Genomic DNA, 50,864 nt, shown 5'->3' with positions numbered 1-50,864 from the left:
GCATCCATATCGGTTGAACGAGGAAGCAAATTAGGTCGCCAAATAGTTTTGTCTTTAGCATAAACCATTACAAAATCATGGTTATCTGAAAGCCACTTTGCGTCATTTTGTGGAGCATATTTCTTTTGCCAAATAACATTGTTTACAAAATTTTTTCGACCAAAAATTTCATCCATCATTACTTTCAGATAAGCTTGTTCATCGTCATCAATAGATATCCAGATACTTCCATCATCTGCGAGTAAATGATACAGGAGTTCTAACCTATCTCTCATAAGACTTAGCCATATAGAATGTTCTAAACCATCTTCATAATGTTCGAATGCATTACCTGTATTATAAGGTGGATCGATATAGATACATTTCACCTTCCCTGTATATTCTTGTTCAAGGGCTTTGAGGGCGAGTAAATTATCACCAAAAATGAGTTTATTATCAAAAATATCTCTCACAGAAATTTGATGCGAAGCATGATAAGATTTTTTAAGATCTTCCAATAAAATACGGGATTCTAATTTTGGGCGTTTTTCTTTTCCTATCCAAGTGAGTTCTAATTTTTGTTTATTATAACCCATTTGATGTCCTTAAGTTTAAATGCTACAAAAAATTAATAAATACACTCATAAATACGTTGACTAAAATTCTCCTAACAGGATTTAGTACCATCCGACAGCAATTTGTGCTTCTTCTGACATACAATCAGGTGTCCATGGCGGATCAAATGTCATGGTGACTTCAACATGTGAAACACCTTCAACTGCACTTACCGCATTTTCTACCCAACCTGGCATTTCACCAGCAACGGGACACCCTGGTGCTGTGAGTGTCATTTCAATCTTTACTAAACGATCATCTTCAATATCAATACGATAAATTAATCCTAGCTCATAAATATCAGCAGGGATTTCTGGATCATAAACCGTTTTCAGAGCAGAAATAATATCATCCGTCATACGATCAATTTCATCTGCTGGAATTGCTGATATGTAAGACTTGTCATTTTTTCTTACATTTTCAACAGATTCTGTAGAATGATGCTCTTCAATTGTTTTAGCCATTAAAAAATATCCTTGCTTTTTCTAATGCTTCCACTAATTGGTCAATGTCTTCATGATTACTATACATAGCCAATGATGCACGGCAAACAGATGTTAAACCAAAATGTTGTAATAAAGGTTGTGCACAATGCGTTCCTGCACGGATAGCAACACCTTGTCGGTCAACAAACATAGCGATATCATGTGCATGGATTTCTTCAATTTTAAAAGATATAATAGCTCCTTTATGAGGAGAATGCCCATAAATACGTAACGATTTAATCGCTTTAAGTCTTTCATGTGCATAGGATAAAAGTTCTGCTTCATGGGCGTAAATAGCATTCCTGTCTTTTTGCTTTATATAATCAATAGCAGCAGCTAATCCAACAGCTTCAGCTATGGGAGGAGTCCCCGCTTCAAAGCGATGAGGGGGAGCATTATAAAGAACCTTATCAATGGTTACCTCCTCAATCATTTCCCCACCCCCTTGAAAAGGATGCATTTCCTCTAGCCTCAATTCCTTGCCATAAAGCACACCTATACCTGTAGGACCATAAAGTTTATGACCCGTAAAGACATACCAATCACAATCAAGATTTTGCACATCAACGGTTAAATGCACTGCCCCTTGAGAACCATCAACAAGAACAGGAATGGCATTTTGATGTGATAGCTTAATAATTTCTTGAACAGAAGGTACGGTTCCCAATACATTAGACATATGCGTAATAGCAACAAGTTTTGTTTTATTATTTAAAGCTTTTTGAAAATCTTCAATATGGAGGACACCATTCTTATCAACGGGCACGAAGACGAGCTTAATACCTTTTTGTTCACGAATAAAATGCCACGGAATAATATTGGAATGATGCTCCATAATGGTGAGAATAATTTCATCACCTTCCTTTAATTGAGACATCCCCCAACCATAAGCAACAGTATTAATAGCTTCCGTTGCACTTTTCGTAAAAATAATTTCCTTTGCTGTTTTAGCGTTTAAAAACGCACGAACTGTTTCACGAGCATCCTCATAACATTGTGTCGCTGCATTCGATAAAAAATGCATTCCTCGATGCACATTTGCATAACGACATCGATAGAAATTATCCATCGCATCGAGCACAAATTGCGGTTTTTGAGCAGATGCCCCACTGTCAAGATAAGCTAACCGTTTACCATAAACATTACATTGCAAAATAGGAAAATCACGGCGAATTTCTTCTACGTTATAACTCAATATTGGTATGTCACTTTCCATTATTTTGCCTTAAACATTTTTTTCTAACCATTCGCCAATCATATTCTTCAAAACAGTTTGGATATTTTCTTGTTTGATCTCATCAATGAGCTCGGAGATAAAACCTTTAATCAGAAGTGCACGAGACATTTTAAAAGAAATACCGCGCGCCATAAGATAAAAAAGATAATCATGATTAATGTTGGCAACTGTCGCACCGTGACCACATGCAACATCATCAGCAAAAATTTCTAGTTCAGGCTTTGCATTAAATTCTGCATCATCTGAAAGAATGAGGCTATTACAGGCCATGCGTGCATCTGTTTTTTGAGCTTTTTGAGCAACACGTATTATGCCTTGAAAAACGCCAACGGCTTTATCTGTTACCACATTGCGTACAATTTCTGTTGAGGTTGATTTTTCTTCAACGTGGCGAACATTCATCGTAAGATCACTATGCGTCTCTCCTGATAATAAATTGATGACGCGTAATTGAAAGTCGGAATCTTCTCCTTGTAACTCAACATCAATTTCCTGACGATTAAGTTGACTGCCTATATTAATCACATAAAGGGATAATTTTGCTCCTTGATCAAGAACAGCACGAAACCGGCCAAACTGTATAGAATTAAAACCACGATTGCGAATAAGGATCCATGTTACATCACTATAAGCAGCAACATGTAACGAAAAGATTGAACTGACAAAACTCTCTTTATCATCGCCAATCTGACGTTCAACAAACACAGCTTGACTGTTTTTATCCATTTTTATTTCCGAAAAAATATGAGATTGTCCACTCATTTGAATATTTTGCAATTCAATAGGAACAGTTAATTTTGTATTTTCAGGAATATGGAAAAGCCAACCATCCGTAACAAAAGCGGTATTTAATTGTCCGATAAAGTCTTCATTAGAAGTGATTTGATCTATCTGTACTTCATTTTCCTTTAAGGCATCAGCAAGCCGCTTTATGGTCATATTTGCTACATTTGACTGTGTCGATGTTTTTCCATTTTTAATAGAAAAAACAGTACTTTCTTGAAGTAATGCAGTAATGTATTGCCCATCAGCATTTGTTTGCGAAAAGTCACTCACAGATTTCAATAGTGTACGCAGATTAGTATAATGCCAATTTTCGATTTTCCGTGAAGGAAGACATGTGGTTTGAAACAGTTCAATCGCTTTTTTGCGAACTGCCCGCACAGTCTTATCACCAGGTAAATTGTTTATAGATTGATTGAAATGATTGAGTATCTCCTTTTCAACCGCTAACAATTCTTGTTGTGCGCTCATATTACAATAACCTCAAGCTGCTTCATTAATAAGATCAGCATATCCATTTTGTTCCAAATAAAGCGCTAGTGATTTATCTCCGCTTTTAATAATACGTCCTTTATAGAGAACATGTACCGTATCAGGAATAATATAGTTCAGTAGGCGTTGGTAATGGGTAATGACCAGAAATGAACGTTTTGAATCTCTGAGTTTATTAACACCATCTGCAACAATTTTTAGTGCATCAATATCTAAACCAGAATCTGTTTCATCTAAAATGCAGAGTTTAGGTTCAAGAAGTGCCATTTGTAAAATTTCAGCACGCTTTTTTTCCCCCCCTGAAAAACCCACATTTAATGGACGTTTTAGCATGTCCATATCTATATCAAGTTTTGAAGAAGCTTCTTTAACACATTTTATAAATTCAGGAATTTTAAGTTCTTCATCACCACGTGCTTTACGTTGAGAATTCATTGCAACTTTTAAAAATTCCATCGTTGCCACTCCAGGTATTTCCATTGGATATTGAAAGGCAAGAAAAACACCATAGGTTGCACGTTCTGCTGGATCCATTTCTAAAAGTGATTGTCCATTATAAAGGATATCTCCTTCTATGACTTCGTAATCATCACGACCTGCAAGTAAATAAGACAAAGTCGATTTTCCAGCTCCATTTTGTCCCATGATAGCAGCAACTTCACCATCTTGAACGGTCAAGTTTAACCCTCGAATAACTTCTGTATCGGTTCCAACAATACGGGCACGCAAATTTTTTATTTCTAACATAATGAAATCCTGTTCTGACTCTTTTAAGCCAAAGAGATGCTCTTTACCTTACCGATTATCCTACACTACCTTCAAGGCTGATACCAATGAGCTTTTGTGCTTCAACGGCAAATTCCATTGGAAGTTTTTGAATAACTTCTTTTACAAAACCATTCACAATTAGTGCGATAGCTTCCTCTTCAGGAATGCCACGCTGCATAACATAGAAAAGTTGATCATCAGAAATTTTTGATGTTGTCGCTTCATGTTCAAATTGCGCTGTCGCATTTTTTGCTTCAATATAAGGTATTGTATGAGCACCACAATCATTGCCAATTAACAAACTATCGCATTGCGTAAAATTACGTGCATTTTGTGCTTTTCGATGTGCTGTAACTTGTCCCCGATAAGTGTTATTTGAAAAACCAGCCGAAATGCCTTTAGAAACAATACGACTGGAAGTATTTTTACCTAAGTGGATCATTTTTGTACCGGAATCGATTTGTTGATAACCGTTTGCAACAGCAATAGAATAAAATTCCCCACGCGAGTTATTCCCACGTAGCAAACAAGATGGATATTTCCAAGTAATAGCAGAACCAGTCTCGACTTGTGTCCATGAAATTTTAGAATTATCGCCCCGACAATCTCCACGCTTTGTGACAAAATTATAAATACCACCCTTGCCTTCTTTATCGCCGGGATACCAATTTTGTACTGTAGAATATTTAATTTCTGCATTTTCCAGTGCAATAAGCTCAACAACAGCGGCATGCAGTTGATTTTCATCACGTTGGGGGGCTGTACACCCCTCAAGATAAGAAACATAGGAATTTTCATCGGCAATAATTAATGTTCGCTCAAATTGACCTGTATTGCGTTCATTAATCCTAAAATAGGTTGAAAGCTCCATAGGACAACGGACGCCTTTGGGAATATAAACAAATGAACCATCTGTAAAAACTGCTGCATTCAAGGCAGCATAATAATTATCACCCACAGGCACAACGCTTCCTAAATGTTTTTTAATAAGAGCGGAATGTTCGATAATTGCTTCTGAAATAGAGCAAAAAATAACGCCAGAACGTGCAAGCTCTTTTTTAAATGTTGTCACAACAGAAACAGAATCGAAAACCGCATCGACAGCAACCTGCCCTGATGCATAGATACTTTCATCAAAAGTAGAAGGATCAGACTGTTTTCTTACTCCTGCTAAAATCTCTTGTTCTTTGAGGGGAATACCAAGCTTTTCATAGGTTGCCAACAATTCAGGATCGACTTCATCCAAAGATTTTGGTCCTGTATGATTTTTAGGAGCAGCATAATAATAAAGCTCTTGAAAATCAATTGGAGGATATTTAATGCGCGCCCAACTCGGTTCTTGCATTGTTGACCAACGGTGGAAAGCTTGCAAACGCCATGTGAGCATCCATTCAGGTTCATGCTTTTTAGCAGAAATAAATTTGATAATATCTTCGTTTAAACCTTTTGGAGCTTTGTCCATTTCAATATTGGTTTCAAAGCCATATTTATATTGATCAACATCTATTTCACGTACTTGACGTATTGTTTCTTGTACTGCCGGCATAAACTTTCTCCATTTTTGGCATCAAGAACCGGTGACTAAAAGTCTCGTGTTTTACAGGATTAAAATGAATAATTCATTTTTTAGGCTATACGCACTTTAGGCTATATGCAAAGTGGAAAAATCTTAATCAAGCTTTTTATTTAAAATAATTCTAATTTTCAAGTTCAATGATAAATCCTATCCTCTTTTATTACTGATAATTTGAGAAAAAGACAATAGAAAATCATCAATGTCTTGAGAAGTTGTACACCGCCCTATTGAAATACGAATTGCTCCATTGGGAATATGATACCCCATTGCCTCCAAGACCCTGCTTTGTTTTACTTTCCCTGAAGAGCAGGCAGAACCTGCTGATACAGAGAACCCAGCCAAATCAAAAGCAATTTGCATTGTTTCAGCGTTTATACCACGCACCGTGAAATAAGTTGTATTTGGCAAACGCTGAACTCTTTTGCCAAAAATTTCAACATCATGACATACTTTCTGTATTCCATTTTCTAATTTATCGCGTAAATATAGTAACTGCTTTATCTGTTCTTTTGTATAACAATCAGCAATTGCTGCCCCGAAAGCAGCAATCAATGGCAATGCTTCTGTTCCTCCACGTAACCCTTTTTCTTGTCCTCCTCCTACAATAAGAGGAGTTGGCATCAAAAGGTTTCCAGATGAAACAAAAGCACCAATCCCTTTAGGACCACCAATTTTATGAGCCGACAGTATAAAAAAATCTCCTTCCATCTGATCAATATCAACAAAATTTTTGTCTACATATTGTGTTAAATCAGCAATCAGAATCCCTCCAAAATCACGAACAATCGCAGCTATCTCTTTTATTGGCTGAAGAACACCCGTTTCACTATTTGCAGCTTGAATAGCAACAAGAGGAAGCCCCATTGTTTTATCGTGCATTTTTAAGAGAGAGACTAATTTATCTTGTTGAATAAGCCCATCTTGATCAACAGCAACTGTACTGATACATTCTTGAGAAAAACGTCCTCCTTCTGCAACAGATGGATGTTCTGTTGCCCCAATATAAAGATGAGAAAATCGAATTTTAGATCTTCCCATATTATAAAAGGGTGTTAATAAAGTCATTGCCGCTTCACTTGCACCAGATGTAAAGACAACGTGATCTGGATTGGTATTGAGACTTTCAGCAACTTGTCGACGTGCTTTTTGTAATAACGCTTTCGCAGCACGCCCTTCCGTATGAACGGATGAGGGATTACCAAATATCTCTAAAGATTCTAGTAATGCCACCCGTGCTGCTTTCTTGAGTGGTGTTGTCGCGTTATGATCAAAATATCGGCGTTTCATAACCATTTTATATCGCAATCATTCATCTGATGAATTGATTAAAAAAAATAGTGCAATTTTCTTGAAAAATGCACTTAAAAAAGAATATCTAGTAATTACTTAAGAGATTCTATGGTAAAAGTCGATCAAGGTCAATGAGAGCTTATCGTATGTTAAGGAGCATTTAATGCCAGAAGTTATTTTTAATGGTCCCGCAGGTCGGCTTGAAGGGCGTTATCAGCCTTCTCAGCAAAGAAATGCACCAATTGCGATTATTTTGCATCCTCATCCCCAATTTGGTGGCACAATGAACAATAAAATTGTTTATGATCTCTTCTATATGTTTCAACAACGTGGCTTTACAACATTACGTTTTAATTTTCGTGGTATTGGTCGCAGTCAAGGTGAGTTTGATTATGGGATAGGAGAGCTTTCAGATGCTGCCGCTGCTCTCGATTGGGTACAAGCACAGCATCCTGATTCTAAAAATTGCTGGGTGGCGGGCTATTCATTTGGTGCTTGGATTGGTATGCAGCTTTTAATGCGCCGACCGGAAATTGAGGGCTTTATATCCGTTGCTCCTCAACCAAATGTTTATGACTTTTCATTTCTTGCCCCTTGTCCCTCCTCTGGGCTTATTATTCACGGTGCTGTTGATAAAGTGGCTCCTCCAAAAGATGTTCAAACGCTTGTAGATAAACTCAAAACACAAAAAGGTATTACTATTACACAAGAAATATTGGAGGGCGCTAATCACTTTTTTAGCGGATATCATCAAGAGCTTATTGAACGATGTGCACAATATTTAGACAATCATATTACTGGCGAATTCCTCGCTCCTCCGCCCGAAATACTTTCACTTACCTAAGCGTTAGAATTTATAAAAAGTGAACAAGAACTCCTGTAGCTCAGGACACCTTTTTGCATTGATTCTGCCTTTCTGTCATTTATCTACACTCAAAGATTTAAAAGGGATAATTTTCTTTGAGAAAAAAGTATTTTCTGCTGAAATAGACAAGTAAAATGACACCTGTGTTTTTACTTCCGATATTTTTCGTTCCCTTGTGAGATAGCTATTAATTATGGTAGAGAGAGGGTATTAACAAACCATCCGATCAATAAATGCAATTTTAATGAGGGACAAATCTGTGACTGTCTTTAAATCTGATTTTTTACACATTATGCACGAGCGTGGTTTTATCCACCAAATTTCGGATGAAAGAGGCTTAGATGATCTTTTTTCAAAAGAAATTGTAAGTGCCTATATTGGATTTGATCCTACAGCGTCGAGCCTACATGCCGGAAGTCTTCTGCAAATTATGATGCTTTATTGGTTACAAAAAACGGGTCATCGTCCCATTGCCTTAATGGGTGGAGGAACAGGACTGATTGGCGATCCTTCTTTTAAAGATGAAGCACGGCGCCTTCTAACACAAGATGATATTACTACAAATATTGCTAGTATTAAAAAGGTCTTCGCTCATTACTTAACATTTGGTGATAAAGAAACTGATGCATGTATTGTTAATAATGCTGAATGGTTATGCAATTTAAACTACTTAGAATTTTTGCGTGATGTAGGAAGACATTTTTCTGTTAACCGTATGTTGTCATTTGATTCCGTCAGACTAAGACTTGAGCGTGAACATTCTTTGTCATTCTTAGAGTTTAATTATATGATCCTGCAAGCCTATGATTTTGTTGAACTTTATAAGCGTTATGGACTGCGTATGCAAATGGGCGGTTCTGATCAATGGGGTAATATTGTTAATGGAATTGAGTTAGGACATCGCTTAGGAACAGCACAGTTATATGCATTAACTTCACCATTGCTCACCACGTCTTCTGGAGCAAAAATGGGCAAGTCCCTGAATGGTGCTATATGGCTTAACACAGATATGCTTTCACCTTATCAATTTTGGCAATACTGGCGTAACACAGAAGATGCTGATGTTATTCGGTTTTTAAAGCTTTATACCACATTGCCAATGGATGAGATTGTCAAACTTTCTGCATTACAAGGGAGTGAAATTAACGAAGCAAAGAAAATCCTTGCAACAGAAATTACCGCAATGTTGCATGGGCGCAGTCTTGCAAATGCAGCTGCTGAAACTGCTCGAAAAACTTTTGAAGAAAAAACACTTGGAGAAAATCTTCCAACTATTGAAATTCACGCTACAGAATTAAAAATGGGAATAGGATTACTTAATCTTTTAGTACGAACAAAACTTGCCAAATCTAACAGTGAGGCTCGCCGGCATGTTCAAGGCGGAGGTGTACGTATTAATGATCAAATCATTGAAGATGAGACGCGTCTTATTCTTGAAGAGGATGTCAATGCCGATGGAATTCTTAAACTTTCCTTCGGTAAGAAAAAACATGTTTTGATAAAACTAATATAATTGCTTTATAATTTTTATACTCCTTTTTTCATGCTGTTTATATTGATTTCTTTTCCTCGCTTCAATCCTTGTGATACAATAGCTTTTTTAGGCAATAATAAAAAATCTTTCGAAACAATAAATTTTAAAAAGTTGCATCATTCCTTCTTGTATGTATTCTTCATAGCTTGTAGTTGTTAGACAAAAAAGAAAGTCAAAAAAAATGACAAAATCAATGAAAGGCACCCTTGCTCCTGATTTTCACTTGCCCCGTGATGGGGGAGATAAAATATGTCTTTCTGACCTACAAGGGAAATGCGTTGTTTTATATTTTTATCCAAAAGATGATACGAGTGGCTGCACGTGTGAAGCACTTGATTTTACGCAATTAAAAGCAAAATTTGATGAAATAGGAGTGGTTGTTATTGGAATCTCTCCAGATAATGTTAAAAAACACGATAAATTTAAAACAAAACATGCACTTGATGTCATCCTTGTTTCCGATGAAGAAAAAAACACACTTGAAGCTTACGGTGTCTGGGTTGAAAAAAGCATGTATGGACGCAAATATATGGGCGTTGAACGAAGCACTTTTCTCATTGATAAAACCGGAAAAATAGCAGAAGAATGGCGTAAAGTGAGCGTGTCTGGACATGCTGAGAAGGTGTTAGCTGCTGCCACATTTTTACATGATCAAGATTTATAAATGTTGTTATTCAAGTAGTTTTAAAATATAAAAACCACTCCATTACTGGATTTCATAAATCTAGCAATGGAGATAGAATTAACGGATCAAGCAATCATCTTAAAAATATTGTCTTCGGTTAATCAATGTCTTCAATTTCCTGGGCTTTTCCGTAAATGCGCCGTGCAAGTGCTGCTTCTATGAATGCATCTAAATTGCCATTGAGTACGGATTGTGGATCAGTGTTTTCAACACCTGTGCGTAAATCTTTGACAAGCTGGTAGGGTTGCAGAACATAAGACCTAATTTGATGTCCCCATCCGATTTCTGTTTTAGAAGCTTCCACAGCATTTGTTTCTTCTTCTCTCTTTTTGAGTTCTTCTTCATAGAGTCTTGCGCGTAACATAGACCACGCAGTTGCTCTATTTTTATGCTGAGAACGCTCCGTTTGACATTGAACAACAATACCCGTTTTTATATGTGTGATACGAACTGCAGAATCTGTCGTATTGACATGTTGTCCTCCTGCCCCTGATGCACGATAAGTATCGATACGAACATCCGCCTCTGAAACATCAACTTCAATATTATCATCAATAACAGGATAAACCCAAATGCTTGCGAAAGAAGTATGGCGTTTTGCATTGGAATCAAACGGTGAAATGCGGACCAAACGGTGAACCCCTGATTCTGTTTTCAACAGACCATATGCGTTATGTCCTTTTACGAGAAGAGTTGCTGATTTTATGCCGGCTTCTTCTCCATCGTGAATCTCTAATATTTCAACCTTCATGTGATGCTGTTCAGCCCAACGTGTATACATACGCAACAACATAGAAGCCCAATCTTGGCTTTCCGTGCCTCCTGCACCGGCATGAACTTCTAGATAAGTATCATTCTGGTCTGCTTCTCCTGAAAGAAGCACATCAATTTGCTTTTTTTCTATCTCATTCTTAAGATTGCGTATGGTGTTTTCTGCATCAGTGATAATTTCGATATCACTTTCTTCTTCACCCATCGCGATTAACTCAATGCACTCTTCAAGCGTTTTTGTAAATGATCGAATGCCATGAATTGAATCATCCAGACGCTGACGCTCACGCATCATATCCTGTGCTTGTTGCGCATCATCCCAAAGTGTTGGATCCTCTGCTTTTTGATTGAGATATTCGAGACGTTTGAGTGATTGATCCCAGTCAAAGATGCCCCCTTAGCAACTTAATTGCTTGTTGGATTTCATCAACTAATGTTTCTATTTCTGCTCGCATAACTTCACACCGTCGTTTTTATTTTTTATTCTTTCTCTTTATATTTTTTAGCATTTTATACAAATCAGCTCTCGTAATAAGAGGATCGTATAATCTCATCAATCTCTTTACTGTAGCTACACTGCAAAAAAGGAGATAAAAATGCGTTTATTCCATTCATCCGTTATATCAAAAGAGATTTTTTTGATTAATACAGCCCACCTGTACCGCTTTCAAGAGCTTTATTAACCTGAGGAGAAGTAGTCATTGCTGGAACACCTTCTTGAAAAGAATTTGTGCCACCAATCACTTGATAGATATCAGCAGGTCCAGTTCCTGGCTTAAATGCTTCTATAATGACATCTTGCTCTCCTCTTTCTGCAAGCATGCCTGTCTTACGATTAATTGGCATTAAAATCATACCCTCTGGCATTTTAAATGGCACATTTGGTTTTCCTTTCAGAGCGCCTTCCATAAATTCACCAAAAATAGGTGCAGCCAATGAACTGCCTGTGCCATTATATCCTAATGGTGCTGGTTGATCGTAACCAACAAAAACACCAACGACAAGATCAGGGGTAAATCCCATAAACCATACATCTTTAGAATCATTTGTGGTTCCTGTTTTAGCGGCAATATGGCGATTGAGATAACGTAAACGTGCCGCTGTACCGCGTTGAACAACCCCTTCCATCATTGATGTAATCTGATAAGCCGTCATAGGATCAAGAACTTGATCTCTTTCATCAATTAATTTGGGTTCATTTTGATTATCCCATGTCTGAACATTACAATTTTCACAGAGACGATCATCATGACGGTAAATTGTTTTTCCATAACGATCTTGAATTCTGTCTATGAGAGAAGGATGAATAGAGCGTCCTCCATTGGCGATCACTGAATAAGCTGTCACCATTCGTAAAACCGTTGTCTCCCCAGCTCCTAAGGCCATGGGGAGATAAGGTTGCAATTTATCGACAATGCCAAAACGCTCTGCATATTCAGAAACAAGAGGCATTCCCATATCATAGGCAAGGCGTATGGTCATAAGATTGCGGGAATGTTCAATGCCATAACGTAGTGTTGAAGGTCCAGCATATGTACCTCCATAATTTTTAGGCTGCCAAATCTCACCATTATATTGGCGAATTTCGATGGGGCCATCTAAAACAACGGATGCTGGTGTATATCCATTATCGAGCGCCGCTGCATACACAAAAGGTTTGAAAGCAGAACCAGGCTGACGATACGCTTGTGTGGCGCGATTAAATTCAGATGCGGAAAAAGAAAATCCTCCCACCATTGCAAGAACACGCCCTGTCTCAGGTTCCATCGCAACAATGGCACCTTCAACTTTTGGAATTTGTTGTAATCGGTAAATATTGTTTGCATTGGGTATTTTTTCAACAAAAATAACATCGCCAACCTGCAGGACTTGCGATAGATTATGGGCAATCCTTCGATAGCCATTTTCTTTTACGACATTTAAAGCCCACTTTGAATCCTTCTCAGATAAAATAGCTGTTTCTCGTTTTTTTGATAATAAACCTGAATTTTCACGCTTGGGCTGCAAACCAATCTCTACTTTATTGGCATTAGCAGAAAGAACAACAGCCAAACGCCACTCAGGAACATCACTTAACCCCGTGATATTTGCAAGCTCTCCCCCCCAATCATCTTTCTTATCAATACGATCATAAGCTCCACGCCATCCTTGTGAATGATCAAATTTAATGAGCCCATTGTGTAAAGCTTTTCGAGCAAGAATTTGTAAATGAGGATCTAATGTTGTACGAATCGAAAGTCCACCCTCATAAAGTGTTTTTGCACCATAACGACGCATTAAACGGCGGCGTACTTCTTCAGTAAAATAGTCAGCAGCAAAAACATAACTATCGCTACCGCGTAATCTCGCTCCTAAGAGCTTTGTTTTCGCTTTTTCTCCCTGTTCACGCGTCACATATCCATTTGTTACCATTCGATCTATAACCCAATTGCGCCGATTAATGGCACGCTGTGTATTTTTGAATGGATCATAATTTCCCGGACCTTTGGGAAGAGCAGCCAAATAAGCACATTCTTCTAACGTTAGATCATTGACGGATTTATTGAAATAAGTCAAAGCAGCCGCCGCAATACCATAAGTGCCACGACCAAGATAAATTTCGTTGAGATAAAGCTCAAGAATATGTTCTTTTGAATAGGTTTTTTCGATACGCATCGCTAGAATAGCTTCCTTTAACTTACGCTCTAATGTTGCTTCTGAATTTAAAAGAAAGTTTTTAGCGACTTGTTGTGTAATGGTTGATGCCCCTTCTGGGCGTTTCCCAGAACCAATATTACGGATATTATTGATTAAAGCTCTAGAAAGTCCTTCGGGATCTAAGCCGAAATGATGATAAAAATTTTTGTCTTCAGCGGAAATAAAAGCCTCTTTAAGAATCTTTGGTATTGATTGAATCGGTAAATAGAGGCGATGCTTTGTTGCAAACTCTGCCATTAGGCTACCATCAGCAGCATGGACGCGTGTCATCACAGGTGGTTCATAGAGCGACAGAACTTCATAATCAGGAAGTATATTCGCCTGATCTGTTGCGAGTGCATCCTGTATCATTACACAGCAAAACCCAAGAAGCATAACAAAACTCAGAAGGTATCTAAAAAAAATCATCATCAGAACGGCTATCCACTCCTTTAGAATTGATTAAAGAAAAATATATTATCTTACTAACGCTGTGCGGATATCACCGCGCGATGGAAGATAAAGAAAAACTGTTTTTATCTTTTATTGTTTATACTAAACTCTATCAGAACCCGATACTGATACTTTATTTTCTCACCAATTTAAAGAGGTTGCATAATTTTCTGCTTATATTCAGCGAATTGGTGAATAGAATGCGCAATTGAGATAGCCATTTGTTTTCTCCATTGCGGATTGTTTAATAATTCTTCATCCTCTTTATTGGATAAATAACCAATTTCTATCAAAACAGAGGGGATGTCTGAAGCCCTTAAAACTTGAAAATCAGCATATCGATGAGGATTATTTATCAGATTGATATTACTTTTTGATAAATTTGAAACAACACTATTGGCAAAATTCACCGAAAATGCGTGCGTTTCACGTCGAGTAAGATCGAGCAAAATATCTGTAACTTCAAGCGATTCATCTACCGGTAAACCATCCAGAAGATCAACTCTATTTTCATTTTCAGCCAAGGATTTTGCAATTGCATCAGATGCTTTGTCTGATATGGTATAGACTGTAGCACCACGAAGAGAATGTAAATTAATAGTATCTGCATGAATAGATATAAAAAGATCGGCATCAAATTCTTGCGCTTTTTTAACTCTTTCACTTAATCTTAAAAAAATATTAGAATCGCGTGTTAAAGCTACGGTGATATGAGAATATTTTTTTAATTCATCTCGCAAGACACGAGCAAAGGCAAGTGTTACATCTTTTTCTAAAATCCCACTAATACCTCGCGCACCACCATCAATTCCACCATGACCAGGATCAAGAACAACACGAAAATTACGTGTTGTTATTCGTTGTATTTTTGTATCAAGCTTGTTGCTTTCTTGTTTTTCAAATATTTCATTAAACTCTTCTTGTGTCGTTTTACGAATATCAATCAGGAGTTGCCATAAACCATTCTCTAATTTTTGGATTGTACTCTTTTCAACAACAAAAGCAATTTTACTCGTCAAAATAATGCGTGAAGTCCGTATATCAGAAAAACCATAACGAACATCTGATAACATACTTGATAGTGTATTCTGTTTTTTAAAAGGTGTATTTTGTCCTGAAAAATCAACAGTAGGCAAATTGATAATCAAACGGGCAGGCTTATCCAAAGTCTGTAAACGAACATTGGGTTCAGCATTAAAAACCGCAATAATACGTGTGCGTGCACTATCTCCAATAGTTCGCAAATCAACAAGTTTTAAAGCATTTGCCGCTTGGATATTTGTTTGAAATATTAAAAAAAAGAATACATAACATAGGACGTACAAAATAATATCCCAATAGGCTGCTTTTGGCTTTTTGGTAGAAACCCCTTTTATCATAAGTGAAATACTCTTAAATTCTCTATTAGCAACAATTGATCTCAACGGTATAAAAGCAATCTATCAGATTTATTTCATCTTTTTCAATAAATGCTGAATTCTCCAACTTTAAAAAATACCTCTAAAAATTAAATTAAGGCAATAAAGGCATTATAATGATATGTATTTACATTGTTACTTGCCAAAATCATGATATCAACATAAAAGAACATTTACGGCTTCCTAGCCAATAGTAACCACCTAAATAATCTGTAGTCCATATTAAGTTGTTTTTTAGAATATTTGTTACCACGTTATACATTCAGGCTTTTTATGGATGAAATTTTTTTGTGTCACAAAAGCTAGGATTACGTTATTTAGATTCGCTGGTTCGGACATCCGAACTATTTTAAAGATTATTTTACCGGAGACTTACAAAAATTATGAGTCATACAAAACAGAGGGAAATGATGATGAGAATTGCTGTAAATGCAGTCTTGCATCTCTATGGAGTATCCCGTTCTGTTTTACTGGTACCTCCCTTTTATGGCAGACAGCCCCTCACATTTGCGAATAGTCATACTGTTCGTTTGAATAAAGTTGCGCATGTCGCCTTCAGGATTTTAACTTATGTCAAACAAAATGCTTATAGATGCCTCCCATCCGGAGGAAACACGTGTTGTTGTTGTTCACGGCAACAAAATTGAGGAACTTGATTTTGAATCAGAACATAAAAAGCAGCTTAAGGGGAATATTTATCTGGCGCGTATTACACGTGTAGAGCCATCGCTCCAAGCAGCTTTTGTCGAATATGGTGGTAATCGCCATGGTTTTTTGACATTTTCTGAAATTCATCCTGATTATTATCAAATTCCTATTGCGGATCGTCTGGCTCTTCTTGAAGAAGAGGAACAAGCTGCTGTAGGAGACAATTATGTAGATGTTCCTACTGAAGAAACAAAAAAGAATAAAAGACGCTCCAGAAAAACAAAAAAAGATGAGCGTAATGATGTCATGGCAGTTGATGTTGAAAATGACATGAGATCTGAAGCAATAACCGTTGATGATGCAGAAGAATCTTTTAGTGCAAGTATTGCTCATGATGATATTGAAATGGTTGGTGCCGAGGATGTGCGTGAAGAACTCCCTACCTATCAACGAAAACAAGGACGTCAATATAAAATTCAAGAAGTGATGAAGCGACGTCAAATTTTGTTGGTGCAAGTTATCAAAGAAGAACGTGGCAATAAAGGTGCTGCACTCACAACATATTTATCTCTAGCAGGTCGTTATTCTGTTCTCATGCCCAACACAGCACGTGGGGGTGGTATTTCACGAAAAATCACCAATCTACAAGATCGCAAGCGTCTTAAAGAAATTGTAAAAGAGTTAGCTGTTCCTAAGGGCATGGGTGTTATCCTACGAACAGCTGGAGCGAATAGAACAAAAGCCGAGATTAAACGCGATTATGAATATCTTACCCGATTATGGGATACTATTCGCACTTTGACACTTAAATCCACGGCACCATGTCTTGTTCATGAAGAAAGTAATCTCATAAAGCGTTCTATACGAGACCTTTATAATAAAAATATTAATGAAATTCTTGTTTCAGGTGACCAAGGATATCGTGAAGCAAAAGATTTCATGCGTATGCTTATGCCAAGTCATGCAAAAGTTGTACAACCTTATCGCGATCCTATCCCAATTTTTACACGCAATAATATTGAAATTCAACTTGATAAAATGTTGCACCCACAAGTTTCTTTAAAATCTGGTGGTTATCTTGTTATTAATCAAACTGAAGCGCTTGTTGCTATTGATGTAAATTCTGGTCGTTCTACCAAAGAACTTTCTGTTGAGAAAACAGCATTACAAACCAACCTTGAAGCTGCAGAAGAAATAGCACGTCAATTACGTTTGCGTGATCTTGCTGGTTTGATTGTGATTGATTTTATAGACATGCTTGAAGAGCGCAATGTGAGACTGGTCGAAAAAAAATTGAAAGATTGCTTAAAAAGTGACCGTGCTCGTATTCAAGTTGGTCACATTTCACACTTTGGCCTTTTGGAAATGAGTCGTCAACGTATTCGCGTATCAGTTTTAGAAAGCACAACACACCCCTGCCCGCATTGTGCTGGAACAGGAAATGTTCGTTCTGAATCATCAATAGCTTTACATGTCATGCGCTCAATTGAAGAATATCTTCTTCACAATCCGCAACATAACATTACTGTACGCACGCCCGTAACAACAGCGCTTTATGTATTAAATCATAAACGCAATATTCTTGTTAATCTAGAAGCGCGCTTTAAACTTAATATTAGTATTGAAGCAGATGATAGCATTGGAACGCAACATCTCATTATTTCTAAGGGTGCAATAGCGGAAGCAGTTTCTCAGACTCCATTGCTCTTTGAAGATAACAATAAAGAAGAAATCACAGATGAACTCTTAAGAGATAATCCTGTTACAGAAGATAGAACACTTGTTGAAACAAAGCAGAAACGTCAGCGTAAAAATCGTCAAGGCGAAGTTCATGACAATTCTCTTTCCACCATTCATAAAAAAGATGATACACTAAATGATGATACTCGTCGTCGGGGACGTCGTCGGGGACGTCGTGGGGGGCGCCATCATCAGGATAATAGTTCTTATCAGCCTCGTACTCCTTATGCAGAACCGGTAGGAGATTTTGCTAAACAGGCCTTAGAAGAAATCAAAACAGCCTATCGCAAACGTCGTATTCCAGCTGCAAAATCTGCCCCATTAGAAGAAGCAAAAAATGATACACAACACTTGAATATACAACAAGATGATATTGTAAAAGTTGATACGATTACTAAACCTAAAAACCATAAAGTACGTTCGTCAAAAACAGTGCAAAATCAGCAAGATATTGGAAACGACCAAAATGTAATAGTAGCAGAATCTTTAGAAGGAAAATCTATAACTGCTCCAAAACGTAAAGTTAAAACAAAAAAAATGGATGAAACTGCGCATGACACCGCGGAAGAAACGCCTGAAAATAGCAAAAAACGAATACGTAAAACGCGTAAAAAATCACTCTCTAAAGAGTTAACAACACAAGAACCATCAGAACAAAAAACTGTAAGTGAGGAAACTACCAAATCAGCTTCCTCCAAAGTTGAGGAGAAAATCAATACCCCTGTTGTTATATCATCAACACCTGATGACTCTCCCAAGACTGAGCGCACTGGTTGGTGGAAACGTAGAAATCTTTCTAAAAATTAAATATAAGAAAACCGCCGTAAATATTTTACGGCGGTTTCAATAAGTAAACATAGCGAAAAATATTCAAAGAATACTTTACTTATGTCGTATATTAATTAGTTCTGTTTAGCTTTCTCTTGCTCAGCGCGCATACGATCTTCAATCTCTTTTTGCTTTGATTGAATGGCTTGTTGCAACTTTATTTGTTCTTGTTGAAAATCTTTTTCCTCCATACCAGGACCTGTGTACGCAGCTGTGAATCCATTAAGAGAAAATTCAATAGGATTAGCTGAACCACGAAAATTAATTGTAGTTACAACCATTTTTGAACCACTTTTCATAGCAGTAATAAGCTTATCATCTAACACATCATTGGCAATACAACTAGGCCCGTTACAAATAATATAAGGAACTTTTTTAGAGAAATTATCTCCTATTTGAATGAGAACACCTTCTGGCAAAAAACGACCTGTAGGCACTTGAATACCTATACGTTTTTCATTTTGTTTTCCTTTTATTTCAACAAGATTAAAGGCTGTTAAAGGCTGTCCCGTATTTGATACAACAGTGTTCATTGTATTACAAACATCAACATCATGCTGCTTACTGCAAACCTTATACCAACCTTGAGATAAAGTCTGCGCCCCTGCAGAAGTATGAATTGTAAAAAAAAGGGCAACAGCTCCCGCTAACCCTGAAATAACAGAATAAATATTTTTATGCGACATGATTAAGTCAATCCTTTCAACGCGCTTTTATAATATCCCCAACAACAGGAATATTAAATATAATTTCAATCAAGTGTATTAAATTAAACCAATGAAATGACACCCTCTCTTTACGTTTCTTACTTCAATATAAAGAGAAAAGTCAAATTTGGAGGAAACACTACAATTTGCCAGCTAAATTCTTATGCATTCTTATACAGTTTTCTCCTTTTATGGCATTAGGATTTATGAAATTAATCTACAAAATATCTTACTGTCACGAAATGAAATAAAATTGCATAAACGAATCATTATTACAATATAGTCATAAGTAAATTCTTATATTATTCTATAGATCTTATTACTTTAAATTTTTTTATATTTATATTTCTTCTTGTTAAATCATGAAGCTCTAGCTGCGGTGTTGTTGGAACATTTGGTGGATTAAATCCCTTCGTCATTCGCAGTTTTAGTACAACGGCAAGAAAACTTTTCTCAGATGAACAATTTTTCTAGTTTTGTTTATGGAACAATGATGGTACGCTCTCTTTATGAAGCTTTTACACTTTTATAACCTTTTGACAGAAAAAATTGAATTAAACAATACACGCACTGAAATTACTTTTTCTGAATCCAAAGGCACGCTTTTAGATGGCAAGCCACTAACAGTTGAAGACGTATTCTTCACAATGAAGTTATCTTAAAGATAAAGGAAGTTCTCCATTTGATCACTATATGAAACATATAGAAGCTATCGAAAAGATTAAAGATTTATGGTATTAAAATACGTTTTCCACATTCAAAAGATCGCAAATTTCCTCTTCTTTTGGCAAGCCTAATGCCTATCGTAGCTCGACATATTCTCAGCAGGAATAGTCCATATATTCCCCTCAACTTGCTCTTTATGAATATGACACAAAGGATTGGTACGAACGCCTGTCAGGATAAGCAAACGTAAAGCCAGTTGTGTTAGGGTTGATGCTTCACAAAGTGTTTTATAAAAAGCCGGAACCTCTCTCCAATCCATTGCTGGAAAGTTTTGTTTCTTATGGCGTTGTTTACCTAAGAGAGCGCGTGCTTTTTCTGTTGCTTGTAAATCAACATCCAACCCTAATGCAGCCGCATGTTTGAGACAAAGATTAAGACGTATCAATGCTTTCTCTGCTGTTCCAGCCTTTGTATGCCAAATAGGAGCGAGGGTATTGCGTATCTCTGTTTGGGTAATCTCTGAAACGGGCAGACAGCCTAATTTAGGGAGAATATGAAGGCGTAGAGGTAAAAACCAATGTCCATTTTTACCATCCCCTTTTAATTCAGCTTTACGACTTTCAAAAGCATCTAGTGCAATATCTTTTAAATAATGGAGATTGCTTATTGCTTCACGCTTTTGTTTATCGCGTTCTTTAATGGGGTCACGACCCTCACGTAAAACAGAACGCCATCCTGTTGCCAATTCACGGGCTTGTTTTAAAGAGACATCTCTTAAAGCCCCCAAGCCCATTTCGCGGCGCCGCCCGTGAATGGTATAACGATAAATCCATTGAGCACCTCCATCTTTACGCTTATGAAGAAGCAAGCCGGCACCATCATTATATTTGCCAGCCCCCAATGTTGCGACAGCCCTTGCATTAAGACGGTTCATAAGGACCATTTTTAGTCCTTTCTTATACAAATTTGATCCACACACTCATCCCGCTTGTAATGTGCAAATGAGTGATTTTAATTGATGCAACATAAACAGATTTGAAATGAGAGAATCTTACGTTATTCGAGGGTCTCATTCAATATGAATAACGCTAAATTATCATTATAAATCAATATCTTGTAATACTATTCATGTTGATGATTTTTTTGAAATGAATTGAATAAGATTCTAGGAAGCGATCCCTATATTATTGAGCATGTTGATCCAGGTAGCGGATTATCTATAAACATAATCCTCATATTAGAGACAAGATCTTTCCTTTAATTAAAAGGATTAAATAACTTTGATATCATTCAAATTGAATATTTTCGTAATAATACGGCATACTTTGAAGCCTTTTAAAAAGGTATGATTGGTATTTTTATTGAAACAAATCCCAATCGTTGGCAACACTGCTATGATTTTCCAGATGTCCACGAAGAACGTGTTATTAAAGAAAATTTTTCAAAAGAAACTCCTGCCGATTTCATGGGATTTGTTTTTCATACGCATCATACTATTTTAAATATAAGAGAATAAAACAGGCTTTATCTCTCCTTTTTGATTTTGAATAGGCAAATCATCGTCTTTCCAATAATATCTATTGTAGAACAGAAGGTTATTGGGATCTGGCTATTTCTTTCATCTTTTGAAAAACCAGCAAGTGAAAAAAAACAATATTTTTAGCACCTTATCCTGATGCAGTTTTTCTAAGGTTGTGGATGCAAGCTGGCGTATTTCCAAAACAGATAGATCAGGTATGGATCGATCGATAGTGAAAAAAGTTTAAAAACTTTTATAAAAAGTAGGATTTACGAAAAAATAATAGAGCTATTGTCACCAATGATTTGCCGTTTCAATTTAAAATTATGACTCAACCACGTGAAGAAGCAAAAGTTGCTCTTGCCTTTCAAAGTATGTTGTCACACCTAAGTATTCACGCTGAAGTTAGAACCGTTTATGATAGTCCACACCAAAATAGTTTGGGAATGTTTGGTTATGATATGATTATAGCAAAATAAAAAAACTCTCTCTTTTCAGCAAACGAACAAATAAATTGTTGGAGTTCTGCTTCTCAAAATTTGAAAAAGGAGTTTTAATTTTTCTGGAGTAGCTGATCCTGCTATAGATGCAATGATAAAAGCGATGCTTGATGCTCACTTAGATGTTGATTTCATTGCAGCAGTTCAGGCTTTGGATAGAGTTCTTATTTCTGAAGTTACTATATATACCTCTGTATCATTTACTTGAACAGTGGATAGCACGTTGATCATACATTAAACACCCTACCTATACATCACTTTGTGGATATCACTTGCCCGCTTGGTAGCGTGAATAAAAATAATTTAACAAAACTTATTTTATTTTTATTATATGAGTAATTTTGAATAAAATAATAAAGGTTGATAAAAGATATTCTTATTTAGATAAGAATAAATATTTTTACTATTATTTTAATTTAGAATATTTAATTTATTATAATTATATATAATAAATATATACAATATATCTATATATATAGATAAGAGTGTTCTTATTATATATAGATAAATTTACAGAGAGTCATAAATAAAGTTAAATTAAAAACTGTTCTTGCAAAAGCGTATTCTTTTCCTGCAAGAGACCATAGTATTATGTATTATTAGAAGTGCGATTTTTAAAAAGATTTAAATTAGTTAAGTTTTTCTTCAATAAATTTTATTCTACTGTTAATATTTTCTCTTTTCTCTTTAAAATACTGATATTTTTTACCAAGAGATAACTCGGCTAAGCTGGACACGGCATAAGAATTGTTGAAGCAACATATTAAAAGTGAGTAACAAAAAAGCTATAAAGAGTAATTTTTGTAATAAAGAAACCATTTCCTTCTTTCTAAAAATCATATGAATCTTTTATTGTCATTTAAAAAAATATTGTATCGATATGTATTAATTAAAAGTGATATTTTGGTAAAATATAAAAATTTTTTAGTGTTTTAATTGAGTTTTTAACTGACATATTTTACACATATTGTATATAATTGAGTTGATATCATCAGGCTAATATATTAAAAAGCGCGCTATTAAAAATAGAGAGTACCATTTATCAAAGTGAGATAAGATGATTTCCTCATTACAAAGATTGTTGAATATAATATTTCTGTTACTGGCTTTGATATGTGGAGTAAAAAATGTTTATGCTGCATTTCTTTTTAATGAAACTCTTGATGAAAAATATCAACGTTTTAAAGATAGAAAAATTATTGTTGACAGTGAAATTGAATTCATTGAGGAAAAACTGGATGCGTTGAATCTTTTGATAAAACGTACTCCTCGTATAAAACACTACAAGATTTTACATGAACAGAATAAGCTTTTGCAAAAACAGGATGACCTCAGTGAGGAACATTTCAGGCTTACTTTAAAACTAGGGAAGTTAGCTGAAGGAAAGCTTAAATTGATATATAGAACATACATCGCGCAAGAGTACGAGGAAAAAGAATATGAAGAGAAGCGCCTTAAAGCAAGGGAATATTTAGAAAGAATTCAATTTTTTAATGAATGGAAAGTAACTGAAAATGTTTTAGGTAATGATGAGATAATGAAAAACTATCTTATTTTTGTTGTTGCTTGCAGAACCTTTGAAAGCATCTTGCATAGTGATATAGCTGCTGTTTTGCGCAAAGATTTCGGTTGGAAAAAGAAGGATTTCAGTTGGGCAAAAGATGCAATCCAGTCAATAGATCTAAAGTTAGTCAAAGGCATTAAAGAACTTCTAAAAACAGGACCTTATAATTATAAAAAAGAGTTATATGACAATATAATAAATGCTGTCGTACGTGGAGATTCATCTTTAGAAAATATACCTATGGTTTGCAAAGCATTTGAGGGAGTGCATAATATAGTTTTGCCAAATAAAAGAAAAAATATTATAAGCCGTATGCTTTTTTATATTCAAGAATGGTTCGGTAAAACTTAGTTCTATTCACTCTTGTTATATTTTCTTCATAGGATGAAAAAATCAATATTCTACAATAAGATGTTACACTAACAGATAGTATATAAATTAGTATTAGGCCACAAAACAATTCTCTATATGGAAGACAATAAGATTATAGTTATAGATGATAAATTAAACTGATCATTTGCATTTTTTTGTAATTAAAACAGTTCATTTTATAATAATACCTAATTTAGTATATTCTAGCTTGTTAAAAAATGTATAAGAAACTTATTTAGTATATTTATATTTTTATTATTTTCTACTATTTATAAAATTATTAATTGTCAAAAACTACTTTTATTTTATTAATATGATACATAATTTATATTTTTTATAGTTATTGCAGTTTTTAAATTATTTTTAATATAAAGATAATATAGGAAAATTTTTAAACAGAATGGTGTTCTGCCATTTCTACAAGCTGTGTCATGATTGTTGCTGCTCCAGTGAGCCTTTCATCGACGGTTGACCAGTCACGAATAAGAGCTATAGTTTGATCTGGTCTAATTTTTGCCATTGGACCTTGTTTTCCGATCCACTGGACAAGCGCCACACTATTTGCAAAATAATTATTGCGGAATTGTATAACAACTCCCTTTGGTCCCGTATCTAATTTTTCCACATGAGCTTTTCGACACAAGGTTTTAATATAAAAGACTTTAAGAAGATGTTGGACCTCCAATGGCAAAGGACCAAAGCGATCTATTAATTCGGCAGCAAATTCATCTATTTGTTCTAAATTATTAAGTTCTGTTAAACGACGATAAAGCCCCATGCGTAATGGTAAATCAGGTACAAAACCTTCTGGTATCATTACTGTTGTACCAAGTGAAATTTGAGGAGACCATTGTTGGTCCTCATCTTGTTTGCCATTTTTTAATTCAGCAACGGCTTCTTCAAGCATTTTTTGATAGAGTTCAAATCCAACCTCTTTGATATGTCCTGATTGCTCTTCACCCAAAAAATTTCCTGAACCACGAATATCCATGTCATGACTTGCCAATTGAAAACCAGCTCCTAAGCTATCCAGAGATTGTAAAACTTTAAGACGACGATCAGCAGCAGGCGTTAAAACTTTACCTGAGGGATAGGTAAAAAGTGCGTAAGCACGTTGTTTTGAACGCCCTACCCTACCACGTAATTGATAAAGAGCAGCAAGACCAAACAACTCAGCACGATGTACAATTAATGTATTCGCTGTTGGAATATCAAGTCCTGATTCAATGATGGTTGTTGACAGCAAAACATCATATTGTCCATCATAAAATGCATTCATAATATCATCAAGTTGTCCAGCTGGCATTTGCCCATGAGCAACAACGAATTTGAGTTCAGGTACATGTGTTTTGAGGTACTCTTCTACAGAGACAAGATCAGAAATACGAGGACAAACATAAAAACTTTGTCCACCACGGTAATATTCTCGAAGCAATGTCTCGCGTATAACCAGTGAATCAAACGGTGAAATAAAAGTACGAACCGCCATTCTATCAATGGGAGGAGTGGTTATCAATGACAATTCCCGTACCCCTGATAATGCGAGTCCTAAAGTGCGCGGTATGGGAGTTGCCGAGAGTGTGAGAACGTGAATATCACTTTTAAGCTCTTTTAAACGCTCTTTGTGTTTTACACCAAAATGTTGCTCTTCATCAATGATAAGAAGTCCTAACCGTAAAAAATTAACGGCATCACTTAAAAGTGCATGTGTGCCAATAACAATATCAATCGTACCATCTGCAATACCCTTTTTGACTTGTGCAAGTTCTTTAGTTTTCACAAGCCTTGATGCATGACCAATTTTAATGGGCAATCCTTGAAAACGTGAAAGAAAAGTTTTGTAATGTTGTCGTGAAAGTAAAGTTGTCGGCACAACCACAGCAACCTGATATCCACTTAAAGCGGCAACAAAAGCACTTCGAATGGCAACTTCTGTTTTTCCAAAGCCAACATCGCCACATATTAAGCGATCCATTGGTTTGCCTGATGCCAAATCATCTAATACAGCATCAATAGCATTCATTTGATCTTCTGTTTCTTCATAGGGAAAGCGTGCAACAAATTCATCAAATGGTCCAATTGGCGGAACCAAAGCAGATGCAGAACGCATAGCACGCTCTGCCGCTATACGGATTAATTGTCCTGCCATTTCCAATAAATGTTTTTTAAGTCGTGTTTTGCGTGCTTGCCAAGCAACACCACCTAACTTGTCTAATGTAACATCGGTTCCCTCCGATCCATAACGTGAAAGAAGTTCGATATTTTCAACAGGTAAAAAAAGCCTATCGCCTCCAGCATATTTAATTTCAAGACAATCTCGTAAAATTCCGGTTGTTGTAATCGTTTTAAGACCAACAAATTGCCCAATACCATGGTCGACATGCACAACCATATCGCCAGAATTTAAAGCTGCAATTTCAGAAATAAAGTTTGTATTGTGCTTCCGTCGTTTGGGTGATCTTATGAATCGGTCACCGAGAATATCTTGCTCTGTTATGAGAGAAAAATCCTCCACTTCAAAACCATGCTCTATTCGTATAACAGCTGCTGTTATACGATCACGTGGTGTTGCTTGTACCGTTTGTAATGATTTTACAACATCTATTTTTTTTACTCCATGTTCATCTAGAACCTGCAGCAAACGTGTGAGAGATCCTTCACTCCAACCGGCTAATAATACCTTCTTGCCAGCAGCACGCAATGAAGCAACATGATGAGCGACACTTGAAAAAACATTTTTCTCCTGTGCATTGCGCTCTTTTACAAAATCATATCCCAGTTTAACATTTGCGTGAATAACCGTTTTTCCAAAAGTTTGCGGAACATTAAAAGGCGTAAAATCAATACGTTGTCCGGATGTTCTAGTGATTTCTGCGACACGCTCTGGCGTTAAATAAAGAAGGCTAGGCTCTATCGGATGATAAGAAGTAGGATTTGCTTTATCATTTTCATGCTCTTTGCGCGCATTATAATAATCTTCAATAAGGCGATAGCGTTCGATAAGCACTTCTTCTATAAGATGTTCAAAAACAACTGCTAAATTACCACAATGATCAAAAAAACTATCAAGTTTCTCATAAAAAAAGGGCAACCAATGTTCCATACCGGAAAAACGTCGCCCTTGAGAAAGAGCTTCATACAGCATGTTCTTTTTTTGTGACACACCAAATGTACGAATATAGTTGCTTTTAAATCTGCTAATGCATTCAGCAGTAAGAACAACCTCACTCATTGAGTGTAGAAGAAATTCCGTTCGTTTGCTTGTTGTTCTTTGGGTGGCAGGATCAAATACACGGATGGTCTCTAGAGTGTCTCCAAAAAAATCAAGCCGTAATGGTTCAACATCAATCGGAGAAAAAATATCAAGAATTCCTCCTCTCACAGCAAATTCACCAACATCACGAACAACCGTAACACGCTCAAAACCATTAGATTCTAAAAATTGAATGAAATGCTCCATCCCCGTACGCTGGCCAACACGTGCGTGAATTACTTGAGTTTCAATTATTTCACGAGGAGGCAATTTTTGCATAATTGCATTTGCTGTTGTTAATATAATTGCAGCGTGTGGATTTTTACGCAAACTTGTTATATGAGCCAAAGTCGAAAGCCGACGTGCCATAACAGCACTTCCAGGTGAGACCCGATCATAGGGTAAACAGTCCCATGCAGGAAATTGAAGTACAGGTAAATTGGGCTCAATAAAATTTAAAACTTGCTGTAAATGGGAAATTTTTGTTCCATCACGAATAACATAGATAAGTGGCTTATCATGTGCAATTTTTGAACGCAATTGAGCAAGTACAAAGGCTTCAAATCCATCGGTAATCCCATCAAAAATCATGGGAGTAGAGATGTCTTGGGGAATGATAATTTTTTTAAATATAGACATTTGAATCAATTTAAATCTACGCAAACATGATAATTTACAATGTCACGAAAAAGTGGACTATTAACTTCTACGGGAGGGGAAGTTTCTCCTGTAATCCACGTTAATAAATCACGATCATCAAAAGACATAATATACTCAAGTTCAGAAACCGTTTTATCACTCATCCCAGCAATATGTGCATCTACATAGTGTCCAAAAATGAGATCCATCTCACGAATACCGCGGTGCCATGCACGAAAAATCAATCGGCGACGACGCACATCCAATTGATTTTCGTCAACGACAAAAACTGCCATAAATGTCTCCTTGAATTAAGTGATGATGTATAAGTTAAATTTCCAATTTGTAGAATAAATTCTGCATCCTCATCTAGGGAAGTTCAATAATCTTCTTTTCTTTGAGTGTAATTCGACGATGCATTTGTTTAGCCAAAGCATAATTATGCGTTGCAATAAGAGCAGAAAGACCAGATTGACGAACAAGCGCGGATAAAGCTTGAAAAACATAAGCTGAAGTTACAGGATCAAGATTTCCGGTAGGTTCATCCGCCAAAAGAACTGAAGGACCATTTGCTACTGCACGTGCAATAGCGACACGTTGTTGTTCTCCACCTGATAATTCTGATGGGCGATGATTGGCGCGATGAGAAATACGCAGATATGTCAGCAATTTAAGTGCACGATCTTCTGCAAGAGATTTTTTAAATCCCGCTATCATTTGTGGTATCATAACATTTTCTAAAGCTGTAAATTCTGGAAGCAAATGATGAAATTGATAGACAAAACCGATATCATTTCGTCTAATGGCTGTTCGCTCACTATCAGAACGTTTTGCGCAAGAAACTCCCCGTAACATCACATCACCAGCCGTTGGTTTTTCTAATAATCCTGCAATATGAAGCAGAGTTGATTTTCCTGCACCAGATGGTGCTACAAGTGCAACAAGTTCTCCGCGATTAAGAATAAAATTTGCCTTATCTAAAATAATGAGAGGCTTATGACTCTCAAAAAAATGTTGCTCAATCTCTACAAGCTCTAAAATAGCCGTCATTATTCATACCTCAAAGCTTGGACAGGATCCAGCTTAGCAGCACGCCATGCCGGAATAAGAGCTGCTAAAAATGATAAAAATAAAGCCATTATGGCAACGAGAACTGTCTGTCCCCATTCAATTTGCGCAGGCAATTTTGTCAAAAAGTAAAGTTGAGGATTAAAAACATCGACATTAAATAACCAAGAAATAAAATCTTGGATATGATTAATATTCGCGGTCGCTATCACACCGAAAATTAAGCCTAATATTGTTCCAATGAATCCAATCATCATGCCTGTGACAATAAATATACGTAAAATCGCACTTTGTTGTGCACCCATCGTACGTAAAATCGCAATATCATGGCTTTTATCTTTTACAAGCATAATGAGTCCTGAAATAATATTCAAAGCCGCAACAAGAACAATCAGAGAAAGAATAAAAAACATAACATTGCGTTCAATTTGTAAGGCTGAAAAAAAAGCCTGATTGCGCTCACGCCAATCAATTAAATAAACTTGTTGACCTATAGCTTTTTCTATAACTGGTTTTATTCGATCAACGGCATCAGGATTATTCAAAAATAATTCTAAAGATTGAACCGTATCTCCCAAATTAAAAAACATTTGCGCTTCATGAAGAGGCATAAAAACGAATATTGAATCATAGTCAGACATACCAACTTCAAAAATAGCTGTCACTTTATACGCTTTAACACGTGGCGTTACTCCAAAAGGAGTGGCATCGCCATCTGGAGTAATAATACGAAGATCACGCCCAACGGTAAGTCCCAATTTTTCGGCCAAACCACTGCCAATTGCAACACCTTCCTCTTTATCAAAGAGCGCAAGTGAACCTAACTTAATATTTTGAGAGACTGTTTTAAGCTTCTCTAAATCCTGTTTGCGCATACCGCGAACTAACGCACCAGCCCCTCCTTGAAGCTCACCTTGAACAAGCGCTTGCCCTTCAATAACAGGTAGAGAAAACTTTACACCATTCACAGCTTCTAAAGAAGAAATAAGGGTTTTATAATCGGTAAAACCGGAATCAACTGCTTGAACAACAAGGTGCCCATTCATACCAAGAATACGGTTGAGAAGCTCTGTACGGAAACCATTCATCACAGCCATAACGACAACTAAAGCAAACACTCCCAGCATAATGCCAATCAGAGAAATGATGGAAATCACAGATGCTACAACATGTTTTTTATTGGGAATCATATAACGAAAAGCGATCATCCACTCATAAGATGAAAACCATTTACTGCTCAACCTCTTCATAACATTGCCTATCAAACTACAGAAAACTGTTTGAGTACATCTTCAATCGTTAAGGATTCTTTGACACCTGTTTTTCGATCTTTCATTTCAACTTCATTTTGTGCAATGTTTTTAGGTCCGACAATGATTTGTGTTGGCAAGCCAATGAGATCCATCGTTGCAAATTTCGATCCAGGACGCTCTTTTCTATCATCTAATAATGGATCAAAACCAGCATGTCTTAATCCCTGATAGAGAGTTTCACACGCATATGTGCATTTCTCATCATCAGGCTTCATATTGATGATACCCACATCAAACGGAGCAATCGGCTTTGGCCAAATAATACCATTTTCATCATGAGAAGCTTCAATCGCAGCTGCAACAAGACGTGAAGGTCCAATACCATAAGACCCCATAGAAACGACATGCTCTTTTCCGTCTTGTCCCATAACTTTTGCTCCCATGGGTGCAGAATATTTCGTACCAAAGTGAAAAATATGCCCTACTTCAATGCCACGCGCTGAAAGACGATTTTGATCAGAAACTCTAGCCCACTCTTCTTCATTATGCATTTCCTCTGTCGCTGCATAAAAAGACGTCCACTGTTTAACAATATCAGCCAAAACAGCTTTATCACTAAAATCGATTGAACTGTCTGGAACCGTGAGTTCAAGAAATTGTCTATCACAGAATATAGCACTTTCTCCAGTTTCTGCTAAAATAATAAATTCATGGCTAAGTTCACCACCAATTGGGCCTGTATCAGCACGCATAGGAATTGCCTTTAAGCCAAGTCGAGAAAAAGTACGTAAATAAGCAATAAACATGCGATTATATGATGTTTGAGAACCTTCATAATCAAGATCAAAAGAATAAGCATCTTTCATTAAAAATTCTCGTGAACGCATCACACCAAAACGTGGACGGATTTCATCACGAAACTTCCATTGAATCTGATACAAATTAAGCGGAAGATCTTTATAAGAACGAACATAGGAACGGAAAATATCTGTTACCATCTCTTCGTTTGTTGGACCATAGAGTAAATCACGCTCTTGCCTATCTTTAATACGGAGCATTTCCAAACCGTAATCATCGTAACGACCACTTTCACGCCAAAGATCTGCAGACTGAATTGTAGGCATTAATATTTCTATGGTACCTGCTCGTTCTTGCTCCTCACGAATAATCTTACAAACTTTATCAAGTACTTTTTTCCCAAAAGGAAGCCAAGAATAAATTCCTGAGGTTTGTTGACGAATCATACCTGCACGTAACATCAATCGATGAGAAACAATTTCTGCTTCCTTAGGATTTTCTTTTAAAAGTGGAAGGAAATATTGAGAAAGACGCATTGAAATAACTAACTCCTAATCAGACCTATCATATAAGAACAATTTAAATAGAGTATATACTTATCATCTATAGCGACATTCTGAATGCTTGCAAACATAACGAACAGATTGTTAAAAAATTTAGGGAATCTCTTGCTTCCGACGCTTGCTTTTAGCAATAAAATGATCTGTCCCTTCTCTTTTTCTTCATTAAAAAGAAAATAACGCAATACTCAAATACTTTATTTTGATCGATGTAAAAAAACTGTACAGAGTGGCTTTTTTTGCCAAATTTCATAAACAGCTGCTCTCACTGCACGCCGCGTTGCTTCTCGAATGAGGTCATTATTTTTTCGTTTTATGCGTGGGATGCTATAAACTGTATTCTCTACAATATCTAAAAGAATATCTTTCAATTTTCCTCCTTTTCCATTGCTTTCAGGCAGACCGAATGTGGTAAAACCGACATCACCCAATAACTCATGCTTGCTATTCATATGGAGAGAAACTGCAACGTGACCAGCGTAACTTAATTTTCGACGTTCCCGAATTCCTAATTCATTTTCATCACCAATAAGACAACCATCTTTATAGAGACGACCAACAGAAACTTGATCAATAACTTCTACTGGCTCTGGTGCAAGGCGCAGCATATGACCATTTCTAATATCCCTAACAATTTTAATACCTGCTTGACGTGCTAAATCCGCCTGAGCAGTAAGATGTATTGCCTCACCATGCACAGGAACAAGGATTTGTGGTTTTATCCAATCATACATTTGTAAAAGTTCTAAGCGACGGGGGTGACCAGAAACATGAACGAGAGCATCTTCATTCGTAATAACTTTTATGCCCCTATCGATAAAACGATTTCGTATCTCAAAGATAGCTTTCTCGTTTCCTGGAATACTGCGTGATGAATAAATAACAGTATCACCAATAGAAAGTGCAATATTTCTCATTTCACCACGTGAAAGTTTAGCTAAAGCCGCACTCGATTCCCCTTGACTCCCTGTTACGACTAAAACGAGATTTTTCCGTGGAATATACCCATAATCATCTTCTGTCACAAATGGTGCTAAACCATCCATATAACCAAGCTCTTGAGCAACCATAATACTTCGTTTTAGAGAGCGTCCAACAACAAGAACCTTGCGCCCAACGGATTCAGCAGCAAGAGCAATAGAACGTATTCGACCAATATTAGAGGAAAAAGTTGCAAGTACGACGCGCCCTTCAACTTTTGAAAAAACTTCACAGAGGCTTGTCTGAACTTGCTGTTCTGATGGTGTTATACCATCCCGACATGCATTTGTAGAATCACAAAGCAATGCCAAAATACCTTTATTGCCTAGAACGCGTAATCGTTTTTCATCCGTTACAGGCCCAAGTGAAGGTGTACGATCAATTTTCCAATCACCAGTGTGAATTACAGTGCCTAAAGATGTTGTAATTGCCAAAGATACAGATTCTGGTATCGAGTGGTTAACAGCTATAGCCTCTAGCGCAAAGGAACCTACCTGAAAACAATCACCAGCTTGAAAAATATTGAGTGAAATTTTATAAGATTCAAAATCTGATTGTCTTTTAGATTCCAATAATCCTGCCGTAAAAGGTGTACAGTAAAGTGGGACTTTAAGCTTTGGCCATAAATCAAGAACACCACCATAGTGATCTTCGTGAGCATGGGTTAAAACAAGACCACGTACATTGTGTTTTTCACTTTCCAGAAAACGAATATCAGGGAGGATAAGATCTGCTCCTGGTAATTCAGGACCAGCAAAACTAACTCCCATATCAACAAGCAGCCATTCACGCAGATTCTGTGGTCCAAATCCGTAAGCAGCCAGATTCATTCCTATTTCACCTACTCCTCCTAAAGGTAAAAAAACAAACTCATTCTCATTGGCTGAAACCATAGACATCTCCTCAATCATTAAGGCAATCTGACAGTAAAATAAAATTTGATAAATTAGTAACGATCTGCATGAACAGAAGCTGCCGAACCAAAATGAACATCTCCAGCTGTTATAATGCTTTTCTCACCATTTTTTTGTTTTATGATGCAGTTAAAATCACGATCAAGACCATCAAAAACACCTTCGATGATTTTTTCATCATTCACTATTTTGACATGCTGCCCAAGGTGAGCAGAATATAAAAGCCATTTTTCGCGGATTACATCACATCCTCCAAGCTGTTTCCAAAGAAGGTAATTTTTAGCAAAACACTCCGTTAAAACCGCAAATAACTGTTCTATTTCAATATCCAAACCAATATTCTTTAAGCTTGAAGTGAGATAGGGAGCGTTTTCATAATGATGTCTTACATTTATCCCAATACCAACAACCAATGCTGAATATTGTGATGGAGATTTAAAAATCTCGAGCAAAATTCCGGCACTTTTTGCTCCTCTCAGCAAAATATCATTTGGCCATTTTAAGCTAACGATATCGCTCTTTTGCTTTTCATTTTCTGTAAATTGTTCTATGGTCTCTACCACACTTACTCCAGCAACAAAACCAAGCTGAGCAGCAGTTTGATGAACAATGCCATCAATTAATAAAAGGCTAGAATAAAGATTCCCTTTCGGACTAGACCATGTCCTCCCTCTTCTTGCTCTTCCCTGTGTTTGTTCTTGTGCAACAACCCAAAGATAACCTTTGTGACCAGCTTGCGCTTTCTGCTGTGCAATGAGATTTGTTGAATCAACGCTTTCGTATGCTTCAACAGTGTATCCTTGTTTTTGTGCAAATTCTGATAAAATATAGACCATATTAAAACAATGCAGCTGCTGCTTTTTCTGCCAATTCCATGAACCAGACTCCAAAAAGCATATAAAATAAAACAAATAATGCAGAAAGTCCGAGACAAAACTGCAACTCTTTTGATAACACAACAAAAGATGCTTTTGCATCATCGAACCACATAATTTTGATGACTCGCAAATAATAAAAAGTTCCAACAACAGACGCTATCATCCCAATAACAGCGAGGGGAGTAAGTCCAGCATGGACTGCAGCAGAAAATGTATACCATTTCCCAAAAAAACCAGCCATAGGTGGTATGCTTGCTAGAGAGAAAAGTTGTATTGTCATCACAACAGCCATAAACGGATTCGTCTTTATGAGCCCTGAAAGATCATAAATATTTTCAACATGTCCATTACTCGAGCGCATCCCAAGAATAAAAGCAAATGAACCAAGCGTCATACCAAGATAAATAGTCATATAAAGAATAACACTTTTTATTCCAAGCATATCACCAGAAGCTAAACCAACAAGGGCATATCCCATATGACCAATTGATGAATAAGCCATTAAACGCTTAATATTGCTCTGACCAATTGCAGCAAATGCACCAAGGAGCATCGATGTAATCGCCATGAACACCAAAATTTGCTGCCATGCAGGCATAGAGCCGTCAGTATTCTCCAGTGGAATAAAGGTCATAACAATAATACGAATAATGAGTGCCATCGCAGCAATTTTAGGAGCACCAGCAAAAAATGCTGTAATAGGTGTTGGTGCTCCTTCATAAACATCAGGTGTCCACATATGAAATGGAACTGCAGAAATTTTAAAAGCCAAACCTGCTAAAATAAAAACAATTGCAAAAATAACTCCCAATTGTAAGCTTTCACCTTTTAAAGCAGTGGAAATTTCGTGAAAACCAATTTGACCAGTAAAGCCATAAAGCAGAGAAATACCATAAAGCAGTAATCCTGAAGATAACGCTCCTAAAACAAAATATTTTATACCAGCTTCAGAAGATTTTACATTATCACGATTGATTGCAGCAAGAACATATAAAGCTAGGGATTGTAATTCCAACCCCATATAAAGTGATAGCATATTACCCGCTGAAATCATCAGCATCATGCCAAGAGTTGCAAAAAGAACCAGCACAGGAAATTCAAATATATTGAACTTTTGAGAACTGGTAAAACCAACAGACATAATAACAGCAAAAAGTGCACCAACAAGCGTTAGAATTTTCATATAACGACCAAAAGAGTCAATAATGAGCGCATTGGTTTGAAATAAGCCGCTTTTCGGAAAAACAACAATAATAATAATAGTTGCAACAAGAAGGGCAATTGCTAAACCCGTTACAGTTAAAAAGGAACGCTCACTGGAATAAACACCAATTAAAAGTAATGCAACGCCTCCTAATGCTATGAGAATCTCTGGAAGAACTAATACTAATTGTGCGATTATTTCAGTTTGCATGTGCATTCTTCCCTATCTAGTGCAGTTTATTGATGAGGGCTTCTACGGAAAACGCCGTTGCTTTAAGAAGTGGCGTTGGATAGACACCAAAAAATATTGTAAGAACAACCATTGGATAAAGAATCAATTTCTCTCTTGAAGAAAGATCTATAAGGACTTTTAAATTCTCTTTATCCAAAGAACCAAAAACTACACGCCGATAAAGATAAAGTGCATAGGCAGCCGATAAAATAACGCCAGTTGTAGCAAAAACAACAACCAATTTATTCACTTGAAAAACACCTATTAAGGTTAAGAATTCACCTAAAAATCCTGAGCTACCAGGTAATCCAACGTTTGCCATAGTAAAGATTAAGAAAACAACAGCATATTTGGGCATGTTATTCACTAAACCACCAAATGCTGAAATTTCACGTGTATGCAAACGATCATAAATAACTCCAACACAAAGAAATAAAGCTGCTGAAACAATTCCATGGGATAGCATCTGATAAATAGCTCCTTGGATACCTTGTTCATTTGCAGCAAAAATTCCCATCGTCACATACCCCATATGCGCTATTGAGGAATAGGCAATCAACTTTTTTATGTCATTTTGAACGAGTGCAACCAAAGATGTGTAAATAATAGCAATAAGCGATAACGAGAAAACCAAAGGTGCAAAATTAGCTGAAGCAATAGGAAACATTGGTAAAGAAAAACGCAGAAAACCATAACCACCCAATTTGAGCAAAACACCAGCTAAAATAACCGAACCTGCCGTTGGTGCTTCCACATGGGCATCAGGGAGCCATGTGTGAACCGGCCACATGGGCATTTTAACAGCAAAAGAAGCAAAGAATGCTAACCATAACCATATTTGCATATGTGCAGGAAATTGATAATTGAGTAAAGTTGGTATATCAAGTGTTCCAACCTGCCAATACATAGCCATAAGAGCAACCAGCATAAGTACTGAACCAAGTAAAGTATATAAGAAAAACTTTATACTTGCATAGACACGACGTGCTCCACCCCAAACGCCTATAATAATAAACATTGGTATGAGACTGCCTTCAAAAAACACATAGAATAATATTGCATCAAGAGCGCAAAAAACACCAATAATTGCAACTTCAAGGAGAAGAAAAGCAATCATATAAGCTTTTAATCTATCTTTCACATTCTCCCAGCTTGCCAAAATACAAAAAGGCAAAAGAAAAGCCGAGAGAACAACAAAAAGAATAGAAATACCATCAACACCCATATGATAGCTAATGCCACCTCCTAACCAATTGACTTTCTCAACCATTTGAAAATGCGTGTTTGTATAATCAAAGCCTGCCCAAATCACTAGGGAAATAATAAAAACAAACACAGTCGTAAAAAATGCTACATTCCGTATGTTATGCCGTGCTGTCTCGCTATCATCTTTGATAAATAAAATGAGCAGCACACCTACAAGCGGCAAAAATGTAACCGTAGAAAGAATAGGCCAATCGGTCATCAGTTCACGCCCCCGATCATCATCCATGTGATCAGCAATGCAACACCTATCAGCATCGCAAATGCATAGTGATAAAGATAGCCTGTTTGCATCCGAACAACTCTATTTGTAATATCAACAACACGTGCTGCAATACCATTCGGACCTAGACCATCAATAATTTTACCGTCCCCCACCTTCCAAAGAAAAAAACTTATTCTGAAAGCAGAACGAACAAACAAAAAGTGATATAATTGATCAAAATACCATTTTTGGTACAGAAAGTTATACATCGCTGGCATAATTCCAGCCAACTTTTTGGGAAGAAAAGGAAAAGAAATATAGAATAAATAGGCTATTGTAAATCCAAGAACCATCGCTATAAAAGGCGACCATTTTACCCAATTAAAGACATGATGCGCATCATGCAGAATGTGGTTGTGGCTGCTTGTAAATAATGCTCCCTTCCAAAAAGCATCATATAAGTCACCAAAAAAATAAGGGTGAAAAACAACACCAGCAAATATTGCTCCAAGAGATAAAATAAACAGTGGAATCAACATCACTGGGGAAGATTCATGAACATGATGCATAATATCAACTGTAGCGCGTGGTTTACCATGAAATGTCATAAAGATAAGCCGCCATGAGTAAAAACTTGTTAAAAAGGCAGCAATAACAAGAAGATAGAAAGCATATCCTGCCGCAATATTATGCGATGCAAAAGCAGACTCTATAATCGCATCCTTGGAGAAAAAACCAGCAGTCCCGAAAACTGTTCCTGGAATCCCAACTCCTGTTAAGGCAATGGTGCCTATCATCATCATCCAATAAGTTATCTTTATATGCTTGCGTAACCCACCCATTTTTCGCATATCTTGTTCATCGGATACAGCATGAATGACAGAGCCTGCACCAAGAAACAAGAGGGCTTTAAAAAAAGCATGCGTAAAAAGATGAAAAACAGCTGCCCCATAAGCTCCAAGACCAAGAGCGACGAACATATAACCAAGTTGTGAACATGTAGAATAAGCAATAACACGTTTAATATCATTCTGCACCAATCCCACAGTTGCTGCAAAAAACGCAGTCGTCGCTCCAACAATAACAATCACAGTCAAAGCAATTGAAGAAAGTTCAAAAATTGGTGACATACGCGCAACCATAAAGACACCGGCCGTTACCATTGTCGCTGCATGAATAAGCGCTGATACAGGCGTTGGTCCCTCCATGGCATCAGGAAGCCATGTATGTAAAAGAAATTGTGCTGATTTTCCCATTGCACCAATAAACAACAAAAGACATGTAACAGTAATGGCCGTTTGTCCATCAAGCTGCCAGCCTAAAAACGTCATATTTTGTACGAAGCTATTGTCTGCGGCTTTTGCAAAAATAGAATTAAAATCAACCGATTGAAATAAAACAAAAATACTAAAGATTCCCAACAGAAAACCAAAATCTCCAACACGATTAACCACAAAGGCTTTCATCGCAGCTTTATTAGCAGAATCCCTCTGAAACCAAAAACCAATGAGCAAATAAGATGCAAGCCCCACACCTTCCCAGCCAAAAAACATCTGCAGTAAGTTATTGGATGTCACCAACATCAGCATCATAAATGTAAAGAGAGAAAGATAAGAGAAAAAACGAGACCTTGAAGGATCATGATGCATATAACCAATCGAATAAATATGCACTAAAGCCGAAACACTGTTCACAACAATAAGCATAACAGCTGTTAATGTATCAATATGGAGAGCCCAATCAAAACTTAAACCACTAACGTCAAGCCAATGCAATACCAAGATTTCAACCACTGGACTATGACCAAGTGCAATATTTAAAAAAGCAACCCATGACAGTGCGGCAACAATTACCATAAAGCTGCATGTTATCAATTCACTCGAGCGATCTCCTATAGTTTTTCCACCTAATGAAGCAATTAAAAAGCCCAAGAGTGGAAGAAAGACAATCGTATAATACATCACAGGTTAGCCTTTCATTACATTAACATCTTCAACTGCAATAGAACCACGATTACGGAAGAAAACAACAAGAATTGCCAAACCAATTGCAGCTTCAGCAGCTGCTACTGTTAAGATAAATAAGGCAAATATCTGCCCCACAAGATCATGAAGAAATGCTGAAAATGCCACAAAATTGAGATTAACTGAAAGCAATATAAGCTCAATGGACATCAAGATAATAATGACATTCTTTCTGTTGAGAAAAATACCAGCAATACCGATTGTAAGCATCAAAGCAGAAACGATGAGATAATGTGTAATATCGATGTGCATAGCCCCCCCTTAAATGCCCTTGCCTGATTCAACTTTTTTGATTTCAATTGCACTTTCTACTGTCCGAGAAACTTGTACCGCTATAGATTGCCGCTTTACACCTGATTTATGGCGAAGTGTCAAAACAATCGCACCAATCATTGCAATCAATAAAATGATTCCAGCCGTTTGAAAATAGAAAACGTAATCTGTATAAATGATATCACCTAATGCCTGTGTATTTGTTCGCTGTGCTAGGTCTGGTGTTGGCTGTGTAATGTGTGTTTTAAGAACTGGAGAAAAATGGCTACTTACAAAAACAACAATTAATTCTACAGCGACAATACCCCCAACAAGAGCTCCAATAGGAGCATACCGAAGTGCACCACTTTTAAACTCAGCAAAATCCACATCAAGCATCATAACGACAAATAAAAATAAAACCGCTACAGCACCAACATAAACAACTAGGAGAATAAGTCCCAAAAATTCTGCCCCTGCAAGTAAAAACAAAGCTGCAGCATTAAAAAATGCCAATATTAAAAATAAAACAGAATGCACAGGATTTCGTGCAGTTACAACAATAACTGCACTTGCAAGCATAATAAAAGCAAATAAATAGAAAAATGCCGCCGCTAGATCTGTTAGCATAGGCTTCTCCTCAATTAACTACGAAATTGGTACAAAATTTTATACCAGATTACAATTTATCGGAAAAATTATCCGACACCTCAAATGATACACTTAACGATACGGTGCATCTATCAATATATTGCGAGCAATTTCTCGCTCCCAGCGATCTCCATTCATCAAAAGCTTTTCTTTATCATAATAAAGTTCTTCTCGCGTTTCTGTGGCAAATTCAAAATTTGGTCCTTCTACAATAGCTTCAACTGGACAAGCTTCTTGACAAAAACCACAGTAAATACACTTCACCATATCTATATCATAACGAACAGTTCTACGCGTACCATCATTACGCCTCGGCCCTGCTTCAATGGTAATCGCTTGTGCGGGACAAATTGCTTCACACAGTTTACAAGCAATACACCGTTCTTCTCCATTTGGATAACGACGAAGTGCGTGTTCTCCACGAAAACGTTCAGAAACAAACCCCTTCTCATAAGGATAATTAATCGTAGGCTTTGGCGCAAAAAATTGACGCATGGCTAAGAAAAAAGCACTCACAAATTCTAATAAAAGGAGTGACTTTGCTGCCTGAAAAAGACCTGACATTGTAAAAACTCCTCTTAAGCAAAACCAGTATACTTTAAAAAAGCAGCAGTTATGACAACCATTGCTAGTGAGAGAGGAAGAAAAATCTTCCAACCAAGTCGCATGAGTTGGTCATAGCGATAACGTGGCACAAACGCTTTGACCATAGCAAACCAAAAAAATACAAAACAAACTTTTAAAATAAACCAAATAACACCAGGAACCCAATTAAGCCACCAAACATCCAAAGGAGGCAACCAACCACCTAAAAATAAAATAGTTGTTAATGCACACATTAAAACAATAGCAACATATTCTCCAAGAAAAAAAAGCATGTAAGGCGTTGAAGAATATTCAACCATGTGGCCAGCAACAAGCTCAGATTCCGCTTCCACTAAATCGAAGGGAGGACGATTTGTCTCTGCAAGTGCGGAAATGAAAAATATAATAAACATCGGAAAAAGAATAAGCCAATTCCAATCAAGAAAACTATTAAAAGGAAGACCAAGAGTCGTTCCAAGCCCATGATTTTGTTTATAAACAATGGTTGTGAGATCCAATGAACCACTTATTAAAATGACCGTTACAAGTACAAACCCAATGGAAACTTCATAAGAAACCATCTGTGCTGCTGAACGAAGAGCTCCCAAGAAAGGGTATTTGGAATTGGATGCCCACCCTCCCATAATAACGCCATACACTTCAAGAGATGAAATAGCTAAGATATAAAGCAAACCAACATTAATATGGGCAATCTCCCACCCCTCATTAACAGGGATAACAGCCCACGTTGACAAAGCAAGTGTCGCAGAAACGAATGGTGCCAAAAGAAAAACGCCCTTATTCGCACCAGCAGGGATAATAGGCTCCTTAACAACAAATTTAATTAAATCTGCAAAAGACTGCAACAACCCCCATGGACCAACAACATTTGGACCACGCCGTAATTGCACAGCCGCCCAAATTTTTCTATCCGCGTAAAGAAGATAAGCAACTAAAATCAAGAGAACGACCAAAAGGAGAAGTGTTTTGCCAACTATAATGAGTAATGGTAATAGCCAAGTCATAAAGAAATCATACATCATTATTCTTTTCCCTCTGCCCCTACCCTACAGCTTGCGTGGCACGATTTTTCGCAAGAGATGAACATTCAGCCATAACTGCAGAAGCACGCGCTATCGGATTTGTCAAATAAAAGTCTCTAACCATAGAAGTAAATGCTTGCCGTTCCAGAGTAATCATATGTGAACCAAGCGCTTTAAGATTATCTATATCAGAAGGTATGATATCATCAATGGCACAAAGATGCGGATAATCATTAAAGAGTTTCTGTCTTAACTGAGAAAGGGTATCAAATGGAAGTTTTTGCCCTAAAATATCCGATAAGGCACGTAAAATTGCCCAATCTTCTTTCGCCTCACCTGGAGCAAAACCAGCCCGATTTGTCATTTGCACACGTCCTTCTGTATTCACATAAAGTCCTGATTTTTCAGTATAAGCTGATGCCGGCAAAATAACATCAGCAGCATGTGCACCATTATCACCGTGGCTACCAATATAAATTACAAAAGCTTTTGTATTGGCTAATTCTACTTCATCAGCACCAAGCAAAAATAAAACTTCACAGGTTTTAAGAATATTTGCAACCCCAAGCTCAGAAGTAAAACCAATGTCCAATCCCCCAACCGTTGATGCTGCATTGTGAAGAACTGCAAAGCCATTCCATTCCGCACTAAGAGCTCCAACACTATCAGCTAATTTGGCAAGATTTTTTACAATAGCTAAACCTTCTTTACCTGAAACAGCCCCCTCCCCAATCAGGATAAGCGGCCTTTTCGCTTCTTTTAAGACATTAAAATACGCATCTTCTCCACGAATAAGCGCACTCAATGCATCAGTACCAGTTCCAAGATAAGAATAAGGATACCGTAAGTCGACTTTCTCACCAATTAAGGCGATGGGAAACTGTCCCATCCGTTGACGCTTTAAAATACGCGCATTTAAAACAGCTGCTTCATGGCGCGGATTAGAGCCCACAATAAGCAATGCATCAGCCTGTTCAATACCTGCAATCGTTGGATTAAAAATATAACTCGAACGGCCTAATTGAGAAGATAAAGCCATTCCTCTTTGACGACAATCAAAGAGGTTAGATCCTAGTGAAATGAGTAATTTTTTAAGTGCATACATTTCTTCAATGGACGCAAGATCCCCTGCAATTGCCCCCATTTTTTCTGGTAAGGTTTTAGAAACCACCATTTTTATCTTTTCAAAAGCTTCTGTCCAACTTACAGACTGAAGTTTTCCATCTTTGCGTACATATGGCCTATCAAGGCGTTGCGTACGTAATCCATCCCAAATAAAACGTGTCTTATCAGAAATCCATTCCTCATTTACATCTTCATTTGTCCGCGGCATAATCCGCATGACTTCACGACCACGGCTATCAATGCGGATTGCACTCCCAAGTGCATCCATGACATCAATTGATTCTGTTTTACTCAACTCCCAAGGACGTGCATGAAATGCATAAGGCTTTGAAGTTAAAGCTCCAACGGGACAAAGATCAATAACATTGCCTTGCAACTCAGATGTCATGGCTTTTTCAAGATATGTCGTAATTTCAGCATCTTCACCACGACCGATCAATCCAAGTTCAGAAATACCTGCTACTTCTGTCGTAAAACGAACACAACGTGTGCAATGAATACAGCGTGTCATAACAGTTTTTACAAGTGGTCCAATATATTTATCTTCTACAGCACGCTTATTTTCTGTATATCGAGAACAATCGCGTCCATAGAGCATTGCTTGATCTTGAAGATCACACTCTCCCCCCTGATCACAGACAGGACAATCCAAAGGGTGATTGATGAGAAGAAACTCCATCACACCTTCACGTGCTTTTTTTACCATCTCTGTATTGGTAAAAATTTCTGGCGCTTCACCATTAGGCCCAGCTCGTAAATCGCGCACCCCCATCGCACAAGACGCCTGAGGTTTTGGAGGTCCTCCCTTAACCTCAACCAAGCACATGCGACAATTTCCAGCAATTGATAAAGTTTCATGAAAACAAAAACGTGGCACTTCAGCACCAGCAGCTTCAGCAGCTTGAAGCAACGTGTAGTAATCAGGGACTTCAATCTCTTTACCATCAACTTTGATATTTATCATCACTCATCCAGCCTGCGGATAATCCACTTAAATTTGCATTTCATTGCTCTATAAAACAAAAACCTCTATCCAACCGCTTCCAAAGCAGGATTTTTTCTTTGCACGACATTTCGCGTATAATCATCAATTCTACGCTCAATTTCTGGACGAAAATTACGTATCAATCCCTGTATAGGCCATGCGGCTGCATCACCAAGAGCGCAAATAGTATGCCCTTCTACCTGTTTAGAGACTTCAAACAAAAGGTCAATTTCGCGCTTTTGCGCTCTTCCTTCAACCATACGCCCTAAAAGACGCATCATCCACCCCGTACCTTCACGACACGGTGTACATTGACCACAACTTTCATGCTTGAAGAAAGCAGCTATACGCCAAATTGCCTTAATAATATCGGTTGTTTTATCCATAACAATGACACCCCCAGTACCAAAAGAAGACCCTACATCACGCATCCCATCAAAATCCATGATCGCATCAACCATATCTTCTCCACGAACGACTGGACAAGAAGCCCCGCCTGGAATAACTGCTAAAAGATTATTCCATCCGCCACGAATACCGCCTGTATGTTTTTCAATTAACTCACGAAAAGAAACACCAAGAGCTTCTTCAAATGTACAAGGTGCATTTACATGTCCAGAAACCATAAACAATTTCGTTCCAACATTATTTGCACGTCCAATTGATGAAAACCATGAAGCACCACGGCGTAAAATCGTTGGAACAACGGCAATAGATTCTACATTGTTGACGGTCGTTGGACAACCATAAATTCCCATATTGGCAGGAAATGGTGGTTTAAGCCGAGGTTGTCCCTTTTTTCCCTCAAGGCTCTCAAGAAGAGCCGTTTCTTCACCACAAATATAAGCACCCGCACCATGATGAATAATAATATCGCATGCATGCCCATATTTCGTTTTTTTGCCAAGCAAACCTGCACTATAACATTCATCAACAGCAGCTTGAAGCGCTTCACGCTCACGAATATATTCACCGCGAATATAAATAAAAGCAATATTCGCTCCCATGGCAAAAGTAGCAATTGCACATCCTTCAATGAGAGTATGGGGGTCATGGCGTAAAATATCACGGTCTTTACATGTTCCAGGCTCTGATTCATCGGCATTTACAACCAAATAATGAGGACGACCATCACTTTGTTTGGGCATAAATGACCATTTCATTCCAGTAGGAAAACCCGCACCACCACGTCCACGCAAACCTGATGCCTTGACCTCATCAATGATCCAGTCACGGCCTTTTTCAATAATCGCCTTGGTACCGTCCCAATGCCCACGCGACATTGCAGCTTTTAGTGATTTGTCTTTTAAACCATAAAGATTGGTGAAAATGCGATCCTTATCAGCTAACATACCCCACCTTTTTTTCTATTACCCGTAGCATTTTTAGCTTTTCCTCAAACGCAATTCTTAAACATTTTTTCAAAAATTTTTATTTTTCATCAAATGTTTCTGCAATGAATAAAACAATAAAATATCTTTTATCAGAAAAAATATTTACTATGCTTCCATTCCTTCTTTATCCTTTTTCTTTGAAGATTTCAGTGACTTCTTTTCTTCATCAATAAGAGAAGTTAAACCGCTAATCGGCTCCGATGATTTACGGCTATTTTGTGGACCAACCGCTATTTCAGAACCTTTTCCCGCTTCAAATGCATCAATAATTTCTTCAAGACGCTCAGCTGTAAGATCTTCATAAGTATCCTTGAAAATCATAACCATGGGAGCATTAACACAAGCGCCAAGACACTCTACCTCTTCCCATGATAATGTTCCATCCGGATTAGTAACGAAAGGATCATGATGAATTTTTTTCTGACAAACTTTAATCAATTCATCAGATCCACGTAACATACAGGGAGTTGTTCCACAAACTTGAATATGTGCTTTTGTTCCAACGGGTTTGAGTTGAAACTGAGTATAAAAAGTTGCAACCTCTAGAACTCGAATATAAGCCATGGAAAGAATCTGCGCGATATGTTCAATCGCAGCACGTGTCACCCAGCCATCTTGCTCTTGAGCACGCATGAGTAATGGAATAACAGCAGACTGCTCGCGCCCGACAGGATATTTTTCTATGGTATTTTTCACCCACATCTGATTTTCTTTTGTAAAAGAAAACTCTGTAGGCTGATAGATATCATCTGCAAGACGGCGTACGGACATTAGCGATCAACCTCCCCAAAAACAATATCAATCGAACCCAAAATAGCGGTAGCATCCGCCAACATATGCCCTCTGGTTAAAAAGTCCATAGCCTGAAGATGAGCAAAACCAGGAGCACGCAACTTGACACGATAAGGTTTATTCGTACCATCAGAAACAAGATAAACTCCAAACTCACCCTTTGGAGCTTCCACAGCAGCATATACCTCACCAGGAGGAGTATGAAAGCCTTCCGTATAAAGTTTAAAATGGTGAATAAGCGCTTCCATCGAACTTTTCATTTCGCTTCGCTTTGGGGGTACAATTTTACGATCTAAACTCGAAACTGGTCCATTTTTTTCAGTACTAAGCAAACGATTCACGCATTGGCGCATAATTTTTGCTGATTGCCGCATCTCTTCCATACGAATCAAATAACGGTCATAACAATCACTATTCTTACCTACAGGAATATCAAATTCCATTTCATCATAACACTCATAAGGTTGGCTCTTACGCAAATCCCATGCTACACCGGCTCCACGAATCATAACCCCAGAAAAACCACGCGCCCAAGCCTCATCAATACTCACCACCCCAATATCTACATTACGCTGCTTAAAAATCCGATTTGGCGTTATAAGTGCATCAAGCTTACCAAGAGCAATAAGAAACGGATCAATAAAATTGCCAATATCTTCAATTAAAGATTCTGGTAAATCTTGATGCACACCACCAGGACGAAAATAATTGGCATGAAGACGTGCTCCACACGCACGCTCATAAAAAATCATCAATCTTTCGCGTTGCTCAAATCCCCAAAGTGGTGGCGTCAGTGCACCAACATCCATTGCCTGCGTTGTTACATTAAGTAAATGATTAAGAATACGCCCAATTTCAGAAAACAAAACACGTATTAACTGCCCTCGTTTTGGAACCTCAACGCCCAATAATTTTTCAATAGCAAGTACAAAAGCATGCTCTTGGTTCATAGGAGCAACATAATCTAAACGATCCAGATAAGGGCCAGCTTGAAGATAGGTTTTTGTTTCCATTAATTTTTCGGTACCGCGATGCAACAATCCAATATGCGGATCTACACGCTCAACAACTTCACCGTCTAATTCCAGAACCATGCGCAAAACCCCATGCGCTGCAGGATGCTGCGGTCCAAAATTGATATTAAAGTTCCGAACATTGACCTCAGCCACAATAAACCCCTTGCTTTTCTAAAAAACTTGATATCAAATATTAACAAAAACTCTCATTACTAAGAACTCGATTATTCTAAGAATTTAGACTCTCATCTTAAGCCTTACCTGCTTCAATGTCATTTATTGACATCCCCTTTTTCATCACATGGTAAAACATGTTGCCCTCCTTCCCAAGGAGAAAGAAAGTCGAAATTACGCATCTCTTGTCGCAAAACAACCGGCTCATAAACCACTCTCTTTACCTCATTATCATAACGACATTCAACAAATCCAGTTACAGGAAAATCTTTGCGCAAAGGATGCCCTTCAAAACCATAATCCGTTAAAATCCGCCTTAAATCAGGATGCCCTGAAAATAAAATTCCATACATATCATACGTCTCACGCTCATACCACTCTGCCCCAGGGTAAATAGAACATGCAGAGGCAACGGGAGTATTTTCATCAGTACGCACTTTAACACGCAAGCGTAAATTCTCGCGAGGGGATAAGAGTTGATAAGAAACATCAAAACGTTTATCACGAAACGGATAATCAACACCGCTAATATCTGTAATATTAATAAACTGACAGCAAGAATCATCACGAACAAACATTAAAACGTCTGTAATTGCATCAAGACGCGAAACAATAGTCAATTCACCAAATGCCAGAATGGTTTCTTCAAGCTTATCACCTAATCTACTTTTCAAATAGGTAGCAAGTTCAACCAATGTTTCATTCATCATAACAATGAGCCCCCTATCGCTCTATAGAACCAGTACGACGGATTTTTTTCTGTAACAATAATATACCGTACAGCAATGCCTCCGCCGTAGGAGGACACCCTGGAACATAAATATCCACAGGCACAATACGATCACAGCCACGTACAACTGAATAAGAATAATGATAATATCCACCACCATTTGCACATGACCCCATAGAGATCACATAACGTGGCTCTGGCATTTGATCGTAGACTTTTCTTAAAGCCGGTGCCATCTTATTTGTTAGAGTACCCGCTACGACCATCACATCTGATTGGCGGGGTGAAGCGCGTGGTGCATATCCAAAACGCTCATTATCGTAGTGAGGCATGGAACACTGCATCATTTCGACAGCACAACAAGCCAAACCAAAGCTCATCCACATGAGAGATCCGGTACGCGCCCAAGTGATTAAGGCATCTGCTGAGGTAACTAAAAATCCCTTATCTGATAATTCAGCATTCACATCACGGAAGAACTCGTCATCAGCACCTATCAACTTGCCCGTATTGGGATCAATAATCCCTTTTGACTTTGGAGCAATCATCATGGAATTGTCAGATATTAATCCCATTCAAGAGCTCCTTTTTTCCATTCATATATAAATCCGATAGTTAAAAGTGCTAAAAACACAATCATTGACCAAAAGCCAAAAATCCCTATCGAACTAAACGAAACTGCCCAAGGAAAAAGAAAAGCAACTTCAAGATCAAAAATAATAAACAAAATTGATACTAAATAAAAACGAATATCAAACTTCATGCGCGCATCATCAAACGAATTAAACCCGCATTCATAAGCCGATAATTTTTCTGGATCAGGAGAACGATAAGCCACAATATAAGGCACAATTAAAAGAACCCCCGCAATAACTGCTGAAACAATGATAAAGATCAAAACCGGTAAATAAGAGCTCAATAAATGAGTCATAATCTGCTTCCACCTTAAATGAAATGATATGAATTAACGTAATCACTCCACATTATTAAATCAAATAGAAATTATTAATTGCTCTATTAATCCCGCTCGTATGATTTTAATGACATGTTGGGCGGCACTTTTCCTATCGACATAGGTAACGCAGAGCAAAAAAAGACGCAAGCCTTATTCTTATAAAGCACATAAAAAGAAGAAAAATCTCTATTTTAAAGAGTACTCTAAAGCTAACACTTTACGGCTATATATTCTGCATACAAAGGCATTTTACTCAATAAAACAGGATTTGATAAAGAAACTTAGAAATGGCGCGAGTGACGGGGCTCGAACCCGCGACCTCCGGCGTGACAGGCCAGCACTCTAACCAACTGAGCTACACTCGCACATTCCAAACCAATTTATGATTGGTATAAGCGGTCGTGTAAGGGGTTCATTCATTGATGTCAAGCAAACTTATGCATTTTTTAAAAAAAATCGTCAAACATCATCTTTATTGTTGCGTTTACAATTTTTTTTCCTTAAAGAGTGCTCATTCAATTGCTGATCATTGCATTGGGCGATTAGCTCAGCTGGTAGAGCGCCTCGTTTACACCGAGGATGTCGGGAGTTCGAGTCTCTCATCGCCCACCATTTCATTTTATATGACAAATAAGCTATTGGTTTCTCACACCTTTTTTAAGGTTAGGGATGTTTGAGTAAAAGTGACGAAATAGGATTTTCTAATATAGCTTTAATTATTGCGAATCAGAACTTCTTTTCGAAGTGTTTTTTTAGCCGTACCAAATATCCAGAGGGTCTCTAATTTTAGAAATTAACTTGAGGCTATAATGTAGCTACTCCACAATAGCCATTAATGCATTGGAGGATACTATGAGAAAGCCGATTTTCAGTTGTTCGGGCCCGCATTCCCACTGAAATGAAAAAACAAGCAATGATTACCTTAGAACGTATGGGATTAAGCGCATCAGATCTTATCCGCATAACATTCTTGCGTGTAGCTGAAGAAGGTTGTTTGCCTTTTGATATTAAAGTACCTAATCGTATCACACGCAAAGCTATAAAGGAATTAGATGAGGGTAAAGGTGAGATGTTTAAAGACGCTGATGCCTTATTTAAAGACTTAGGAATCTAATATGCTGTTTCCTGTTCGTTCAGGACAATTCAAACGTGACGTGCGCAAGGCGGAAAAACGCGATAAAATATGAATAAACTGCATACACTATTGAGCTTACTGATCGAATAGAAACCATTACCAAGACATTATTGCGATCACCCACTAAAAGGTGATTGGGCTGGTTGTCATGATAGTCATTTCAAACCAGATTGGTTGCTAATTTATCGGATTGAAGGTGAAAAATTACATCTTATTTGGACTGGGACACACTCTGACCTTTTTAAGGAGTAATAATGGCTAAAAAAGCTCTAACTCTTCGTGAGCCATTTTTTACAGTGTGAGAGAATATTGTCTAGCGCCTCCATAAAACGAGCTAAATCGATTACAAACATGAAGACAATAAGGGCAATCCACTTCATAAAGCGTAACATCATCTTTATGCCTTGGTACGTTTCTATCATCTCATGAAGAAGCTGTTGTTCCGTTTCTGTCAGTTGTTTTGTGTTATCTTCTTTCTTGACCATCTTTCCAACCACATACCTGTGCTCCCTGTTGATTATGCTTTAAAATATCTCTTGCTAGATTGGGACTGATGACCAGAACATCTTGTTTATCCAAATAAAT

General features: G+C 37.3%; 39 protein-coding genes, 2 tRNA genes and 3 pseudogenes. 9 read left to right on the top strand and 35 right to left on the bottom strand.

Annotated features, from left to right (window positions below):
* The 7 genes from PVV69_RS05595 to PVV69_RS05565 form a co-directional block, all read right to left on the bottom strand.
* A partial coding sequence (locus PVV69_RS05595; protein ID WP_273756776.1) for a site-specific DNA-methyltransferase occupies positions 1–575 on the bottom strand: 575 nt, incomplete at its 3' end.
* An 81-nt stretch (positions 576–656) separates the two neighbouring features.
* On the bottom strand, positions 657–1,058 hold the full coding sequence (locus PVV69_RS05590; RefSeq protein ID WP_273756775.1) for an SUF system Fe-S cluster assembly protein: 402 nt from the start codon (positions 1,056–1,058) through the stop codon (positions 657–659).
* Positions 1,051–2,295 (bottom strand): cysteine desulfurase, encoded by a 1,245-nt coding sequence (locus PVV69_RS05585; protein WP_273756774.1) that lies wholly within the window; start codon positions 2,293–2,295, stop codon positions 1,051–1,053. Before PVV69_RS05585 ends, PVV69_RS05590 begins: the two co-directional genes overlap by 8 nt.
* Before the next feature lie 9 nt (positions 2,296–2,304).
* A complete protein-coding gene (gene sufD / locus PVV69_RS05580; RefSeq protein WP_273756773.1) occupies positions 2,305–3,570 on the bottom strand; it encodes a Fe-S cluster assembly protein SufD in 1,266 nt (421 codons plus the stop codon).
* Between the two features lie 12 nt (positions 3,571–3,582).
* Positions 3,583–4,338, bottom strand: coding sequence for a Fe-S cluster assembly ATPase SufC (gene sufC / locus PVV69_RS05575; protein ID WP_273756772.1), 756 nt, complete (start codon positions 4,336–4,338; stop codon positions 3,583–3,585).
* A gap of 55 nt (positions 4,339–4,393) precedes the next feature.
* Positions 4,394–5,905, bottom strand: coding sequence for a Fe-S cluster assembly protein SufB (gene sufB, locus PVV69_RS05570; protein WP_273756771.1), 1,512 nt, complete (start codon positions 5,903–5,905; stop codon positions 4,394–4,396).
* Between the two features lie 177 nt (positions 5,906–6,082).
* The gene (locus tag PVV69_RS05565; protein ID WP_273756770.1) at positions 6,083–7,228 is read right to left on the bottom strand and encodes a cysteine desulfurase family protein; all 1,146 of its coding nucleotides are present in this window, start codon (positions 7,226–7,228) and stop codon (positions 6,083–6,085) included.
* A 160-nt stretch (positions 7,229–7,388) separates the two neighbouring features.
* On the opposite strand from PVV69_RS05565, the gene PVV69_RS05560 reads away from it, so the two are divergent.
* From PVV69_RS05560 to PVV69_RS05550, 3 genes are all read left to right on the top strand, one after another.
* A complete protein-coding gene (locus tag PVV69_RS05560) occupies positions 7,389–8,069 on the top strand; it encodes an alpha/beta hydrolase (RefSeq protein WP_273721255.1) in 681 nt (226 codons plus the stop codon).
* A 280-nt stretch (positions 8,070–8,349) separates the two neighbouring features.
* Positions 8,350–9,603, top strand: a complete 1,254-nt coding sequence (gene tyrS, locus PVV69_RS05555) for a tyrosine--tRNA ligase (protein WP_273756769.1) — start codon at positions 8,350–8,352, stop codon at positions 9,601–9,603.
* A gap of 202 nt (positions 9,604–9,805) precedes the next feature.
* Complete coding sequence (locus PVV69_RS05550; RefSeq protein WP_273756768.1) at positions 9,806–10,288, top strand: peroxiredoxin; 483 nt, start codon at positions 9,806–9,808, stop codon at positions 10,286–10,288.
* A 118-nt stretch (positions 10,289–10,406) separates the two neighbouring features.
* Here the strand turns inward: PVV69_RS05550 and prfB are convergent.
* The 3 genes from prfB to PVV69_RS05535 all read right to left on the bottom strand — a co-directional run bounded on the left by prfB (position 10,407) and on the right by PVV69_RS05535 (position 15,588).
* A protein-coding gene (gene prfB / locus PVV69_RS05545) for a peptide chain release factor 2 (protein WP_273721261.1) occupies positions 10,407–11,535 on the bottom strand; the annotation gives its coding sequence in 2 pieces (ribosomal slippage) (positions 10,407–11,465 and positions 11,467–11,535; 1,128 coding nt in all).
* Positions 11,536–11,722: 187 nt separating this feature from the next.
* Positions 11,723–14,128, bottom strand: coding sequence for a penicillin-binding protein 1A (locus tag PVV69_RS05540; RefSeq protein ID WP_342753434.1), 2,406 nt, complete (start codon positions 14,126–14,128; stop codon positions 11,723–11,725).
* 230 nt (positions 14,129–14,358) lie between these two features.
* The gene (locus tag PVV69_RS05535) at positions 14,359–15,588 is read right to left on the bottom strand and encodes an N-acetylmuramoyl-L-alanine amidase (protein WP_273756766.1); all 1,230 of its coding nucleotides are present in this window, start codon (positions 15,586–15,588) and stop codon (positions 14,359–14,361) included.
* 609 nt (positions 15,589–16,197) lie between these two features.
* Between PVV69_RS05535 and PVV69_RS05530 the strand changes: the two genes are divergently transcribed.
* A complete protein-coding gene (locus tag PVV69_RS05530) occupies positions 16,198–18,822 on the top strand; it encodes a ribonuclease E/G (RefSeq protein WP_273756765.1) in 2,625 nt (874 codons plus the stop codon).
* A 95-nt stretch (positions 18,823–18,917) separates the two neighbouring features.
* On the opposite strand, the gene PVV69_RS05525 is transcribed toward PVV69_RS05530, so the two are convergent.
* Both PVV69_RS05525 and PVV69_RS05520 read right to left on the bottom strand, forming a co-directional pair.
* Positions 18,918–19,529: an invasion associated locus B family protein gene (locus PVV69_RS05525; RefSeq protein WP_273721266.1), complete on the bottom strand. Its 612-nt coding sequence runs from the start codon at positions 19,527–19,529 to the stop codon at positions 18,918–18,920.
* Positions 19,530–20,364: 835 nt separating this feature from the next.
* A pseudogene (locus PVV69_RS05520) lies at positions 20,365–21,159 on the bottom strand (tyrosine-type recombinase/integrase); the annotation flags it as partial.
* A gap of 402 nt (positions 21,160–21,561) precedes the next feature.
* Between PVV69_RS05520 and PVV69_RS05515 the strand changes: the two are divergent.
* Together PVV69_RS05515 and PVV69_RS05510 are read left to right on the top strand one after the other, a co-directional pair.
* On the top strand, positions 21,562–21,732 hold the full coding sequence (locus PVV69_RS05515) for a hypothetical protein (RefSeq protein WP_273756764.1): 171 nt from the start codon (positions 21,562–21,564) through the stop codon (positions 21,730–21,732).
* A gap of 1,560 nt (positions 21,733–23,292) precedes the next feature.
* Positions 23,293–24,150: a hypothetical protein gene (locus PVV69_RS05510; protein ID WP_273756763.1), complete on the top strand. Its 858-nt coding sequence runs from the start codon at positions 23,293–23,295 to the stop codon at positions 24,148–24,150.
* Positions 24,151–24,562: 412 nt separating this feature from the next.
* Here the strand turns inward: PVV69_RS05510 and mfd are convergent, their stop codons facing one another.
* From mfd to PVV69_RS05400, 22 genes are all read right to left on the bottom strand, one after another.
* Positions 24,563–28,063, bottom strand: coding sequence for a transcription-repair coupling factor (mfd, locus tag PVV69_RS05505; protein ID WP_273756762.1), 3,501 nt, complete (start codon positions 28,061–28,063; stop codon positions 24,563–24,565).
* 5 nt (positions 28,064–28,068) lie between these two features.
* On the bottom strand, positions 28,069–28,359 hold the full coding sequence (locus tag PVV69_RS05500) for a succinate dehydrogenase assembly factor 2 (protein WP_273721332.1): 291 nt from the start codon (positions 28,357–28,359) through the stop codon (positions 28,069–28,071).
* Between the two features lie 73 nt (positions 28,360–28,432).
* Complete coding sequence (locus tag PVV69_RS05495) at positions 28,433–29,113, bottom strand: ABC transporter ATP-binding protein (protein ID WP_273721334.1); 681 nt, start codon at positions 29,111–29,113, stop codon at positions 28,433–28,435.
* Positions 29,113–30,381 (bottom strand): lipoprotein-releasing ABC transporter permease subunit, encoded by a 1,269-nt coding sequence (locus PVV69_RS05490; protein WP_273721337.1) that lies wholly within the window; start codon positions 30,379–30,381, stop codon positions 29,113–29,115. The genes PVV69_RS05495 and PVV69_RS05490 overlap by 1 nt, the downstream gene beginning before the upstream one ends.
* Before the next feature lie 11 nt (positions 30,382–30,392).
* On the bottom strand, positions 30,393–31,718 hold the full coding sequence (proS, locus tag PVV69_RS05485) for a proline--tRNA ligase (RefSeq protein WP_273756760.1): 1,326 nt from the start codon (positions 31,716–31,718) through the stop codon (positions 30,393–30,395).
* A 221-nt stretch (positions 31,719–31,939) separates the two neighbouring features.
* A complete protein-coding gene (locus tag PVV69_RS05480; protein WP_273756759.1) occupies positions 31,940–33,616 on the bottom strand; it encodes a ribonuclease J in 1,677 nt (558 codons plus the stop codon).
* Positions 33,617–33,669: 53 nt separating this feature from the next.
* Entirely contained in the window at positions 33,670–34,473 is an 804-nt protein-coding gene (locus PVV69_RS05475; RefSeq protein WP_273756758.1) for a biotin--[acetyl-CoA-carboxylase] ligase, read from the bottom strand.
* 1 nt (position 34,474) lies between these two features.
* On the bottom strand, positions 34,475–35,929 hold the full coding sequence (gene nuoN / locus PVV69_RS05470; RefSeq protein WP_273756757.1) for an NADH-quinone oxidoreductase subunit NuoN: 1,455 nt from the start codon (positions 35,927–35,929) through the stop codon (positions 34,475–34,477).
* A 16-nt stretch (positions 35,930–35,945) separates the two neighbouring features.
* The gene (locus tag PVV69_RS05465; RefSeq protein WP_273756780.1) at positions 35,946–37,415 is read right to left on the bottom strand and encodes an NADH-quinone oxidoreductase subunit M; all 1,470 of its coding nucleotides are present in this window, start codon (positions 37,413–37,415) and stop codon (positions 35,946–35,948) included.
* Positions 37,415–39,379, bottom strand: a complete 1,965-nt coding sequence (gene nuoL, locus PVV69_RS05460) for an NADH-quinone oxidoreductase subunit L (RefSeq protein ID WP_273756779.1) — start codon at positions 39,377–39,379, stop codon at positions 37,415–37,417. Before nuoL ends, PVV69_RS05465 begins: the two co-directional genes overlap by 1 nt.
* A gap of 6 nt (positions 39,380–39,385) precedes the next feature.
* Positions 39,386–39,694 carry an NADH-quinone oxidoreductase subunit NuoK gene (gene nuoK, locus PVV69_RS05455; RefSeq protein WP_273721345.1) on the bottom strand — a complete coding sequence of 103 codons (309 nt, stop codon included), beginning with the start codon at positions 39,692–39,694 and terminating at the stop codon, positions 39,386–39,388.
* Positions 39,695–39,703: 9 nt separating this feature from the next.
* Complete coding sequence (locus PVV69_RS05450; protein ID WP_273756756.1) at positions 39,704–40,324, bottom strand: NADH-quinone oxidoreductase subunit J; 621 nt, start codon at positions 40,322–40,324, stop codon at positions 39,704–39,706.
* 93 nt (positions 40,325–40,417) lie between these two features.
* Entirely contained in the window at positions 40,418–40,909 is a 492-nt protein-coding gene (nuoI, locus tag PVV69_RS05445; RefSeq protein ID WP_273721347.1) for an NADH-quinone oxidoreductase subunit NuoI, read from the bottom strand.
* Between the two features lie 14 nt (positions 40,910–40,923).
* Positions 40,924–41,970 carry an NADH-quinone oxidoreductase subunit NuoH gene (gene nuoH, locus PVV69_RS05440; RefSeq protein WP_273756778.1) on the bottom strand — a complete coding sequence of 349 codons (1,047 nt, stop codon included), beginning with the start codon at positions 41,968–41,970 and terminating at the stop codon, positions 40,924–40,926.
* A gap of 22 nt (positions 41,971–41,992) precedes the next feature.
* A complete protein-coding gene (nuoG, locus tag PVV69_RS05435) occupies positions 41,993–44,062 on the bottom strand; it encodes an NADH-quinone oxidoreductase subunit NuoG (RefSeq protein ID WP_273756755.1) in 2,070 nt (689 codons plus the stop codon).
* A 65-nt stretch (positions 44,063–44,127) separates the two neighbouring features.
* Complete coding sequence (gene nuoF, locus PVV69_RS05430; RefSeq protein ID WP_273721351.1) at positions 44,128–45,435, bottom strand: NADH-quinone oxidoreductase subunit NuoF; 1,308 nt, start codon at positions 45,433–45,435, stop codon at positions 44,128–44,130.
* A gap of 147 nt (positions 45,436–45,582) precedes the next feature.
* Entirely contained in the window at positions 45,583–46,248 is a 666-nt protein-coding gene (gene nuoE / locus PVV69_RS05425; protein WP_273756754.1) for an NADH-quinone oxidoreductase subunit NuoE, read from the bottom strand.
* On the bottom strand, positions 46,248–47,438 hold the full coding sequence (locus PVV69_RS05420) for an NADH-quinone oxidoreductase subunit D (protein WP_273756753.1): 1,191 nt from the start codon (positions 47,436–47,438) through the stop codon (positions 46,248–46,250). The genes nuoE and PVV69_RS05420 overlap by 1 nt, the downstream gene beginning before the upstream one ends.
* Before the next feature lie 119 nt (positions 47,439–47,557).
* Positions 47,558–48,166 carry an NADH-quinone oxidoreductase subunit C gene (locus tag PVV69_RS05415; protein WP_273756777.1) on the bottom strand — a complete coding sequence of 203 codons (609 nt, stop codon included), beginning with the start codon at positions 48,164–48,166 and terminating at the stop codon, positions 47,558–47,560.
* 16 nt (positions 48,167–48,182) lie between these two features.
* Positions 48,183–48,764, bottom strand: a complete 582-nt coding sequence (locus PVV69_RS05410) for an NADH-quinone oxidoreductase subunit B family protein (protein WP_273721356.1) — start codon at positions 48,762–48,764, stop codon at positions 48,183–48,185.
* Positions 48,755–49,120, bottom strand: coding sequence for an NADH-quinone oxidoreductase subunit A (locus PVV69_RS05405; RefSeq protein WP_273721358.1), 366 nt, complete (start codon positions 49,118–49,120; stop codon positions 48,755–48,757). Before PVV69_RS05405 ends, PVV69_RS05410 begins: the two co-directional genes overlap by 10 nt.
* A gap of 312 nt (positions 49,121–49,432) precedes the next feature.
* Positions 49,433–49,509 (bottom strand) — tRNA-Asp (locus PVV69_RS05400).
* A 171-nt stretch (positions 49,510–49,680) separates the two neighbouring features.
* On the opposite strand from PVV69_RS05400, the gene PVV69_RS05395 reads away from it, so the two are divergent.
* The 3 genes and pseudogenes from PVV69_RS05395 (at position 49,681) to PVV69_RS10050 (ending at position 50,531) form a co-directional block, all read left to right on the top strand.
* A tRNA-Val gene (locus tag PVV69_RS05395) sits at positions 49,681–49,756 on the top strand.
* Between the two features lie 256 nt (positions 49,757–50,012).
* Positions 50,013–50,258, top strand: a pseudogene (locus PVV69_RS05390) (type II toxin-antitoxin system RelB/DinJ family antitoxin); the annotation flags it as partial.
* A gap of 1 nt (position 50,259) precedes the next feature.
* Positions 50,260–50,531, top strand: a pseudogene (locus PVV69_RS10050) (type II toxin-antitoxin system YafQ family toxin).
* Between the two features lie 17 nt (positions 50,532–50,548).
* Here the strand turns inward: PVV69_RS10050 and PVV69_RS05380 are convergent.
* Positions 50,549–50,776, bottom strand: a complete 228-nt coding sequence (locus PVV69_RS05380) for a hypothetical protein (RefSeq protein ID WP_273756752.1) — start codon at positions 50,774–50,776, stop codon at positions 50,549–50,551.
* Positions 50,777–50,864: the final 88 nt, after the last annotated feature.

Origin of the sequence: Bartonella sp. MM73XJBT (genome assembly GCF_028618465.1) — a bacterium.
In the GTDB taxonomy this organism is placed as follows: Bacteria; Pseudomonadota; Alphaproteobacteria; order Rhizobiales; family Rhizobiaceae; genus Bartonella.
This window is presented reverse-complemented; position numbering and strand designations above follow the sequence as displayed.

Coding starts and splice junctions, on each gene's coding strand:
- PVV69_RS05490 (WP_273721337.1), bottom strand. CDS start 30,381: ATGAAGAGGTTGAGCAGTAAATGGTTTTCATCTTATGAGTGGATGATC.
- PVV69_RS05540 (WP_342753434.1), bottom strand. CDS start 14,128: ATGATACAGGATGCACTCGCAACAGATCAGGCGAATATACTTCCTGAT.
- nuoK (WP_273721345.1), bottom strand. CDS start 39,694: ATGCACATCGATATTACACATTATCTCATCGTTTCTGCTTTGATGCTT.
- PVV69_RS05465 (WP_273756780.1), bottom strand. CDS start 37,415: ATGACCGATTGGCCTATTCTTTCTACGGTTACATTTTTGCCGCTTGTA.
- nuoI (WP_273721347.1), bottom strand. CDS start 40,909: ATGTCAGGTCTTTTTCAGGCAGCAAAGTCACTCCTTTTATTAGAATTT.
- nuoL (WP_273756779.1), bottom strand. CDS start 39,379: ATGTATTATACGATTGTCTTTCTTCCACTCTTGGGCTTTTTAATTGCT.
- PVV69_RS05515 (WP_273756764.1), top strand. CDS start 21,562: ATGATTGGTATTTTTATTGAAACAAATCCCAATCGTTGGCAACACTGC.
- PVV69_RS05475 (WP_273756758.1), bottom strand. CDS start 34,473: ATGGTCTATATTTTATCAGAATTTGCACAAAAACAAGGATACACTGTT.
- nuoF (WP_273721351.1), bottom strand. CDS start 45,435: ATGTTAGCTGATAAGGATCGCATTTTCACCAATCTTTATGGTTTAAAA.
- PVV69_RS05495 (WP_273721334.1), bottom strand. CDS start 29,113: ATGACGGCTATTTTAGAGCTTGTAGAGATTGAGCAACATTTTTTTGAG.
- PVV69_RS05480 (WP_273756759.1), bottom strand. CDS start 33,616: ATGGTTTCAGCCAATGAGAATGAGTTTGTTTTTTTACCTTTAGGAGGA.
- PVV69_RS05585 (WP_273756774.1), bottom strand. CDS start 2,295: ATGGAAAGTGACATACCAATATTGAGTTATAACGTAGAAGAAATTCGC.
- PVV69_RS05415 (WP_273756777.1), bottom strand. CDS start 48,166: ATGAATGAAACATTGGTTGAACTTGCTACCTATTTGAAAAGTAGATTA.
- PVV69_RS05590 (WP_273756775.1), bottom strand. CDS start 1,058: ATGGCTAAAACAATTGAAGAGCATCATTCTACAGAATCTGTTGAAAAT.
- sufD (WP_273756773.1), bottom strand. CDS start 3,570: ATGAGCGCACAACAAGAATTGTTAGCGGTTGAAAAGGAGATACTCAAT.
- PVV69_RS05565 (WP_273756770.1), bottom strand. CDS start 7,228: ATGGTTATGAAACGCCGATATTTTGATCATAACGCGACAACACCACTC.
- PVV69_RS05530 (WP_273756765.1), top strand. CDS start 16,198: ATGTCAAACAAAATGCTTATAGATGCCTCCCATCCGGAGGAAACACGT.
- PVV69_RS05500 (WP_273721332.1), bottom strand. CDS start 28,359: ATGGCAGTTTTTGTCGTTGACGAAAATCAATTGGATGTGCGTCGTCGC.
- PVV69_RS05410 (WP_273721356.1), bottom strand. CDS start 48,764: ATGGGATTAATATCTGACAATTCCATGATGATTGCTCCAAAGTCAAAA.
- PVV69_RS05560 (WP_273721255.1), top strand. CDS start 7,389: ATGCCAGAAGTTATTTTTAATGGTCCCGCAGGTCGGCTTGAAGGGCGT.
- PVV69_RS05525 (WP_273721266.1), bottom strand. CDS start 19,529: ATGTCGCATAAAAATATTTATTCTGTTATTTCAGGGTTAGCGGGAGCT.
- sufC (WP_273756772.1), bottom strand. CDS start 4,338: ATGTTAGAAATAAAAAATTTGCGTGCCCGTATTGTTGGAACCGATACA.
- PVV69_RS05450 (WP_273756756.1), bottom strand. CDS start 40,324: ATGCTAACAGATCTAGCGGCGGCATTTTTCTATTTATTTGCTTTTATT.
- PVV69_RS05550 (WP_273756768.1), top strand. CDS start 9,806: ATGACAAAATCAATGAAAGGCACCCTTGCTCCTGATTTTCACTTGCCC.
- sufB (WP_273756771.1), bottom strand. CDS start 5,905: ATGCCGGCAGTACAAGAAACAATACGTCAAGTACGTGAAATAGATGTT.
- PVV69_RS05510 (WP_273756763.1), top strand. CDS start 23,293: ATGATTTCCTCATTACAAAGATTGTTGAATATAATATTTCTGTTACTG.
- proS (WP_273756760.1), bottom strand. CDS start 31,718: ATGCGTCTTTCTCAATATTTCCTTCCACTTTTAAAAGAAAATCCTAAG.
- PVV69_RS05535 (WP_273756766.1), bottom strand. CDS start 15,588: ATGATAAAAGGGGTTTCTACCAAAAAGCCAAAAGCAGCCTATTGGGAT.
- nuoG (WP_273756755.1), bottom strand. CDS start 44,062: ATGATAAATATCAAAGTTGATGGTAAAGAGATTGAAGTCCCTGATTAC.
- mfd (WP_273756762.1), bottom strand. CDS start 28,063: ATGTCTATATTTAAAAAAATTATCATTCCCCAAGACATCTCTACTCCC.
- nuoE (WP_273756754.1), bottom strand. CDS start 46,248: ATGTCCGTACGCCGTCTTGCAGATGATATCTATCAGCCTACAGAGTTT.
- nuoN (WP_273756757.1), bottom strand. CDS start 35,929: ATGCAAACTGAAATAATCGCACAATTAGTATTAGTTCTTCCAGAGATT.
- nuoH (WP_273756778.1), bottom strand. CDS start 41,970: ATGTATGATTTCTTTATGACTTGGCTATTACCATTACTCATTATAGTT.
- PVV69_RS05405 (WP_273721358.1), bottom strand. CDS start 49,120: ATGACTCATTTATTGAGCTCTTATTTACCGGTTTTGATCTTTATCATT.